Source organism: Ruminococcoides bili (genome assembly GCF_040093295.1).
In the GTDB taxonomy this organism is placed as follows: domain Bacteria; phylum Bacillota; class Clostridia; order Oscillospirales; family Acutalibacteraceae; genus Ruminococcoides; species Ruminococcoides intestinale_A.
Map to the genome: position 1 here is coordinate 1 of NZ_JBBNJY010000019.1, position 44,811 is coordinate 44,811.

Below are 44,811 nucleotides of genomic sequence, written 5' to 3' on the forward strand. Positions count from 1 at the left end.
CCGATCCTTTAAAAAGGCTTGACCTAAATTTTATTAAACCGTTTTTTTATTAGCTTTTGCGGTAAGTTTTTCAATTTCTATCACAAAAACATCTGTGCGTTCAAATGCGCCTTTTATATGGTTTTCACCGTCTTCCGTAAATTCGGGAGAGTATTTTTGCACCAGAAGCCGCAGTGCTTTTTCTTTTTCGGTAACCGTTTTTGACGCATAACCAAAGGCAATGGCACTTTCATAACCTGTTGTGAATTTTTCGGAAATAACATCTGATTTTGTAACGACAGTAAACGAAACTTTGCCCGAAAATCTTAGGTTATCCTGTTTGTGACCGACATTTTTGGCACAGTGAAAGTAGATTTTGCCGTCATCGTAAGCGTAGTTTACGGGTACACCGTACGGATAGCCGTCTGCGCCGATGGTAGAAAGCACACCGAAGCTGCCTGATTTCAGAATTTCTAAGGCGTCATTTTCGTCAACTGCTCTGTCTTTTCTGCGGATTTCATAGTCTTTCATATTAATCAACTCCAAGATTGTTCATTACCATACCTGTAATCATTTTTGGATAGAAATATGTGGATTTCTGCGGCATTTTTTCTCCTGCGGCGGCAACATCACGAATTTCGGTAACTCTTGTAGGGTTGAGTACAAATGAGCATTGGAACTCGCCTTTGTCAACTCCGTCAATTGCCTCTGTAAAGAATTTTGTGTATGTAAGGTTAATCTGTTTTGCCATATTTTCCTTGTCAATTCCAAAGATTTTTTCAAGAATAAGTGTATGGAGAACAGAAACATCAAGCGACTGTGACGCCTTGCTTACATTGGGGAGCATTTGGCTCATAATGTCGATATTTTTGAGTGTCAGCAAGAACCATTCGCCCTTGCCGCAATAGAAACCGAATGCTTTTTTGCCCTCGTCATAGAGTTTTTTCAAATCTTCCTCCATGGTGTCCGTGCCTTCTTTTTCGTCTATGTAGAAGAATTCGGAGCACTTTTCGAGTACCGCCTCTTTGTCAAAGTTCGGTAAATCTCTCACAAGGCGGTGGGTAGGGAATACCACAAGTCCCGGATGCTCCATATCTACGAGGTAAATCATCTGGAAGTCCTGCGGATCGCCCGGCTTTGAAATGCCGTTTTCTCTGCAATAATTTCTGTAATTGAGAGCGGTTTCGTATCTGTGGTGACCGTCGGCAATATATAGTTTTCTGTCTGCAAAATCGGCAACAAGCTTCGCAATGATTTCTTCGTCGGTTTCAATCCAAAGGCGATGTGTAACACCTGTTTCGTCTGTAAATTCAAGGTCGGCTTTTGCCTTTGAATGCTCATCAATGGTAGCAAGAGTTGTATGTTTTTCGTCCATATAGAGAGCGTAAATCTGACTGAAATTGCAGTTTGTTGCTTTCATAAGATTTAAACGGTCTTCTTTAGCCTTTGAAAGGGTAAATTCGTGCGGTAAGATAATGCCCTTTGAAAATTCTTCAAGCTGAACTCTCGCAATAATGCCCTTTATGCTTTTGCGTGTGTTTCCAACGGAAAATTCTTCCTCGTAAATATAGATAGCAGGCTTATCTTCAATTTTCAAAATGCCTTTATCCTGCCACATTTTTAAAATATCGCTTGCGCAAGCGTAAGGATTTTCACCCTCTTTTGGCAATTCAAGACGAATAATGTTGTATTCGTTTTCTTTAATAAAAGCAAGTCTTTCTTGCTCGCTGATTATGTCGTACGGAGGACAGCAAAGAGAGGAAATTTCGCCTGCCTTTGCGGTGTTGTATCTCATACCTTTGAATGCTTTAATAACTGCCATAGCCATTACCTCCAATTGAATTAATAAAATTCCCGAACGAGGAATATAAAATTATAAGAATTATAAGTAAAAATAATACTGTCATATATATTGTACCACGAATATGTAGGAATTTCAATAAATTTGTTGTAAAAAGCAGTGCTTTTATATACTTTTTGAATAATACAGAAACAAAAATTCTTATAAAATTAAATGAAAAGATTGACAATACAGATATAATATGATATAATATCACTTGCGTAAAATAAATATGCGCCAATAGCTCAGTTGGTTAGAGCTACCGGCTCATAACCGGTCGGTCCGGGGTTCGAGTCCCTGTTGGCGCACCAAGCAAAAACCGCATTAGAAAACTGTTTATCAGCTTTTTAATGCGGTTGTTTTTATATCGTGATACACAGAAATACAAGGAAAAACAGTGTACTACAGAAAAAATGCATTGCAAAAAAATATCTTTGATTTTTATATTTTAACGGAATACTTTATAAAAGTTTAGTCGACCTTTGAAAAATTGAGTAAACTTTTTTGCTTTTGGGAGGATAATTTAGCGTTAGCTAAATTTCAATGCCCGACCGACACTCCACCAAACCATAATTCATCCTAACTTTTGATAAAGAGCCCAAAAAGAAATGCAGATAGGGAAGATCCCTGTCTGCATTTCAGATTATAAAGAGGTCGGACAAAAATGACCTTAATATAAAATTAATTTAAAAACTGAAAAATTTACCTAAACAGTTGTTATTCTTCAACTGTTTCAATTTTTTCTTAAGCTTTAGTTTCCTTAGTTTCTTCCTTTTCTTCAACTACAGGCTTTTCATCGACTTTTTCTTCTGCCTTGCTTTCAGCTTTTGCGGCTTTTTCAGCCTTTGCTTTCTTAAGAGCGGCAGCCTTGCGGTTTGTAGTCTTTTCCTTTTTTGGTTTTTCGGGTGCAGGAAGTTCCTTGTCAAGCTCAATGTAGATTACGGAAAGCGGTGCAAGCGTAATGTTGATTGAGTACGGAAGATCGTGATCGGTTGCATCCTGTGCCTTTAATTCGCCCTCGTTTACGATACCGCAGCCGCCGAATTCCTCTGCCTCGGAGTTGAGAACTTCTTTATAGATACCAAACTTCGGAACACCGATTTTGTAGTTCTCACGGAGCATTGGCTGGAAGTTACATACAACAATAACTTCGCTTCCGTCATAAGCAATTCTTCTGAAAGAAATAATGCTATGCTTGTAATCGTCGAGAGCAATCCACTGAAAACCGTTCCAGTCGTAGTCGTTTTCGTGCATTGCAGGTGTATCGCAATAGAATTTGTTTGCTGTAGCAAAGAAGTGATTAAGCTGACGGTGCTTTTCGTAGCCGAGCAAGTTCCACTGGAGCTGTTCGGTAGAATTCCACTCGTCAAACTGTCCGAGCTCACTGCCCATAAACATAAGTTTTTTACCGGGATGAGCAAGCATATAAGCAAGGAATCCTCTTACGCCCGCAAACTTGTTGTCATACAGACCCGGCATTTTGTTGATAAGCGAGCCTTTGCCGTAAACAACTTCATCATGAGAGATAGGGAGCATAAAGCTTTCGCTGAATGCGTAAACCATACTGAATGTAAGAGTATCGTGGTGATAATTTCTGTAAAGCGGGTCAAGGCTGATGTATGAGAGCATATCATTCATCCAACCCATATTCCACTTGTAGTCAAATCCAAGTCCCATATCCTTTGGCGGGAAACCGGTAACATTCGGCCATGCTGTGCTCTCTTCGGCAATCATCATAGCTTCCGGGTGGAACATATGCACAACAGTGTTAAGCTTCTGTAAGAAATCAACAGCAACAAGATTTTCTCTGCCGCCGTAGATATTTGCAAGCCATTCGCCGTCTTTACGGTTGTAGTCGAGGTAGAGCATAGATGCAACGGCGTCAACTCTGATGCCGTCAATATGATATTGGTCAAGCCAGAACATTGCGGATGAAAGCAAGAAACTTGCTACTTCGTAACGGGCATAGTTAAAGATATATGTACCCCATTCCTTGTGTTCGCCGATTCTCCAATCCTCGTATTCATAACAGCCTGTACCGTCAAATCTGCCAAGACCGTGCTCGTCCTTGGGGAAGTGAGCAGGTACCCAGTCAAGAATAACGCCGATACCTTCCTGATGACATTTGTCAACAAAATACATAAGGTCTTTAGGAGTACCGTAACGGGAAGTTGCCGCAAAGTAACCTGTTACCTGATAGCCCCAGCTGCCGTCAAACGGATATTCTGTAAGAGGCATAAACTCAATGTGAGTGTAGCCCATTTCTTTTACATAAGGAATAAGCTCCTCGGCGAGCTTTCTATAGCTGAATACATTGCCGTCCTCGTATTTTCTCCAAGAACCTGCGTGCATTTCATATACATTGATAGGCGCGTTCTTGTGCGGGTGAGCTTTCTTGTGCTCAAACCACTCGCTGTCGTTCCATTCATAACCGTGAATTTCATATACACGAGATGCGTTATCAGGTCTTGTCTGGCAATGGAATGCATATGGGTCGGTTTTCATTACCTTTTGCATTGACGGAGTTTCTACGCAGTATTTATAGCAAGCATATTCCCATACACCCTCAATAAACAATTCCCATACGCCTGAATTGTCGATTTTATACATATAGTTTGCATCGGGGTTCCAATCGTTGAAGTCACCTACAACGGATACGGAAAGTGCGTTTGGTGCCCATACTCTGAACACAACGCCGTCTCTGTCGCCCCAGTTTACAAAATGAGAGCCCATAAATTCATAAGCTGTAACAGATTCGCCCTGCAAAAACTGTTCAAGCGGAGTTCTTTTGTCATTTAAACTAAAAGCCATTTATATATCCTCTTTTCTTTAAGAAATTTGGGAAAAGGGCGCATATTGCTCGTTTTTACAAAAAAATAAATCCGCAGTATGCTTTTACAGTGTTTCCCTTGATTTAATTATATGTTTATAGTATAATATATTCTACACAAATATACAAGAGTTAATTTTAATTTTTATGTAAATTATTTTACAAATTATTAAAATTTGTTTATTTTTTCAAAAAAATTTAAGGTGAAATTTTATGGATAAAAGAGTAAAAAATACCACAAAGGCACTCAAGCAGACACTTTTTGATATGCTTGAGCAAATGCCTTTGAGCAAAATTACAGTAACCTCTCTCTGTAAGCAGGCGGGAGTGAACAGAGTTACCTTTTATCACCATTTCGCCGATGTTTACGATATGATTTCTCAAATAGAAATCAGCTATGTTGAAGAATTAAAGGATTACAATTTTAAATTTACGCAGAACGGCAAGGTGAATTTCCTTTGGATTGTGCGCTTTGTAAAGAAGTATTCGGATTTTTACAGAGTGGTTTTCAATAACAATATCCAGACTAAATTACTTGACGAAATGTATGCGGAGCTAAAAAAAGAGTATTGTGCGGCATTTGGTAAAAAGGATATTCCGCAGACCAAACTTGAGTATATGTTTACATTTCTCGAAAGCGGTGCGTCAAGTATTTTAAAAAAGTGGGTAAGAGGCGGAATGGCAGAGAGCGAAGAATATATCGCCGACCTTATAAGCGAAATATTTATCAGTATGCACAGTCATATATAATAGTTGCTCACAGCCGAAAATTATGTTAAAATATGTAGTCAAATGAAAGAAAAAATTACGGATGGTGTATATATGAAAAAAAGATTTCTTGACAGCGGAAAAATTGTAGGCACTCACGGCATAAAGGGCGAATTAAGAATTGACCCGTGGTGCGACAGTCCCGAATTTTTGTGTTGCTTTAAAAAACTTTATCTTGACGAGCAGGGCAGAGAGAGCATAAAAGTTAAGTCACGCCCTCACAAAAATATTGTGCTTTGCAAGGTTGACGGAATAGATACAATTGAGCAGGCGGATAAAATGAGAGGCAAGACAATTTATATTGACCGAGAGGAGATCGTCCTTGACGAGGGTGTAAACTTTGTTCAGGATTTGCTCGGCCTTGAGGTAAAAGACGCCGACAATGCAACTGTTTACGGCAAAATTACAGATGTTTTGCGCACAGGTGCTAATGATGTTTATGAGATAACAGATGACAACGGCAAAAAATATCTTGCACCCGTTATTGACGAGGTTATTACAGAAACCAATGTTGATGACGGATATGTTCTTATTCGCCCGATGAAAGGAATATTTGACGATGAGGATTGATATAATAACCTTATTCCCCGAGATGTTTACTCCTGTTTTGGGTGACAGTATAATCGGCAGAGCACAAAAAAGCGGTGCGCTTGAAATACATTGTCATCAACTGCGTGACTATGCTTTTGACAAGCACAGACGAGTTGACGATACCCCGTACGGCGGCGGAATGGGAATGTTGATGAAAGCCGAGCCTATAGCGCTTTGCTTTGAGGATATATGCGATAAAATCGGCAAAAGACCGCATTTTGTCTATATGTCGCCGCAGGGAAAAACTCTTACGCAGCAAAGACTTAAGGAAATAGCCGAGATTGAGAATGTCTGCATATTGTGCGGTCATTACGAGGGTGTCGACCAGCGTTTGCTTGATGAATTTATAGACGAGGAAATTTCAATCGGCGACTATGTGCTTACAGGTGGCGAACTTCCTGCAATGGTATTCACGGACGCACTTTCAAGAATGGTGCCGGGTGTACTTTCAAATAATGAATGTTTTACCGAAGAAAGCCATTTTAACGGTTTGCTTGAGTATCCTCAATACACAAAACCGTCGGTATGGAGGGGCAAAGAAGTGCCCGAAGTGCTTTTGAGCGGTCATCATGCAAACATAGCAAAGTGGCAGAAAGAAAAAAGTCTTGAGGTAACCCGTGCAAAGCGCCCGGACTTGCTTGAAAAGATAAAAGAACAGCAATAAGAATTAACAATAATTTAGTGTTGCAAAATAATATTTAGCAATACTTAATATAATTTAATTTTAGTTTTAGTAAAGTTGCACAACAACAGACCGAAATTTTTGGTTGTAAGTGAGTATTAAACCAAAAATTAATTAACTTATTGACCTTTTTTTGAAAAAATACTATAATATTTATTAAAAGATTGCAAAATGCAGTCGGATTACAAAACGGGTTAAATTATATGGCAAGAGAGGGATTTTAAAATGTATGTTAAGGAAGTATTAGTACAGAACAAGGCAGGCTTACATGCTCGCCCAGCTACATTTTTCATTCAGAAGGCTAACGAATACAAGTCAACTGTATGGGTAGAAAAGGAAGAAAGACGAGTTAATGCAAAGAGCCTTCTCGGCGTATTGTCACTTGGTATTATCGGCGGTACAACCATCAAGGTTATTGCTGACGGTTCAGACGAAACAGAGGCTGTTGACGGTCTTGTTGCTCTCGTTGAGTCAGGTTTTGCTGAATAAGTTAAATAATTTATACTCTTTCAGAATTTAAGGGCGGTTTTCCGCCCTTTTTGTTTTGCCTTTTTAAAGGTTGACCAAGCTTTTATAATTGCTTGTCGAAACAATTTGTTAAACCATAGTTTTAAATATTCCAAAAACACAAAAAACAAATCCGATTTACATTATTTTCAAAAAGATTTTTAAAACCTATTGACAAACGGAAACGGTGGTGTTACAATAAACCTACTTTATCGGTAGGAATACTAAGTTTTAGGAAAATTCCCGCTTTTTAAAGTAATATTATTATATATCCGCACACAATGCGGAAATTTAAAATCAGAAGGGTGATAATATGAGCGAAAAGAATGTAAAAGATTTAGGCTTTCAGACAAGAGCCGTGCATACAGGCAACGGTGTTGACGGCGAAACAGGAGCAATTAAGAGGCCTATAACTATGGCAAACAGCTATGAATTGCCCTATGACCCAAGTGACCTTAACTGGAGCAGTGCAGGTAAAAACCTTTATACAAGAAACGGAGGCTCAAACCAGCAGTATCTTCAGGAAAAAGTTGCCTCTCTTGAGGGCGGCGAAGATTGCGTGGTGCTTGCAAGCGGTGTTGCCGCTTTGTCGGGACTGTTCTTTGCTTTACTCAAAAGCGGTGACCATGTAATTTTCTCAAGCGTTACTTATATTGCGGTTTACAGACTTTTAAACGAGCTTTTAAACAATAAATTCGGTGTGGAAACAACAATTGTTGATACCTCCGACCCTGAAAATGTAAGAAAGGCAATCCGCCCGAACACAAAACTTATTCATATAGAAACTCCGGGCAACCCCACACTTACAATTTCGGACATCAAGGCGATTGCAGACATTGCGCACGAAAACAATGCGCTGTTATCTGTTGACAATACATTTGCTTCTCCGTACAACCAAAGACCCGTTGAGCTTGGCGCAGACTTTTCGATTGAAAGCCTTACAAAATATATCAACGGTCACGGCGACGCAATGGGCGGTGCTATTATCGGTAAAAAAGAATACCTCGACATCATCAGAGCACAGTCGCAGATTAACCTCGGTGCAACAATCAGCCCGTTCAATGCCTGGCTTATTATGCGTGGTGCGGTTACTTTACCGCTTAGAATGAAACAGCACAATGAAAATCCACTCAAAGTCGCTAAATATTTAAAGACTGTAAAGGGTGTAAGTTTTGTGGCTTATCCGGGACTTAAAGCCCACCCGAACCACGATATCGCCAAAAAGCAGATGACAAACGGTTTCGGCGGTGTGCTTTCGTTCGGACTCAAGGCTGACCATGATACATATAACAGATTTGTAAGCCATTTGAATGTCATAACTTCTGCAGTTTCTCTCGGTCACGATGAAAGCCTTATCGTTTTCCTCGGAGAAAATGACGAAAGACAGTATCTTTATCCCGAAGAATTCCACAACGGCTTTTTCAGATTCAGCGTCGGCATTGAAGATGCAGAAGATATTATTGCAGACCTTGAGCAGGCATTTAAGAAGGAAAATTTATTATGATAAGAAAAGCCACGGTGCTTGATTTGCCGGCTGTCAAAGAAATTTACAATTATGCGGTTTTAAACACTACCGCAACCTATGACATAAATCCCAAAGATGACAAATACTTTGTTGATATGTTAAATGAGCATACAGGCAAGTATTTGCTCTCTGTGTATGAGGAAAACGGCAATGTAATCGGTTATGTTGCACTTTCCCGCTACAGTAAAAGAGATGCATACGACATTACAGCTGAGCTTTCGGTATATGTAAAAAACGATTGTCAAAACAGGCACATCGGCACTCAACTTATTGAGTATGCACTTCAAGAGGCGCAAAAGAATAATCAGTTCTTGACTGTGGTTTCGCTTATCACAAGCGAGAACGAGCACAGCATTTATTTACATAAACAGTTCGGATTTGAATTTGGCGGAAGAATTAAAAACGCAGGATTCAAATTTGACAGGCTCTTGAGCGTAGATATTTATTACAAGAATTTCCAATGAGTTTTTAACGGATTGGCGCAGATGTATTGACTTTTATCAATTAATATGGTATTATCAGAACATATAAAACCTATTAGGTTTATAGGACTTCAAGAGAGGAGAGCAACCTTATGACAAAGCTTGTTTCATATGTAAAAAGCTCTATGTGTTGCTGTTGCATGTGCACAATGTGTATGTGTTTATTTCCCATGCTCTCCGACGAAAAGTTTTGACCAGATAAAGTTTTACTGACCGGAGTGCATATGTTCTTCGGTCTTTTTTAATGCTTTTTATTATTCTGTGCATAAAATGTTAAGAGATTAGGAAAAAGGTGAAAAAATGAATTGGGAATTTATTTTTAAATATCTTCCTTTGTACCAAGAGGCAGCTTTGCTCACGTTAAAAATCGGACTTATCGGAATCGCCGTTTCTATTATAATCGGTCTTTTCTGTTCATTGGTTCAGTATTACAAAGTGCCCGTGCTAAGGCAGATTGCAACGGTATATATTGAAATATCCCGTAACACTCCGCTGCTTATTCAGTTGTTTTTTATTTACTATGCGCTGCCAAAGGTTGGCGTGCAGGTAAGCTCTGAAATGGCAGGCTATATCGGTCTTGCTTTCCTGGGCGGAAGCTATATGTCGGAAACTTTCAGGAGCGGACTTGAATCTGTAGATAAAATTCAAACCGAAAGTGCTTTAAGTCTTGGTATGAAGCATCCGCAGATTATGAGATATGTAATACTGCCGCAGGCTTTTTCAACAAGTGTACCGCCGTTTGTGGCAAATGTAATATTCTTGCTTAAAGAAACAAGTGTATTCAGCGCAGTAAGCCTTATGGACCTTATGTTTGTTGCAAAGGACTTAATCGGTCTTTACTACAAAACAACAGAGTGTCTGTTTATGCTTGTTGTGTTCTATCTTATTATACTACTGCCTGTTTCAATACTTGGAAGTGTGCTGGAAAGGAAACTGAGATATGCCGGATTTGGGGATTGATGTTCTTTTTAAGGGAACAAACTTTATACGCCTTTTGGGCGGCTTGTGGACTGCACTTGAAATCAGTCTTATTTCAGTCGGTCTTAGCATACCGCTTGGCATTTTGCTTGGCATTGTAATGACTATACCAAACAAAGCAATAAAAGTTATAACAAAAATTTATCTTGAAATTATCAGAATAATGCCGCAGCTTGTGTTGCTTTTTATAGTGTTCTTCGGTGCAACAAGAACTATGGGAATTAACCTTTCGGGCGAGGTTGCCTCGGTAATAGTGTTTACGCTTTGGGGTACGGCAGAGATGGGCGACTTGGTGCGAGGCTCAATTATCAGTATTCCGAAACACCAGTCGGAAAGCAGTCTTGCGCTCGGACTCAGCAAAGCACAAACCTATTTATATATAATAATTCCGCAGACGGTACGCAGACTTTTGCCGCTTTCAATCAACCTTGTTACAAGAATGATAAAGACTACAAGCCTTATCCTTATGATTGGTGTTGTAGAGGTTATAAAGGTTGCACAACAGATTATTGAGGCAAACCGTGCCACAAGTCCGAACGCAGCGTTCGGTGTGTACCTTGTAGTATTCATTATGTACTTTATAGTTTGCTTCTCAATAAGTATGGTTGCAAAACATCTTGAAAAGAAATGGAGTTGAGGAAATGTCGCAGGAACTGTTAAAAATAGAAAATCTTACAAAGCGTTACGATGATAACACCGTACTTCAAAGCATTAATATGACAGTCCGTCAGGGTGAAGTTGTGGTAATTATCGGCCCGAGCGGCTGTGGCAAGAGTACCTTTTTACGATGTATAAACGGTCTTGAACCTATACAGGAGGGCACAATTTCTTTTGAGGGCGAGTTAATCGACCGCAAAAGCAAAAATATAGCGGAAATTCGCCAGAAAATCGGTATGGTGTTTCAGAATTACGAGCTTTTTCCACACCTTACCGTTATGGATAATATCTTACTTGCCCCCACAAAAGTGCAGAAGAGAAATAAAGAGGAAGTAAAAAAAGAGGCGGAAGAGCTGCTCGAAAAAGTCGGATTAAGCGAAAAGAGCAACAGCTATCCACGACAGCTTTCGGGCGGTCAGAAACAGAGAGTTGCAATTGTAAGAGCCTTGTGTATGCACCCGGACATTTTGCTTTTTGACGAGGTTACAGCCGCACTTGACCCCGAAATGGTAAGGGAAGTGCTTGATGTAATGCTCGGACTTGCAAAGCAGGGAAGAACAATGCTTATTGTAACTCACGAAATGCAGTTTGCCCGTGCGGTTGCCGACAGAATAGTATTTTTTGACGGCGGTCACATTGTGGAAGAGGGTAAACCCGAAGAGTTCTTCACAAATCCAAAGACCGAGAGAGCTAAAAAATTCCTTGATATTTTTGAGTTTGACTCAATAAAATAAATTTTCTTTAAGAAAGAGGAGAGATTATTATGAAAAGAATTACAAAAATCATTTCTGCAATCCTTGCAGTGTTAATTGTTACAGCGGTGTTTGCAGGCTGCTCAAGTTCAAACGACAATTCAACCGCTAACGGCTTTAGAACACTTGATGAAATCAAATCATCGGGTACAATCAATATCGGCGTATTTTCCGACAAAAACCCATTCGGTTATGTTGACGAAAACGGCGAGTATCAGGGCTACGATGTTTACTTTGCAAACCGACTTGGCGAGGACCTCGGAGTAAAAGTAAACTTTGTTTCAACTGAGGCTGCAAACAGAATCGAATACCTCCAGACAGGTAAGGTAGACCTCATTCTTGCAAACTTTACAGTTACGGACGAGAGAAAAGAAGAGGTTGACTTTGCACTTCCTTATATGAGCGTTTCACTCGGTGTTGTATCTCCGAAGAGCAAAACAATAACAAGCCTTGACAATTGGAACGAAAGCGACAGTATGATTGTAATTTCAGGTACAACTGCCGAAACTTACCTCACAAAGAACTATCCGAACATCAAACTCCAGAAGTATGACGCATATGCACAGGCAAAGACAGCTCTTGAAAACGGCAGCGGCGCAGCTTGGGCAAACGACAATACAGAGGTTATCGCATACGCAAACCAGAACAGTGACTTTGTTGTAGGTATTCCTGAACTCGGTTCGGCAGATACAATTGCTCCTGCCGTAACGAAGGGCAACGATACACTCCTTAACTGGATTAACGATGAAATTAAAGCGCTCGGTAAAGAAAACTTCTTCCACAAAGATTACGAGGCAACACTCCTTGACACATACGGCAAGGATTACGAGAATCAGCTTGTAATCGAGGGCGGCGAGCTTGCATCATCAACAAATGATACAGCTAAATAATTTAACTTAATATTCAATAAAACAACGGCAATCGGAATTTAATCCGGCTGCCGTTGTTTGCTTATAGCTTGGTGTTTATTTTTTTTATTGTAATTTTTGTTTTGGTATATGATATAAGCCATATAAAGAAATATATTGTAATAAAAACACTGTAATAAATCAAAATCGAAATTACATTGTGCGGCATCCAATACAGAAAGTAGGCGACAGGAAATGTAGCTGTTGAATAAATCAGTAAATGAGTAATTGTTTGCTTTATTAAACTCCACCTGTCTATTGTCCATATGACCGATGTACCGCCTAAAATTGCGCCGTATATCATACTTATAATTGTTTGAGCTATTACTGCATTTAATTCTGTTCCAAACAATTCAATTGCCTGCGGAACAACAGGGTAAAATTCTCCGTTTCCGATTATAACGGATGTGATTATTGTTATAAAATAACATATAAAAAATCCGACTGCCGCTCCGATTAATCCACGAATTAATAACTGTTTTTTAATACTCATTTTATACACCCAATCTTTCTTTAATTTTTGATACATATCTTCTTGAAACATATGTGCTTTTTCCGTTTTTAAACAGAACATAAACAGTACCTGAAATTTTAAGATTAAATCTGCTGACTTTTTCTAAATTTATAATTTCTGATTTTGAAATCCTTACAAATTTATTATAGTCAAGACTGTTTTCAAGTTCGTATAAACGCTGTGTAACCGTAAATTCTCCTCGATCGGTTACCGCAAAAACTTCACCGTTACTTGCATAAATGTTAATAATGTCATTTTGGTTTATAATCGAAACATCATCTCCGCTTTTACCTGTAACAGTATTTTGTGTAGTACAGGAAAGCTTAGTTATGTATGATTTTATCTCTTCGGTTATTTGGTCGGTGTAAATGACGCATAACGGAGTTTTGTAATTGTTATCTATCTTTAATTCAACTTTCAAATTTTTACCTCCTCAATGTATTATGCTATTAGTTTACAATAATAAAAAATAAAATCAACCGTTTTTTTATATGCGGTTGATTTTATTGTTTAAGCGGTAGTATTCAGTTGTTGAAATTCAGTTTTTAATTTTAAATGTATGTCTGAAAATAAATCTTGCTGTCGGCAGGCTTTACAACTTTAAACGCAAACTTTTTCGCAAAACGGCTTGTTAAGAACTTACTACAACGATTATACAGGTACAAATTTACACTGCCTGGCAGAGTGATTAAGCTTTGCAGGGCGGTATTTTAAAATGGTATTGATGAATATTTAATTGTATGATAAGATAAAAAAGGAGTTGATTTTTATGAGTGACACAATAAATGATTTTTTCGACAGCTTAGAAAAAGAAAATCTTTCTGGTAAAGAAATGAGAGAAAAAATAGATGAGTTTATAAAGCAAAATAATATTGACTATGAAGATTTGGCAGATGAAGAAGATTTAGAAGATTTAGAAGATTTATATTATTATTTAGATATGGCTTTTCAAGCCGAAACCGAACAAGAAGCAATAAAGTATGCTAAAAAGGCTTTGAAGATTGAGCCTGATAATATTGACGCACAGGTGATAATTGCAGAAAATTCAATATATGATCATATAAAGCTGCTTAACAAGTTTGAAAAGATAAAAAAGGCTGCCGAACAGAAACTTGTTGAGGAACATTTATTAACAGAGGAAAATATAGGGGATTTTTGGCTGTTAACAGAAACCCGACCCTATATGAGATTGCTCTATAATCGTATGCGGTTGTTATTGGATTGCGGAAAAATCGGTATGGCAAAAAATGCTTGCTTGGAAATTTTGGATTTGAACAATGATGATAATTTAGGTGCAAGATTTATTTTAATGCATATTTACGCATATTTTGAAGATGAAAAATCAGCGGTTAAGTTGTTTGAAAGGTATGACTGCCAAAAATCGACGCAATTTTTATTGCCTTTGTCAACTTTATATTATAAGCTTGGAAAAACTCGCAAAGCCGCAGCTTATATTAAAGAACTTGTCAATATAAATAAAGATACACACGATTTCTTTAATCGTTTGGTGATAGGCGAAGGTTTGTCAGACATTGAGTTTGGTATGTACGGTTATCGTGCAAATTCTATTGAAGAACTTGCAATTGATGTTACAGATAATAAGTTTCTTTTTGTAAATTGCGGTGTTTATTTTAAATGGGTATTAAAAACAATTAAGAGTATTGATTAATAAAAGCCTCGCCAAAATCATTATACTTGGCGAGGTCCTTTTGTACCAAAGCGTGTAAAGCTGTTGCTGTCAAGTTTTTGAATTTAATAACCCTATATAGTTGTCTGTAAGAATTTTAATATATTTTATTGCAGTACATTAAGCAAAGACCAAATTTTCTTTATGAAGTGTAATAATGTTATTATATTTGTTTAAATATGTGTTTTTATGTCTAACAACATTAAAATGATTTATTTTTCAAAAATTCCTTGACAAATTACGCAAAGTTTGATATAATACATCTTGTCTTGAAAATTAAACAGATATAGGGGTATAGCTCAGTTGGTAGAGCAGCGGTCTCCAAAACCGCGTGCCGAGGGTTCAAGTCCTTCTGCCCCTGCCATCAATTTTTGGCTTCGGAAAGCGATTTCCGAAGCCTTTCTTCTTTTAATTCTACCAAAAATTATACCACCTTTATGCGATGTTCAAATTTATAGCGCTGTCGAGAGCGTTTATCGTCGTCTCCTTTGCGGTCTTTCGACGGTTGATATAAATTCTCTCGGTGGTGTTTACGCTTTCGTGTCCGAGCAAAACGGAAATGTCCTGAATCGGTACGCCGTTGTCGTCGAGAATACTCGCCACAGAATGGCGAAAGCCGTGAATCGTACAATGCGGCAAGCCGGCGTTCTCTGTCAGACGGTTTACCACACGGTTGATTGCGCTGAGATTGACATACGGCTTTCCGAGAACGGTGCGCACAATGAAGTCGTGGCTTTTGTCGTAGCCGTTGCCAAGCAGTTTGGAGTATTCTTCTTGCCGTTGCTTTTCGGCTTTCAGCTCTCCAATCACAAAATCGTTTATCGGGATTTTGCGGTTACTGCTCTTCGTCTTGGGCGTGGTGATTTGCATTGTCACGTTCTTGCGGCTGCCTGTTCTGCTCTTGTTGACGTTCAGGAGCTTTTTATCATAATCTATATCCTCCCATGTTAAGGCGAGCAATTCGCCCTTTCTCAGCCCTGTATAGAGGGCAAGAAGCAGGAATATGTAGATATGGCTCTCGTGTTCCTTTGCGTAAAGCAGGAGCTTCCTGACTTGCTGTGCGTTGTACTCGGGTACGTCCTTCTTGATGCTGTGCGGAAATGACGGCATACGGCTCCTTAATACCGGATTCTCATTAACGTAGCGATTCTCAAGAGCGTATTCATACGCTGACGAGAGGACACCTCGGATATTCTTTACCGTCTTGTAGCTTAGACCGCCTTTGCCGTTGGATTTGCCCTGTTGAGCGAGGAACACAAAATACTCGGTGAAGGTTTCTGGCTTCATATCTTTAAATTTGTAATTCTTCTGCTCGAAATACGGCTTAATCTTGCCGCTGACGGTTTTGTCGTAGGTTTCCCACGTAGATGGCTTTATGATTCCCTTGATACCTTTCAGCCATTTGTCGAGAAAGTCGGTAAAGAGAACATCGTCGCATTCAAGGTTGATATCCTTGTAGCTCTCAATGATTTCTTTCATCTTCTCAATTGCACGGCGTTTGTTGTTACCCTTAACGGGTATCTTCGTGGCAATCATTTTCTGTTTGCCGTTCACCCGAAATTTGGCATAGTAGTAATTGCCTTTTATTATTAAGCTTCCTTCCAATGTAAGCCTTCCTTTCTTAAGATTTGCGATTTGTGGTTGATACAAATTCGATGACGCTCTGTTTCGGAATAACATATCTTGCTCCGACCTTGACATTCATTATCTCGTTGTCCTTCAAGAGCTTATATACCGTATTCTTGCCTAAGCGCAGCATTTTCATAACCTCATCAACGGTTACTATGTCGCTGTACTCCGAAAATATCTCTTTTGATTTATCCAACGCTCTCACCTCGCTTTCCGCTTGGATTGACCGTCAGAAAATCAATTATGCTTTTCTTCGGAATGATGTACCGCTTGCCAACCCTCAGCGTAAAAATCCTGCCTGATTTCAATAAATCGTAGACAGTCACCTTGCTGATGTGAAGCATATTAGCGACATCTGCTACAGATACAACATCATCGTATTCGGTAAACATTTCTATATTCATTTTTTCGCACCTTTCGTTTGGAAGAAAAGCCCGCTGTGTATAAAGGATAACACAACGGGCTCTCATTTAACAAATGTGCAAATCAAATAATCTTATGCGGCAAGAAAATCTATCACGCTTTTCTTGGGTATGACATATTTTTTGCCGACTCTCAGTGTGTGGATTTTATCGGTTTTCAGCAAATTGTAAACCGTTACTCTGCCGAGATGGAGCATCTCCATAACCTCCTCGACCGTTACCACGTCGTTATATTCGGTAAACATTTCATAAACCTTTTCAGCCATAGCTTTCACCTCGCTTCCCTGTTTCTGTTTCGGACACGGCGCTGATAGTCGGCTTGCGCCAGCTTCATCATTCGCCGTTGAACTTCCTGCGGACTGCATTTCGGAAAATATTTACTCAGCTCGTCATATTGAAAGCTGATTTTCTCTCGCTGATTGGGTTTGTCCTCCGAGATAATCTTCCCGATTGTTTCGCTGTCAAGTCTGCCCGATTGCGAAAGCTTTTTCATTTGGATAGCCTGTGATAGCGAGGGTGTTTTGTCCTCCAGCTCTATCGCTTCAAGCAAATCCTGCTGCTCATATTCATCGAGATAAGACAGCTCTACACCGACGCTGAAAGCAATACGCTCCTCGTCAACCATTTTCAAAAGCTGCGGTATGAGTTTAGTCAAACGGATGTATCGCTGCACCTGCCTTCCGCTGTCGGTTTCGGAAACAGTATCTCTTGACTTGTGGACGAGTTGTCCACAGGCTTTACCCTGATGACTTATCGCTTCCAGCTTCATCTTATAAGCGAACGCTTTTTCGCTCGGCAGGATATGCTCACGCTGTAGGTTAGCGTCAACCATAGCGATTACCGCTTCATCATCCGTCATTTCTCTGACAATCACGGGGATATTTTCAAGCCCGAGCTTGCGGCAGGCTTCCAAGCGGCGGTGACCTGAAATCAGTTCATAACCGCCGTCCGGCAACGGTCTGGCGAGCAAAGGCGTAATCGTTCCGACCTTGCCGGTACTCTCGACAATCTTTGCCATATCCTCATTGTCAGCCACGGTGAACGGATGATTACGGAACGGCTGTATTTCGTTTATGGGAATGCTTTGAACATTCTCTGTTGTTTGATATTTCAATAAGTGTTCTCCTTTCTCTACTTCCACTTGATCGGACTTTTCTCTGGTCGTAAAAACTCGCTCTCAATATTGCTGATAAAATACACCCAGCGTTTTATTTCACGCTCGACGGTATCCTTGTCAACCACACCGAGTTGGTACGACCTTTCCAAAAGCTTTTGTGCTGTGTGGATCATTTCGTTTAGTGAGTTTATCGCCTGAAAGAATCTGTCATCCGGTCGCTCTCTCGGCTCATAGCCTTTGATTAACATTCGGATGACGCTTGACTGCGGTAAGCCTGTCAATGCAACCTTTCTTCTGAATTCAGTTTCTTCCTCCGGTGTAAACCAAAATTGCTTTTTGATTCTGTTGCTCATTTCTTTCTCCTTCCTGTTTGGGGTATTAGGGTTCTCCCTAACAAGCTGCACTGCTTTTGCTCCGTTGGGAGTAAAAACAGTATGCTTGCTAAGCTTCGGCAACTACCGTTCAACTCCCCTGGGAGTATGAATGGTCTGCTTGCTAAGACTGTGCACAGTTACCGAAGCTTGCGTGTTTGGGAGTACAAACACACTGCTTGCTAAGATTTGTCATTCATTCTTGAACTGTCAACAAATCTGTCACGCTATTCTCGTTTTTCACTGCGCCGATAACGATAGAGCTCGATGATTCTCTTTCGGTTTGTCCGTCTGAAATGTACATCAATACCGTCACTGAAATACAGGTCGATACTAAATTTGTTAAGCAACTTCGTAACAGTATTCGGCGGCGTGACAGTATCGTTCATAGCGTTAAGCAGGTCTGTAGCCGTTCCGAGCCAGTGTGACTTATCAGCCATAAAATATCTCAGCCTTCCGAAAAAAGGATGCTCCTCGGTCAACTTCGGATAGCCTTCACGGTCAGGCTTTTGCATAGCTTCGGCTACAATCAAATCCGCTTTCAACTTAGCTTCATTATTCCTGTCCAATGACTTCCACCTTCTCGAGATAGATTTTGTTCAGACTACTTTCCGAATAAAAAAGTCGGAGCTTTGTACCGATCGGCATATAGTAAAATCCGAGGTAAGTCTGCCACCAGAAAATCGGTGTGATGATTTTCCTTCCGTCGTCGAGCGTGAGAAAAATGCGAATGGATTTCTTGTGTCCCTGCGCTTTCATTTCAAGCGTTCCTGTGAACTCTCCGACCTCCTCCATCATCTGATAGTCCGAAGTGTCGATCATCATTTCTCTCATCTCAATGAGCGAAAAAACCTTTGCGTTGTCGTTCATTTGGTTCTCCTTTCCACTTCCCGAAAAGAAAAATTTTCGCCGCCCATATAGGTAGGTGTGTTAAGGTAAACTTCTTCTTTTTCGGTTAGTTATTTTTTTATTTGTCTATTTAGTTATTTATATATAGGAGCTGCTTCTGCCGCTCACGCTGACGGCGCTTTCGTTCGGCTGCCTTCTGCCGCTTGATTCGTTCGGCGCACTTGTCGCAGTAGCGTTTGTTGCGAGCCTTGGAATAAAAGCGTGAGCCACAGCTTTGACAACGCTTGTAATCGTTGCCGCAGATCAGCACCCGATACAGTTCCTTGTCGAGAGGAAGCACAGCGTCCTTGAAATGGTTGCAGAAGATGTGGTATTTGGTAATCAACTGCACACAGGTATGCGTTTCTCCGTCGTCGAGCAACAGACAGTTGCCGTCCATACAGTTGCAGCACTCCCGCCTGACCAAGCGGCTGACCTTCCGAAACTGTCCTGCCTTAATTTCAATGAGCATTTGACCTCCTTTCCTGTCACGCTTAATAAGTCTGAAAATGCGATGGGTAATATAATTACTCTCCTTCGTGCGTTTCGTCGCTCAGAGGTCGCATTATGAGCGGCTCGTGAGCCTTAAAAAGCGTGACATCAAACTGTATGTTATGTGTCACACTGCCAAAGCGTACTTTCCTGACAGGCAATCCTGCTCGATGCTGTGCCGTCAGCCTTCCGGCTGCGCTCGCTCCGTAGAGGTCGTGGCGGTTTATCCTTCGCTTGGCAGCTATTCAGTTGTAGGTTTATTTCGGTGGGCATCACATCCTTTCTAAATATCCCTTCACCCTATACGCAAAAAAATCAGGGAAATTATAAGCCTTTTCAAAAAGTTTTTTGAAAATCTGCTTCTTTTACAAAAGGGCTCTTCGGTTTTGTTGATTATGCATTGTTGATTTTGCCCTCCATATATAAGGAAATGGGAAAGGTCAAAAGTAAACCCGAAATTCAATTTTTTTGAAACTCCCTTCATTATGTATGGAGTGGGAAGTCGTGTTTTTTAAGGTTGCACTCGGAATTTCGTCGCCCTGCACAAAATCGTGATCTTGGCTTTGTGCAATATTCGGTTTTGAGTTTTATCCCCTTCACTTGTTACCACTGGGAGAAGGCAAAATCGAACCCTAATCAGGAAACTTTTTTATCTTTGTTGTTTTACATAAATCAAGTGATCTGTTTTTGTACAATATTCAGTTTTTAATATCCCTTCACTATTACCCACTGAGAAGCGGATTTTGTTACCCCATTTTGAGAAAAAATTATTTCCTCTCACTTATACCTAATGAGAGAGGTCATTTTTGAAGTCTTTTTTGAAACTTTTTCAAAAGCCCTTCACTTATTTGGAATGGGAAGGGGTATTTTGCAACCCCAAGCTAAAATTTTATCCTCACTTGTTCATAAAAAGATGTATTCGATAAAGAATTATCCCCTCACCCTTAATGCAAAAAAGTCCTGCAAAATATACACCCTATCGAGAAAAATATTTATAAAAATATTTGCCCCTTCACCTATACCCAATGGGAGAGGTCGAATTTTAAGTCAATTTCCAAAATTTTTTGAAAAAAATAACACCTGCCTCGTTTAGCAAGTGTCTATTTGACATAATATTCATATTTTTTTCTGCTCATATTTGAACTGCCTTCATTTACGACTTTTTGTCAACTTAAATGTTGTACTCTGTCGAAAATATGTTATAATGATTATGAATAACTTTAATTATTTAGGGGAAATGAGCAAAATGAACCCGTTACATAATAACGAGCAACCCATAGCTATAGAATCTTTCACACCCAACTTGAATGAACTATTTAAGCAACGCTTCAGTAATTTATTAGTAAAATTAGATCACACGCTTTATTACAAGCGTGCCGCAATTATTCAAGAAGAATTAAGCTATATATATGATAATTATGATAATGATCTTGACGCGTTAAAATACTGTGCAACTCTAAGCGTATTGATTGATCTTTCTCAGCAGGGGTGGCTTTTGGATATCCAGGAAACTGGATTAACGCTAAAGATGGAAAACGATAATCTTGATGACAAAGCAAAAATCAGATATAGACTTAGTGCTGAACGTAACGCTCAGTTTAAGCAGGAAAGCGTAAAAGCCTTTATTAGAACGATGGAAACGGAAAAGACATATAACAATCACGATATATCTGTTAAGGTGTTGATTGGAGATAAGAATTTTCTCATAGATGCAATTAATAACAACAGAAGAATTTGTGATCCGTATATTCAACAGGTATCAAATCAACGTGATATTTTCACAGGTTATAAACTTTCTGATATTTGGAGATATTTTAGATACACCTGGTCTATTCCGTACAAAACAATGCCCGGCAGAAATTTATTCTATTTAGTGCGTGACAGATTACAGCCCTTTCACCCGGTAATTGGTATTTTCGCCTTGGGAAACTCTGTTTTAAATCTTACAGTCCGAGATGACGATATAGGTTGGACTGTAGATGCTATTAAACGGAATATGAATATACAAACCAACACTACAAGTTGTGAGAATACGGTTTCTGGTACTTTAGGAAAAAAAGTATCTGTTAGCATAAAATCCAAGCAAGAAACCGATTCTGCGTTTATGGTTCGTAGAGAACAGTACGCAAATAAGATTTACCCTTTATTATTATCAAACATTGATCGAGCTATTTCAGAAATATATGTTAAGGATTTGGGGTATCGACGTCAAACAAAACACCCGAAGCAGGAACAAATTGACAGTTTATTACAGCTCTCTGAAAAGTACTCAAAGCTCTCTCTAAACAACAGAAATCAAAAAGAAAACCCTAATTGGGAGCAGGAAGCAACCAGTAATCTTTTTACCAGAAAAAGAGCCGCAGAGCTAGCAAAGCTGCTTTCAACAAAAATGGTTTTCAACAGTGCCGTAGGTAACTCTAACGCTGAGAAGCTTCAATATTTATTATCTAACGAAACTGGACGAAAAGCGATTAATTCAGCATTAATTGCAAATCGAAAAACTAAAATAGGCTCAAATATGATGGATATCATAGTTTGTGGATCAATTCCTCCGTATAATGAATTATTAGGAGGAAAGCTTGTTAGCATTCTTGCTTGTAGTCCACGAGTGATAAAGGATTATACAGATAAATATAGTAAGCAAGTAAGTGAAATTGCTTCTAGAATGAAGGGTAGCCGTGTCATTAGAGATAGTAGCTTAGTTTATTTAGGAACTACTAGCTTATATGCTGTTGGCAGTAGCCAATATAATAGGATTAAGGTTCCAATCGAAAATGAATTCACACTTGAATATAGAAAAATGGGAATAACAGAGGGATATGGAACTGTGTACTTTTCCAAGGAAACAACTAATCTTTTTTCGCAAATACTTGAAATACAGGATGGTGGAAAACGAATAGGACACGTGTTTGGTGAAGGGACAAGCCCACGCTTTAGAATGATTAGTCGAGGCTTAAGCTCTCTGGGGATTAGAGCAGAAGCCTTTTTAAAGCATTATTCCCCAAGAATTGTATACTCTATTAATCTTGCAAAAAACACTGATAATTTTTTAATGGGCTTAGAGAATACCGCAGACTATTCCTTTGACATAAATGATAATGTCGACGTAAATAATAAAACTCAAGACCTAATTGATTTTTGGTATAACAGATGGTTATGTATGCGTCTTGAATCTGTAGATATTGTTTCAAGGCTTAACAAGTTTAAAAAATCTGATATTATGCTTGGCAGCATTTAAGGAGCTTAATATGGAGAATGTAAGTTTTATAAAAAAGCTAAATAGAGGCAAGAATTGCTATGCCGATCATATGAGCAGAGACGAGCTACAACTCATACACATAACCTCAAGGCTTGAATCAATCATTCCTGAGATGCTTGATAAAGGAAAGATTATTTTTCTAACCGGTAATCCCGGCGATGGAAAAACCTTTATCATCAAGGCTCTTGATGGAGTAATTAAGCATCACAATGCTTTTGTCGAAACAGATGCAAACAATCAGAGTGCATATGACGACCTAATTAATAACATCATTTCGTGTTACGATGAAGGACGTCCGGCTATAATAGCAATAAATGAATATCCTTTTCTTCAATTGCGTAAGCAAATGAAGGAGACTTCAACAATTATTTTCAACGAGATTATTGTTGCTAAAAAGAATGCAATAACATATGATACATCCTTTGATTTAAAAAACAGGATTGTAGTTATTGACCTCAACGAAAGAAACCTTTTAGACCCAGACAATCATATTATATCCACTCTGTTTGACCGCTTTATTGAGTTGTTGAGCTCACAAAGCAATCCTAGCAAAGCCCTTAGCTATAATCTCAAGGCACTAAGTATTCCCGAAATAAAGGATCAGGTATTATCGTTATTTCAGTTGGTCGCAACTGAGTGTGAGCATTTCGCTGTGCGAGATATTCTTGGAGCCTTTTCATTTTTTCTCACAGCCTGTGAAACTGATGACTATGAAAATGAAAGATATTATTCTACGATTTTCACAGGGGATAATATACTATTAAAAGCAATACAGCAATTTGATCCTATTTATTTGTCACTACCAGAATTAGACGAAAAGCTTTGGAATGGCGAAATCAGCTTAGGATGGATTATTGAAACACCCACACAATGGCCTTGTTCAAATGAGTTTGATGATAGTCCAGAGGAAGCGCTCGCTTGCTTTAAGGAGATAAAGCGTCGCTATTATTTCGAAAACGTTAAGGGCTTGGAGCTTGTACGACTTCAGCCCAGTGAAATAAACGAATGCGCACGCCTATTTACAAGCTATGACACTCAAAAGAAAAAGACAAAGGAGCGCTTTGTACGAGCAATAAACAAACTGTTCCTTCCTTCTCTTGATGACAAACATAAGTTGCATATCTGGACAACACATCGCTATGATATCAGCATATCTGCTCCGGTTGCTGTTTCGAGTAAGGCAGTTTACTCGAGCGAGCTAGAGCTATTAATGCCAAGACCTGCTGACTGGCTTAAGGGCTTAGAATATTTGCCCGATCATTTCATTCTACGTCCTAAAAATGCAACATCCCCCTCTCTTAGATTAGATATTGATTTTATTAGAACCCTGATTGCTGTAGAAAATGGTTATCCTATCAATCTTTTGGCATCTCATTTTGAACAAGCAGCCTCAAGATTTTTGAGGGAGCTTGACAGCAAGGGCTTTTCCGAAGAAAACGACGATGGCGAAATAATTATTGCAGATCGTAGCCAAAGCAGTTGCTTTAAAATGAATATACAGGACGATAAATATGGTTTCTCGGAGGATTAACAATGGCAGATACCTTAAAACGCATAAGTGAAACAATATGTACGGATTATCTTGGTTTTAAGCCAACTTCAAATTCAACAAAGCCCTCTCATATTGCTAATGGTCTTTTTCGAAATTGTACCGGAGAAATCTGCAACGTAAAGGATATACACAATTGGGTAATTAGCGATGATAGAAAGGATGCTATTCCATCTGAAAAAATAATCGAGGATTATCAGGATATCCTTCAAAAGGGCTATCAGGAGAATCCAACTGACATCAAGCAGTTTCGTCACTTTTTAGATGAAATATTTGATCAAGACAATGCGATGTATACTAACTACGAATTCTCTGTAATGGCTATTTCGTCACATTGGATGATAAAAAAGCGTGTCGCTTCTGAAGCAGGGATTGGTGAATTTCTCTTTGAAATATTGTCGAAGAAAATAAACGGAAAACGTTCTCCACTGATAAAACTGCTTCAAGAAACCTTAGCATATGATAAGGATGATATTACAAAGCTTGTAAAGCCAATAATTGCGCTTCCTTCAAAGGAAGCACGGGTTGAACACTGCGAGCCTACATATATAGATGATATAGAAAGTGCTTGGGATTCCTGCAAGGAAACGATCCGAAATGGCTTTGACCAATTAGCGCAAAACCTTATTCATATTGGCGAAAGCAGTAATGCTCTTGTTACTCTACAGAGAATAGTTAATTATTCTATTTTTGCTACTCTTTTTTATCTTACACATTGCGTATCAACAGTTTCTGAGGCTCCAAGAGTTCCCATTATTCTAGATGCCAACGGTAATCTTGAATCTATAAAAAAGGCAAGTGAGCAAGCGTTCTCAGCCTCGAAAAAAGCTGTTGAAGTATATTTTCAACGTATTATTAGAATAATAATCTCTCAGGAAATAAGCACTGATACAAAAGAGGCTTGCTTAGATTGGATAGCTTCAATGAGTCTTTCACAAAAACGAGAAGAAAAGGTTAAGCCAGCAATAACAAGCTACTTTGAAAGCTTTGTAGCTGAGGAGCAATCAAAAATATCAGCCTTAGCAAAGGCTCTACAAATAGCCTTGTTTACCTTTGAATACAAATCTAATTCTCCTTCAGACTTTTGTAGAGTTTTAGGTATTCGGTGCGGTTTAGTCGGCCCAAAGGGAAATAGAGCAAGCAAAAGATATCTTCCGAATAGCTTCACGCTCGAAAACATTACCCTAAGCGTATTAAATCCATCAGAATTAGATGACGGAATAGAAATTAAGGATTTGGAAAAGCGCCTACAGAAATGCTACAATATTATAATAGGCGCAGATGCTGAAAATGCATATAAGCTGTTAGAAAGCTTTAATATTGCTCAATCAACACCGGGTGATTTAAGAGGAGATTTATGCCGAAATGCTAGAGCATTCGGGAATACTTATATTTCCTTAGGCTTAGGGAAGCAGTATGCTGACGGTGTTACACTAATAGGACGGGGGCTTTAATAACTATGAAAACAATGCTATTAACTAAGGTACTTATTGAACAGGTTAATACCAAGGCAGCCTCTGAAGAATACGGAATATCCATAGTTAATATTCCTGACTTTGATTACAAAGCGTTCGTTAACGGCTTATCCTCATCAAGGCATATTTCCATTTTCTTTCTTGGCTTTTCTGGAACACAAAGCAAATCCTTAATTGCTGAATTGCCTGAGAAAACAGAAGCCATTTCATATGCCTTTACCGCAGAGGAGGCTGAGCTTTCACGAAACAGCGGAGATGAAAGTGTCTTTAGAATACTAATCATAAAAAGAACTGAAATGGAAAAAATATCCTCCCTGAGGTGGTTTCCAGAATTAACCCTTGAAGCTATATACAAGGCTAGCTGTAAATATGCCAAAAAAAAGCTTGCAAACACAAATGCGGTTATTGATTCATTGATTAGAGCGCTTTCCAGCAAGCAGGTTAGAAGCATATTGAGCTTTGAACGTGTTATTGAATACCTCGAGCTACTAATTATCTTCCCAGAAAATGAATTACCTAAGCTAATTAAGGACAATTATTATAAATTAGGGCTTTGTTCTGATAATTCGCTAACCAACAACAATCCCTCAAGAGATGTATTGATTAAAAAAATACAACGAAACTATAGAGTTGTCGAAAAAATGAATAGCCTTGATCAATCGGAAAGACAAGGAATAACGAACTATTACACAAGACAAAATATTGATAAGCAATTACCTAGACTTATTCTAAGGTTTTATAACACCAAGGACATCGAGCTGTTAAAGCATATGGAGCTTGAAAAGGTCGAGGAATGCTTAAAGGCTGTCAATAGAAGCAAAATTGAGCCAGATAACAAAAAGAAGCCAAAGCAGAGCAAACTCAATACAACAGCCTTAGCGGCACAACTTGTATTTGATGATAATCAAGCACAAATAGACGACGCCTTAAAGGCTATTAAGGAAGAAACCGACAAGGAGGAAAAGCATACAAAAAGAGAGAAAAAGACCTATAGTGTTGACGGAAAAGCCTCTCAGTTTATTATTGAACCTACAACAGAATACATTGCTAAAAGCCTTACAGAAGAAACCCAATATGGCGGAATCATATACGCAGAGGTAGATACACCTGAGGACGGACTAAAGAACATTTCTAAGTACAAGTTTGAAGGACTTACAGAGGCATATCTTTCCGTTGTAAGGGAAAAGCTGGACAGAATAAATGATTTACTAGAGGACGGTCAAGCTATATCAGAAAAACTAAAGCTATACTTACAGGCTCGTAGTCGAATAGCACCATTTAGGCAAAGACTTCAGGATGCGCCAATGCTACAGGTCTTAGCTCAATATAACCTTTTTTCTGATTATATTAAAGCATATGAGTATTTACTTCAAGCAATTGATGACGATTTTCCAAAGATTTGGCAACTGGCACCCTCAAGAGCAAAGGAAATAATTAATATCTTAATTTCACTAGATTACGTTTATATCGTTGGCTCAAAAAACCTCCACGCTATACCAACACCCTTGCATCCGCTCTATTTATGGAAATATATTGAGCTTGCAAAAGAAATTCTTATGAGCAAGGGTATTAACAGCTTGGGAGAGGGTGGACTTTCAGAGGATGAAAAAGCCTTTATTATCCGCAAGGCTGATGATATACCGGATCCCTTATCAGTAATCCTGATACCCGAAACTATAATAAAGGGTTATTCTACCTTCCTACCGTTATCTGGCAGATTAGGTATGCTACCGATATATTCTAGCAAGCCGCAAATTAATCAAAGCGAAAGCGGGTTAGATTCGCTTAAGCAGCAAATCACCAGATATCTTTGCTTATATCCGCACGCTGGTCTTATGCTGAAGCTTGCAATTATTGATCCTCCTTCAGTTGAAAGCGTTGTAGGTATGTTAAAGGCTCTTGATAAGGATAAGGAGTTTAATGTTCTCGGTATTGAGCTATCTATTTTTCGAACGAAAAGCGTATCTGAGGATTGGATTGAAATTGAAGATAAATCCATTAATGATGGAATGTTGGCAAAGGTTAAGGGCGAAAGGAGCCTAAGCTTCAGATTAAATATTGACAACAAGGCGAAGCCTTACGATAGAATTATTAATGAGCTTTCTCAGGAGCAGCACCTTCTTGTTATTTTTGATCCAAATGAGGTTAAGGTCGAAACCAGACAGAATAATAAGCTATTGCACATTCATCCATTATGCGTTCCAAAGGTATACACTTATGACGCTATTGACGAGAAGGTCGAGATAAGTCCTGCAAACGAGGGAGGCTTGTTCTCAACCTATTCAAAAATAATTGAACGTCTTAACGAACACCCTTCTTCCTTTAGTCATACAGGAACCTATTTTCATACACCTTTAAAAAAATCGACTTATGACAGCTTATTAAATAAGGCGGATTGGTTAGTAATCCTTGACCAAAGCCTAAAAAGCTGGGATGCTTCGTTACGAGCTGCTAGCGAAAAGCTATATTATAAAGAGAATAGCTATAGATCGATTGGTATTTATTCAAACAACAGCTTAAAATTCATTCGTGGTTATGATACTCTTGTAAAGGATTTAGGAAATTATCTTCCAAAAGAAAAGGGAATTCAAGAAATTATCGAAGCTACACGTGAGGTCAATGACGAAGGCTTGCTGAGTATCATCTCTCATTCTACCAACAAAATCTTTGACCAAAATCACGGTAAAGGAAGCCTTGGAAGCGCAATAGCTGCTATTATCTATAAGGGAAAGAATCCAAACAGCATATTGGTAGGCCTAGATACTCAGCTTGCTAAGGAATGGCTGTCAGAAAGAGATGACGGACACCTACCTGATCTCATCGGAATAAATCTCTCGGATGAATCACAGTCTGACGTTACTGTTGATATTATTGAGGTTAAAACCTATAAAGCCTTTGAGATCGATGAAGGTCACAAAACAATTAAAGGTGATGCGGTTAATCAAGTTTCTGTTATTGAAGCATTAATACTTGAAATGTTCAGTAAGACAGAAAAAATCACTACCGTATCCAGACGTGAAATTCTTCGAGAGCAGGTTTATGACGCTCTATTCCAAGCAAGTTTTTCACCAAAAATCAAACGAGAGTATGTTGTGCAATTAAATGATTTATTTGCAGGGAAGCTTTCTGTTTGTATAAATATGAATATTTACTATGTGAATTTTAACGAGGAGCTGAGCGCCTACAAGCAATTATATAAAGGTGCTGGTTGCTACAAGGGTAAGAATTATTATTTAACTACCTTAGGTAGTCAGATAATTCAAGCAATTGTATCAAACTCATCCTTTAGCTTGTCGATGCTTGAAGAAAAAGAAGCACAAACAACAATTCAGCTAAATCAAGCAAATTACGAAAATAACTCCACAATAGCTGATGAAGCCGATGAAATTGAGAAAAAAGCAAAGAAAACTCAATCCCCATCTGAATCCGATATAAAAGAGAGCAATCAAGCTGAGCTGGATAAAAAAGCCAATCATCGGATTCTTGAAGAAAAATGCGCTCGAATGAATAAGGTTTTAAGGGATTTTAATATTCACGCTTTTCCTGTAACTGTTGATAAGGTACAAGAAGCAACACGTTTTACACGGTTTAAAATTGAATTAAAATCTGGAGAAACTATCCGTTCGTTACTGAAGGCTAAGGAGGATATCGGAATTCAGCTTGAAGCTAATGGAGAAATACTAATTGAGCACATTAAGGGAACAAAATATATCTCAGTAGATGTTCCTTTTGTAACAAATAATAGTATTATTAGCCTAAATGAGCACTTAGAGCTACTGAAAAGCACTAGTGGTTATCTCAATGTAATTGCTGGACAAGCGCCTGATGGCAGCTTTGAGATAATTGATATAGCTGATGCGCCTCATATGCTGATCGCAGGCACCACAGGCTCTGGCAAAACCGTATTTCTTCAAAGTATTTTAGTAAGCTTACTAAAACAATTCAGTAAGGATGAGCTAGAGGTTCTCATTATTGATCCAAAACAGACGGATTTTGTTTTCTTTGAGGATATTCCACATTTGTATGGCGGAAATATAGTGGTTGATGCCGAGGAAGCATTAGAGAAAATAACGCAGATTAATGAAAAAGACAAGGAAGTGCGAACCAAAGCTCTGCGCTCCTGTAAAAGTAAAAACATCGAATCTTATAATTCAAAGAATCCCGATAACAAGCTAAAGCGTCTTGTAGTTATAATTGATGAATATTCGGACTTGATACAAGCCGCTGAAATGCTTGGAACACGTAAGGAATTTGAAAAAACCTTGTTAATGCTTCTCCAGAGAGTAAGGAGCCTCGGCATTCACTTTATTATTGCCACTCAGCGTCCTTCTGCACAGATTGTTACTGGTGCCTTGAAAGCGGTTATTCCCTTCAGAGTATCCTTTAGGCTTCCTTCCCATACAGATTCGCAAACCATACTTGATATGTCCGGCGCTGAAAATCTTCTCGGAAAAGGTGATATGTTGATGGTGACTGAAACAGACACAAAACGTTTACAGGGCTTATATATTACCGAAAATGAACTTGAGGAGTTTTTAAGCACTCTGTAAGGAGATGATGAAAATGCCCACATTGGGCAAAGATAGATTCGTTTCTGGAATCTTTAAGCGTGAGCTAAAAAATAGATTTCTATGCGAGGTTGCAATTAATAATCAGGATAATATCTGCTATGTTCCTTCATCCTGTCACTTAAGTAATTTTTTATCCTTAGAAAACAAAAAGGTAATACTAATTCCAACAAGCTCAAAAAACACACGGACTCAGTATTCCTTACTAGCTTTACCATACAAAAGAAGCTTTATCCTATTGAATTCCTCGCTTGCAAATAAAGCCATTGAGAATTCTATAAATAAAAGACGCTTTTCCTTCCTTGGAAAAAGGAAGACGATTCAAAAAGAAAAACACTTAGAAAATTATAAGGCTGATTTTATAATTAAAGATTCTCAGACGATCCTTGAAATTAAGAGCTTAATCACGACTGATAAAGAAGCTATTTTTCCTACGGTATATTCCGAAAGAGCGTTAAACCAGTATAAACAGCTTTTCTCTTTGATGGACAAGGGTTATTCTGTTTATTACTTTATCGTCTCATTAAACCCATATGTAAAGGTCATACGGATAAATAAGAAATCTGAGTTTTACAGCTATTATTGTGTTGGAAAAACCAAAGGAATCAATTTTAAGGCTTTCTCTTGTAGATTAGTGGATAAAACTCCCTTTATAGATAAAGAAATTCCCATCATTGAGCAGTAATTTACTTTATTAAGGGCTTCAAGTATATAATTACACATATGGGAGAATATTTATTCAAACCACGTTTTATTTTCAATTTCGTTCATTTAGTAAGGTGAGTGGTAGATTAATTTATTCATTGAAAACTTCAATAACAAATAAGTGAAATTCTCAATGAAAATATTGACTTTTTTATTCTCATCACGTATAATTTAATTGAGAAGTTGAATAATATGTAAGTGAAGCTCTCAATAGGAGTTGTTGTTAATGGAAATAAAACGTGATTCATATTTATCTCAGCTAAAATCGTTCGCTTGGGATGGTCAGGTCAAAGTCATAACTGGTATTCGCCGTTGCGGTAAGTCCTATCTCCTTCGTACTATTTATAGGAATTATCTGTACGAGCAAGGTGTAAAGCCAGAACAGATCATTACTGTCGAACTCGACCTTGCAAGAGATATTCGTTATCGTAACCCGCTGGAGCTTGCTTCATATGTAAGGAGCATTGCCGAGGGCAAAAGCGAACAATACTATCTCTTTGTGGACGAGATTCAGATGTCCGACGAAGTTCCAAATCCGTACAATCCCGATGGAGCAAAGATACGTTTTTACGATGCTCTTAACGACCTTAAGGAACTTTCAAACTTAGATGTGTATGTTACAGGCAGTAATTCAAAGATGCTGTCAAGCGATATTCTCTCAGAATTTAGAGGTCGAAGCGATGAAATAAGAGTACACCCGTTATCATTTGCAGAATATTATTCGGCAGCAGGCGGTGACAAAACCGACGCTTTCTTTGATTATGCTCTCTACGGAGGAATGCCTCTTATACTCTCGCGTCCTGACGACGAAGCAAAAATGAGCTATCTGCAATCGCTTTTTTCAGAGGTATATATCAAAGATATTGTTGATAGAAAAAAGATCAAAAGAGAAGATGTATTATCAGGCATTTTAGATTTGCTCTGCTCGTCTGTCGGCTCTCTTACTAATCCCTCCAAGATTGCTAACTCAATGAATTCTGTTCAGAAGCGAAGCGGAGAAAGTGTCGTTTCCACCAATACAGTCAGTTCATATATCAATCACTTAGAGGATGCTTTCTTATTCAACGAGTGCAAGCGATATGATGTAAAAGGAAGGTCATATTTTGACTACCCAAACAAGTATTACTGTGAGGATGTAGGCTTGCGAAACGCCCGTATCGGCTTCCGACAAAACGAAATGACGCACATAATGGAAAACATCGTCTATAACGAATTGACTATTCGCCGTTGTTACATTGATATCGGTATCGTGTATTCTACGGAGAAAAACAAATCCGGTAATCGTCAAAATGTAGCAAGAGAAATAGATTTTATAGCTACAAAGGGCGGCAAGAAAATATATATTCAATCCGCCTACGCTATGGAAACCGAGGATAAAATCATCACTGAATCTAAACCCCTTTCCCTAACTGGAGATTCATTCCCTAAGATAATAGTCCGACAGGATATCCGCAAAAGATGGTATGATGATAACGGGTTCCTCAATATTGGTATCATTGATTTTCTTCTTGATAAGTCGTTGTTTTAATATTGTGGAAGTTCTAAGGTTTACCATTCATTCCTGTTTACACTCTTTTTATCTCTTAGCTTTTGTTATCATATATGATAACAAATTTTCGAGGTGGTTTATATCAAAACAAGCGATGATATTGTTAAAAAGCGTCAGGCGATAATATCTAAAATGGTTCAGGTAAGGCTCGAAAAAGGACTTTCTCAAATGGAACTAGCTAAACTCACCGGTATGCATCGATCAAATATCTGTCGTATAGAAAGTGGTCGTCATAATATCTCGATTGATACTTTAATCAGAGTATTTGATGCGCTTGGAAAAGATGTTTCGATTAAACTCAAAGACAAAGGATAAGGTTTCAATCAAAGCTATCTAAAAAAGATTCTTGCAACAATTATACACTTATTTCTTCCAAAATCAAAAAGCTGATGTAATCCAATACGGACTGCATCAGCCTTTTTGTTTCAAGGATATGTTTCTTAGATTAGGTTAAACAACCGCATTGTCGTATCCGGTCCCTTGCCACCTTCTTGTTTCTTTATGTTGCTGCCGACAAAAGAATTTTTAGAAACTCTTACGGTATATAGCTGATCCTGGAAAAACGGTACAGCTTTTTCATTAATCACACAAGAGGCTATAAGCGTGTCGGGTTCAAGGATAGGCTTAATTGTGGAGCCTGTGTTGATGACAGAATCCGCAACAATGACATACTTTGTTTGAGGTCGGATATATTGCTCCTTTTTAGGATCAAAAAGTTGAAACTTACAGCCAAGGCCAAAGTAAATTCCCTGTGCAAAGAATATACTGCCACGCATCATAGCTACTACCGTAGTATCCATAGGTTCAACGGGAAGATAAGCGGACAGCAATCTTCCAAGCTCTATATGTGCTTTTGCAAGTTCAGGACCTGAAATGCCTGAGTTCGACTTTGTAATCTCGATTAACCGCTTTATTTGTTCTGTATGCTCAAGTTCAAACAAATGTCAATCCCTCCAAATCCTTTCCTTTTAATGAACGGCTAACCTCGCCGTTCGACTTTGTTTTCAAAAAACCTTTATCTGCCTGCTTGAGCATATAGTAATCATTCATTCCATCACCATATGCAATCACAGTATATCCTGCTTTCTGCAGATGCTTAGTGATATACAATTTGGTTTCAGCAGACATTTCTGCCCCGTCAAAGCAAGGAATAGCCAATATATGCGAGATGTATTTCCAGATGGTTTCATTGCCGGAAGTCAGGATATATGCAGGAGTGTGTATCTGATTTAATATCTGACGATTGAACTCAATTGCCGTACACTTTAAGTCAGGGCATATATAATCATCAAATTTCTTGCGTTGCTTCCACGCCTGATAACCTGTGTAAAAATTCCCGTCATATAAATGTGTTGAATAGCCAAGAATCTTGCTACTTGTATCTTCAACGGTAATAGTTTTATCGCCGTCCAAAAGATAGACAGTACCAACAGGTGTGTGTCCGATTATTTTATCTGCACATTCCTTTGCGTATTCTGCGCAACTGTACCCATCTTTAATGGCTTTAATAAATTCAATAACCTGTGACACATCTTCAAAAGTATTAGTGGGCGGATTGTCCACAACATAAAAATCTTTATTGTGCTTATGACAATACTCACGCAAGCCATAAATCTCACGGCTTTGCCATTTCTCAACATCATAGTGGACGTACTTTTGATTTTTGGGAGAGTTTTTGATTCGATTTCTTAATACCGCCGGCTCTATATATAAGTACAAGTAGACATCATACATATTGCCTTCTTCTTCGGTGAAAGCTATGGTGTCTCCAAAAGCATAGTGCCCGTCCATTATAAAGTCTTTTTTAGAAAGCATAATATTGGCTACTGCTTTTCGGTCTTGCTCACGAATATGCTCCGGCTGTTTGTCGAAATCCGGATCGTATTCACGGAGAAGCTTACTGCCTACAAGAACCTCGATAAAGTCAATCCGATCCAAAATATGTGTTTTGCCTGATGTGGGCATTCCGTATAAACCAATCCTCATAGCGTCTCCTTATAGCAATAATTTCGGTCAAACTGTAAGTTAATCTTTTCCAACTCCCAAAAGGTCATACTGCTTGAGCCTAAGGGAGGTAAATCAATACAGTTGCCGCAATAATATACTTTACCGTTAGCAAAGAAATAGTTATTTGTGCCTGCGCCGCATTGACCGCCGTACATTGTGCAATCCTTTCCGCCGCGTCTGACAGGAATATATTTCTCTGCATATGCAAGAAAATCTCGATACTGCTTCAATGTGATTCCGTATTTACCTATCATACGTGAAAAAGTTACTCTTGTACCGTACTTTGAAAAGAATGCGATAATTTTATCGGCATTTTCAAGGCTTTCTTTGCCGACAGTGGCGTTAAATGTGGGATAATGACCTGTGATGCTTTTATAATACTCCACATTGGAAACTGCGCTGTCAAAAGAGTTGCAACGGTAATAATCGTGTAGTTCCTTGTTTCCGTCTATCGAAAATCCGACATTAATATGATGATCTTCTAAAAATCGAATATCATCATCCGGAAGGCGAATCGTGCCATTTGTGATAGTGTATGCGCTGATGAAAGGATTGTCTTCGATGTATTTGATGTAGCTTTTCAAAAGCTCCCAATCTAAAAAACCTTCTCCGTTGCCGACAAAACCGATTTTAAATTTCTTCGTAGCATACGCCTTAACATTATCAAGAATTTCAAAGACATTCATATCGGAGGATTCGATTTTGCCCTTCTCTCTAAAGTGGCAATAACGACAGGCAAGATTACAGCGGTTATTGATTGATATACATATTCTGTTTATCACTTCTCAACCTCCTAAATTGGATTGCCGCAATCCGCAACCAAGTCTACGTCTGATTACGGATTGCGTTCCATTAGTTATTAGTTATGCGTTTTCAAGATTAAAGATAGTTGTGCAACCAGTCAGGCATATCGGGATCGTCCTTCTTCCAAGAATCCACTGCCTTTTCATCGGTTTCCCAACTGTTTTCGTGACCGTCAAAGAACTTCTGACGATGGCACTTGTATTTTACTACTTCGTCACCCTCGTCACGGTATTCGTTGTGGTAGTAATTTTGTTTGCCGTAACCTTTCCATTCATTTGTGGCATAAATGTTTTTCATAAAGACCATCCTTTCGTGTATTGAAGTTATGTATGATAAGAATCAGGCACTTTCCGATTCTCAACGTGTGCTTTTTAACAAGGCGTTGATTCCAAATGCAGCTATATTTAATACTGCGATACCAACCGAAGCAGCAGCTACTCCTCTTCTAAATTTTGACGGACGAAAGATATGAACGGTCTCGTTCTCGTCATTTTTTGCTTGAAGCGATTCCTTTGCCTGAACTTCATCAATTTCGGCATCGGCAGTTTTCTCTTCTTTGGAACATTCAAGCGTCGCCATCAAGGTAGCGAAATTCAACTTGAAGTCGTCCATATTTACGGGCATTTGAAACGGCTCCTTACACTTGGCATCTTCAACAGCCGTAACCATTGTTCCGATATTTTCATCCGAGTACCAATTGTCACTTTGGAATTTATCGATATATGTCGGGAGGTAGTTGCTTCCACAAACCTTCAAACGATAATACTTGTTTTCAACGTCGATTCGGGGATTAGTAAATGTAACTATATTAAAAATCTTAACAAATCCTAACCCTGCTGTATCAAGCGCTTTTTTAAGCATTGTATATCGGTCATACATTTTATCAGCAATATTGCAATCATAATGCATTGATTGACCTGTTCGGTAAAAACCACCTTCTTCATCAATAAAAATATTCTTTTTACTGTTTTTTATCTCAATAATGAATACTGCACGATGAGTAAATACAATCGCATCAATCTCTGTGCGCTTGCCGTCATATTCAAGTTCGACGTTGCGAAGAATTGCGTTATAACAGCTTAGGCTCTCTAAAGCATTAAATACTATTTGTTCGCCCTTGAAACCAGAGATCTCTGCTGTGATTTCGCCACTGATTTTTTTACTTGAGTTCAAAAACTTGTGTAGCTCGTGATCGGCAACTCCACCGCACTCTGTGTTTATCATCTTGAGATGATCACTTGCATCCCATAAGCGAAGCTTTGCTTCGTCAGCGTGTTCGTCATTAAAAGTAAGGCGTACAATCTCACTTTGGAGCTTCAACAACTCAGGAAGATACTCTTCTTTAGTGTAGCTCTCTTTAGAGAATGCTGTCATCTGGTCAAGGATTTCATTTACTCTGTTCTGAATTGTCATAAATATTACCTCCTAAAAATGTATAATAAAAATTCTGATTAATCACTGTTTTCCGACTTTTTTTGAATATATTTGGTAATATAATCGAAATAATAACCAGCACTATGTCCATCAACATCAATAATACGATAATCAATACCGTGATCAATTAATATTTCACAGCATTGCTTATACTTCATATAACCCTTTACTCTGCCATATTCATCTTGTAACTCTTTTAGTCTAAACGCAACTTTTATCAAAGCTGTAAATCCATTACTATCTTGTTGGTTCAAAATAATGTCTTTATGAGCACAAAGAGTCTCAACATAACTCACTAATCCGCTACGAGCCGCTACCATTAGCGGCATATTGCCTTCGTTTTGCTGACGAACCATCTTTAACGAAAATGGATTACGACTACCAGCGTTTGGATCCGCACCACATTCCTGTAAAATGAAATCAAAAAGCTTTTTTCGTTTTTGTTGTATTGCTATGGTTAAAGGTGGGAAAAAGTTTCCTGAGCTCTCACGCTGATTAATATCAGCGCCGTTCTCACAAAGCCATTTTATTTTGGCTATCGCCTCTTCATCTGAGAGTTTTTTGTTAGCAAGAGTGGAAGTGATTAATGTTTTTCCGTTTGGTAAATATGCTCTCATATTTACCCCTTTTTGTTTTTCGTAATTACTGGTTGCTCTGTCAATTTGATATAAGCCCATCATATTCTGAACGCTATACCGTCCCTGCATAAATTCAGACAACCTAATAATAGAAATATCGGAATTAATTTTTTGTTTTGCCTTAAAGCCTTTATCGTTTGTGATGATGTGAATCTTGCAGTTGTAGTCTTTTACTATAGTTTTTGCAACATCAATAATACGATCATCGTGATTCCCGAATATTCGCCTATCTGTCTCGATTGTGATAATTTGAGGGTTCTCACTGATTAAGTTTACTACTTTGGCAATTTCCTTTTCCTGAAGCATAGTGCGGTATTTTTTTCTATACTCCAGTTCAGTGATTACGATATCGGGAACAAATACTTTATGGTATTTAGGTTTATCCCCGCCTAATAGTTCTTCAATTATCCTCGGATTATTCTCAATGGCGTTAGTATCCGGAATAGCATAAGTGGAAATGTTAATATAATTATCAAAGAACTGTTCAAGCTCTTCTTTATACTTCTTGGCAAGAGCTTTGTTATAATTCTTGCTATTTGAATTAAGTTCTGGCTTTTCCTCAAAGTCCAAGTATTTCAAACAAAGTGCATACAGTTCAGCATATCTCTCGATATCAACTACGTCGCCTTTTTCTAATTTTGAGATAACTGATGGAGTACAATTAAGTTTTTCTGCCATTTCCTTCTGAGTTATGTTGGATTCTTCATGGATAACTTTAAGTTTTCTCCCGTAAAATTCACGCTCCTCTTTGCCACCGTATATATTACTCTTAGCCATTTTTATCACTCCTTTGTAAAGTGTCTATATCATAACACGGACTTTCCAAAAATTCAACGAAATAGAAGATATCGGAAATTGATTTGCTATAATTGGAAACAAATCACAAAAATGGAAATCAAACGTATGCTTTTGGAATTTTTTTAAAATTTTGGAAACTTTTTTCTCAAAATGGAAATCTTTCGTTTGCAAAATGTATATTCAATTGCTACAACTATATAATTGATAGCATAAAAGGCTGGTGTAACCCATTTGGGATCACATCAGCCTTCGTGTTAGTTATAGATTATTTCTGCATTGACGACTTCTCTCGCTCTTTGAGTGACATTGTTCATCTTGCATACCCATAGCATTTGATCGGTAGCTTTTAACTGCTCAGTGCAGCCTTCCTCTTTTGCGAAAGCCTGTACAAGCTTGTCGTACATCTTCTGCGCCCGTTCATCAATATCGGCAAGATATTCGTTCAGCTTGCATTTAGTGAGCAGGTTGGTGTAAAGAATCGGGCGACTTCGTTTTATATAGCGAAGGTGTTGTTGTCCCCACAAGCCGATCGGACGGCTATCCTGTTCGGGCAGTGTTAAGTTCGGCAGCAAATAGTCGCCCTGCATTGTATATGTAATCTCCATTGTCAAACCCCCTTAATCTTAATCTTTTTAGCTTTGGCTTTTGAAATTCTAATAAGCAGTTCATCAACTAAATCGGTGTACATTCCTTGTGAAATAAGGTTGTTTCTCAAATCAATCAGACTATTGATAACAACTCTGCGTTCCTCGGCGGTGAGGTAAATATGATATTTAGCTCTCATAATTCAAACTCCGGTTTCAGAATAATTCAGCGGGCAATTCTTCTACCATTTTTCTACCAAAATTATACCAAAATGATTTTACATTATCATTTAAACTGTTATGCAGGGGTATCTGATTTCCAATCGAAAAACAGAATATAAAACTATATAACAGTGTGGGTGATTAAATAACATTTGATTAAATCCCCATTCCGCTTCAAGTCCTTCTGCCCCTGCCAAAGGAAACGGTCTAAGTAAAGACCGTTTTTTATTTAAAAGAATTTTCAAAAATCCCTTGCAATCTCATATTAATGGTGTTATAATTAAATACAATAAGTATTGTAAAGTAAGGAGTGGGAAGTAAGCCCACTCCTTTCTGTTTGCAACTGCGGTGTTATTGAGTGGTGTATGTTTATTGTATTGTATCGGCTTATACACTTGTAATCGGTCGGTTATAACTTGCAACATTAAACTAACCTGTGCTTGATTGCTTTACGGTTGCTTACGGTGAAAATAATTTGCAACTGCGTTATGCTTTGTTGCAAACGCTCATAAGGAGGTATTTATGGCAAAGAAAAAAGGCGGTCTTACCGTGACTAAGGTTTGGGAGCTTTGCGAGCCTATTGTTAAGGATTTCGGACTTTCGCTTTGGGATGTGCGCTATGTTAAAGAGGGCGCCGACTGGTTTTTAAGAGTTTATATCGACAAGCCTGACGGCATTGATATTACCGATTGCGAGAATGTATCCCGTGCTATTGACAAGCCGCTTGACGAGCTTGACCCTATTGAGAGTGCATATTGCCTTGAGGTATGCTCTCCGGGGCTTGAGCGTGAGCTTGTGCGTGACGAGCATTTTATGCAGTTTATCGGCGCTGACATCAAAGTTAAAATGCTCCGTCCTATCGAGGGCATAGGCAGAGAATTCGGCGGTGTGCTTGACGCTTACGATAACGGCGAGGTAACAATCTCCGACCACGACGGAGAGAACCATATAACTATCAATAAAAAAGATGCGTCTTGGATTAAACTTGACGACTTTGATATGTAACTTCAGTTTATTAAAATAATTTTAAGATAAGAGAAAAGGATGATCAGAAAAATGAATACTAAGGAACTTTTTGCTGCTCTTGAAATGCTTGAAAAAGAAAAAGGCATTCCAATGGACTATATGATTGAAAACATCGAAAAAGGTATTGAAGTTGCCTGCAAAAATTACTACGGCGGTAATGACGAAGTGGTTTTCAAAATTCTTCCGGACAAAAATGTCTTTGATGTAAGACTTAAGAAAACTGTTGTTGAAGAAGTTTTTGATCCTGATTACGAGATTTCGCTTGAGGACGCACAGAAGATCCTTAAGAGAAAAGCAATCAATATTGACGATAAGGTTGCTATTCCGCTCGACCCTAAGGACTTAGGCAGAATTGCAATCGGCGCTGCGAGAAATACTATTCGTCAGGGTATCCGTACAGGCGAAAAGGGTCAGACGCTTTCAGAGTTCAAGAGCAAGCTCGGCGAACTCGTTACAGCTACTGTTGAAAGAATTGACCCTAAGAGCGGTGCGGCAGTTATCAGAATAGGCAAGAGCGAGGCTATGCTCCCTAAGAGCGAGCAAATCGGTCACGATAACCTCAAGGAGGGTGACCACATCAAGGTTTATATCGCTGATGTAAAGACAAGCGAAAAAGGTCCTCGTGCTATAATTTCAAGATCACATCAAGACCTTGTTAAAAGACTTTTTGAGCAGGAAGTACCTGAAATTTTCGACGGTGTTGTTGAAATCAAATCGGTTTCCCGTGAGGCAGGTTCAAGAACCAAAATGGCTGTTGTCAGCAAAAATCCCGACATTGACGCCGTAGGTGCTTGTATCGGTACAAAGGGCGCTCGTGTAAACAGCATTGTTGACGAGCTTGGCGGTGAGAAGATTGATATTATCGAATACAGCGATGACCCGCAGAAGTACATTTCAGCCGCACTTTCTCCTGCAAAGGTATTGAGCGTTGAAATTACAGACCTTGAGAGCAAAAACTGCAGAGTAACTGTTCCGGACGGTCAGCTTTCTCTTGCTATCGGCAACAAGGGTCAGAATGCCCGCCTTGCCGCAAGACTTACAGGCTGGAAGATTGACATTCGTCCCGAAAGCGGTTTCTTCGGAGAAGATGAAGAGGACGAAAAACTCGAAGTTGCCGAAGATACAACAGCAGAAGATACACTTGAGCTTGACGATACAGCAGAAGAGAATACAGAGGCACTCGACCTTGACGGCGAGAAAACTGCCGAGGCTGATGTTGAGGCTGATGAGAATACAAACGAAGAATAATTTTATATAAAATATAAATATATAAATGCAGGGAGGGATTTTATGACACAGAAAAAACAGCCGCTTAGAAAATGCACAGGTTGTGGCGAAATGAAAGAAAAGCGTGAGCTTATCAGAGTAGTAAAAGCTCCCGATACCAAGGACGAGAACGGCAATTTAACCGCAAAGGGCGAGATAAGTCTTGACCTTACGGGTAAAAAGTCGGGAAGAGGAGCGTATATTTGCCACGACATAAAATGTTTTGAAAAAGCGAGAAAGGCAAGACGGTTTGAAAGAGCGTTTTCCTGCAAAATCCCCGACGAAGTTTATGAACAGCTTGAAAACAGCTTGAAAGCGGACAGCTAAGGGAGGCAGTCGGATATGAATGACAGAATATTGTCGTTGCTCGGATTGTGCCGCCGTGCAGGAAAGCTTGTAATCGGAGCTGACCCCTGCATTGACTCAATGGCAAAGAGCAAGGCAAAACTGATTTTGTATGCAAATGATTTTTCACAAAACAGCTTAAAGCCTGTTTTATTGCAGGCGCATAAGCAAAATGTTCGTGTACTTGAAGTAAACAGAACCAAAGATGAAATAAGTTTTTCACTCGGCAAACTTTGCGGAGTTTTATCGGTGGAGGACAAAGGTTTTGCAGATAAGCTTGCTATGCTTATTGAAGGTGAACAGAGAGGAGAATAATATGATAAAATACAAAGTAAGAGATGTTGCCAAGGATTTAGGTGTTAGTGTAAAAGAAATTTCAGATATTCTTGAGAAAAATTGCGGTGTTACAAAAAAGGCTATGGCTACTCTCGAGGAGAGCGAACTTAATATCGTTTTTGACGCCGTAACACAGAAAAACAATGTAGCAAATTTTGATAAATTTTTTGCGTCAAGAAATAAAACCGCAGAACCTGCAAAGGCAGAGGCTAAAGCCGAGAAAAAGGCTAATAATAAAGACAGCAAAGACAACAAGCCGAACGGCAGAAAGAATGACCGCAAGTCTGACAATAAGGACAACAAGGCAGAGGGCAAAAAGCAGAATAAAGTTCAGGATAAGCCTGCAAAGCAGACAAAGGCTGAACCAAAGGCAGAGTCAAAGCCTGTTGAAATTACAAGCGAGGAAGAAACTTCAACCCGTAAGCGCAGAGTAATTGATACCCGTGCCGTAAATGTTGATGTTGAGCGTTACAACCAGAAGTACGATGACCTTGCAAACGCATCTTCAAAGATGAGAAGTACAGACAACACTGTTAAAAAGCAGAAGTTTACCAACCGTTCTCAAAAGCAGAAGGGCAGAAGACAGGGCAAGAGAGAAACAGAGCAGGAGCGTTTGAAGCGTATTGCGCTTGAGCGTAAGCAAAAGCAGATGACAATTCAAATTCCTGATGAAATCGTTGTTCAGGAGCTCGCTTTAAGACTTAAGGCTACAGTTGCCGAGGTTGTTAAAAAGGCATTCCTTATGGGCACAATGGTAACAGCAACCGACACAATCGACTTTGATACAGCCTCACTTATCGCTATGGAGTTCCACGCTAAGGTTGAGAAAGAGGTTGTTGTTACAATCGAAGAAAGAATTATTGACGACAGTGAAGATGACGATACAAATCTCGTAGAGAGAGCGCCGGTTGTAGTTGTAATGGGTCATGTTGACCACGGTAAAACTTCAATCCTTGACGCTATCCGTCATGCAAATGTTACAGCAGGCGAGGCAGGCGGTATTACTCAGCATATCGGTGCTTACAGAGTAGAAATTAACGGCAAGCCTATCACTTTCCTTGATACACCCGGTCATGAGGCTTTCACAACTATGAGAGCAAGAGGCGCACAGGTTACTGATATTGCTATCCTCGTTGTAGCTGCCGATGACGGTATTATGCCGCAGACAGTAGAGGCTATCAACCACGCAAAGGCTGCGGGTGTATCTGTAATTGTTGCTATCAATAAAATGGATAAGGTCGGCGCAAATCCTGAGAATGTTAAGCAGCAGCTTACAGAGTATGAGCTTGTTCCGGAGGAATGGGGCGGTGACACACCTTGTATTCCTGTATCTGCAAAAACCAAAGAGGGTCTTGACGACCTCCTCGAAATGGTAACACTTATTGCAGAAATGAAAGAGCTTAAGGCTAACCCTGACAGAGCCGCAAAAGGTACTGTTATTGAGGCTCGTCTTGATAAGGGCAGAGGTCCTATTGCCACTGTACTTGTACAGAACGGTACACTTCATCAGGGTGACATCGTAATTGCAGGTACTTGCGTAGGCAGAGTAAGAGTAATGGTAAACGATAAGGGCGAGAGAGTAAAAGAGGCAGGCCCTTCGGTTCCTGTTGAAATTACAGGTCTTGCAGAAGTTCCGCAGGGCGGTGATATATTCAACGCTGTTTCTGATGAAAAACTTGCAAGAGAGCTTGTTGAGCAGAGAAAGGCATCTCAGAAAGAGGAGCAGTTCAAGGCACAGACAAAGGTTACACTCGACAACCTCTTTGACCAGATGAAGTTAGGCGAGGTTAAGGAATTACAGATTATCGTAAAAGCCGATGTACAGGGTTCTGTTGAGGCTGTAAAGCAGTCGCTCGAAAAACTCTCTAATGACGAGGTAAGAGTAAATGTAATTCACGGCGGTGTAGGTGCAATCAACGAGTCCGATGTAATGCTTGCCGAGGCTTCAAATGCAATTATAGTAGGCTTTAATGTTCGTCCTGACAGCGTTGCTGCCGCAAATGCGGAAAGCGCAGGCGTTGATATGCGTCTTTACAGAATTATCTACGATTGCATTGAGGAGATTGAGGCTGCTATGAAGGGTATGCTCGCTCCTAAGACAAGAGAGGTAGTTCTCGGCACTGCAGAGTGCAGAAATGTAATTAAGATTAAGTCCGTAGGTACAATTTCCGGTTCTTATGTAAAGAGTGGTAAGATTGTAAGGAACGCAGGCGTAAGAGTTATTCGTGACGGTATCGTAATTGCCGAGGATACAATCGCATCATTACAGCGTTTTAAAGATGCGGTTAAGGAAGTAAACGAGGGCTACGAGTGCGGTATCGGTCTTGAGCGTTTTAACGATATTAAAGAGGGCGACCTTTTCGAGGCTTACACAATCGAGGAGTATCGTGATTAATCAGTGATTAGCGGTTAGCGGACAAAGTGATGAAAATTGCTTTGCCGCTAATCGTATTATTACGACATAGCTGATTAAGAATATTAAATTATTGTTTAGCGGAGTGTCGGTCGGGCGTTGAAATTTAGCTAACGCTAAATTATCCTCCCAAAAAGCAAAAAAGTTTACTCAATTTTTTCAAAAATTGCGGGTTTGGGCAGCGCCCATAAAATCTTCCGATACAACAATTTAT

At 39.0% G+C, this 44,811-nt stretch carries 45 protein-coding genes and 2 tRNA genes; 25 read left to right on the plus strand and 22 right to left on the minus strand.

All coding sequences use genetic code 11. From position 1 onward, the window contains the following. Window positions 1–33: 33 nt before the first annotated feature. Window positions 34–510 carry a pyridoxamine 5'-phosphate oxidase family protein gene (locus tag AAAY30_RS07275; protein WP_295054980.1) on the minus strand — a complete coding sequence of 159 codons (477 nt, stop codon included), beginning with the start codon at window positions 508–510 and terminating at the stop codon, window positions 34–36. A gap of 1 nt (window position 511) precedes the next feature. Then, complete coding sequence (locus AAAY30_RS07280; protein ID WP_337380651.1) at window positions 512–1,801, minus strand: DUF1015 domain-containing protein; 1,290 nt, start codon at window positions 1,799–1,801, stop codon at window positions 512–514. A gap of 252 nt (window positions 1,802–2,053) precedes the next feature. Between AAAY30_RS07280 and AAAY30_RS07285 the strand changes: the two genes are divergently transcribed. Continuing rightward, a tRNA-Ile gene (locus tag AAAY30_RS07285) sits at window positions 2,054–2,130 on the plus strand. A 433-nt stretch (window positions 2,131–2,563) separates the two neighbouring features. On the opposite strand, the gene glgB is transcribed toward AAAY30_RS07285, so the two are convergent. Continuing rightward, the gene (glgB, locus tag AAAY30_RS07290) at window positions 2,564–4,630 is read right to left on the minus strand and encodes a 1,4-alpha-glucan branching protein GlgB (protein WP_337380652.1); all 2,067 of its coding nucleotides are present in this window, start codon (window positions 4,628–4,630) and stop codon (window positions 2,564–2,566) included. 232 nt (window positions 4,631–4,862) lie between these two features. On the opposite strand from glgB, the gene AAAY30_RS07295 reads away from it, so the two are divergent. The 10 genes from AAAY30_RS07295 to AAAY30_RS07340 all read left to right on the plus strand — a co-directional run bounded on the left by AAAY30_RS07295 (window position 4,863) and on the right by AAAY30_RS07340 (window position 12,481). After that, window positions 4,863–5,399: a TetR/AcrR family transcriptional regulator gene (locus AAAY30_RS07295; protein ID WP_294664322.1), complete on the plus strand. Its 537-nt coding sequence runs from the start codon at window positions 4,863–4,865 to the stop codon at window positions 5,397–5,399. A gap of 72 nt (window positions 5,400–5,471) precedes the next feature. After that, window positions 5,472–5,987: a ribosome maturation factor RimM gene (gene rimM / locus AAAY30_RS07300; RefSeq protein ID WP_022234865.1), complete on the plus strand. Its 516-nt coding sequence runs from the start codon at window positions 5,472–5,474 to the stop codon at window positions 5,985–5,987. After that, a complete protein-coding gene (trmD, locus tag AAAY30_RS07305; RefSeq protein ID WP_022234866.1) occupies window positions 5,977–6,672 on the plus strand; it encodes a tRNA (guanosine(37)-N1)-methyltransferase TrmD in 696 nt (231 codons plus the stop codon). Before rimM ends, trmD begins: the two co-directional genes overlap by 11 nt. 243 nt (window positions 6,673–6,915) lie before the next feature. Further along, window positions 6,916–7,179 (plus strand): HPr family phosphocarrier protein, encoded by a 264-nt coding sequence (locus tag AAAY30_RS07310; RefSeq protein ID WP_022234867.1) that lies wholly within the window; start codon window positions 6,916–6,918, stop codon window positions 7,177–7,179. A gap of 331 nt (window positions 7,180–7,510) precedes the next feature. Next, window positions 7,511–8,701 carry a trans-sulfuration enzyme family protein gene (locus AAAY30_RS07315; protein ID WP_499215802.1) on the plus strand — a complete coding sequence of 397 codons (1,191 nt, stop codon included), beginning with the start codon at window positions 7,511–7,513 and terminating at the stop codon, window positions 8,699–8,701. After that, on the plus strand, window positions 8,698–9,186 hold the full coding sequence (locus tag AAAY30_RS07320; RefSeq protein ID WP_484330010.1) for a GNAT family N-acetyltransferase: 489 nt from the start codon (window positions 8,698–8,700) through the stop codon (window positions 9,184–9,186). The genes AAAY30_RS07315 and AAAY30_RS07320 overlap by 4 nt, the downstream gene beginning before the upstream one ends. Before the next feature lie 318 nt (window positions 9,187–9,504). Then, entirely contained in the window at window positions 9,505–10,164 is a 660-nt protein-coding gene (locus tag AAAY30_RS07325; protein ID WP_186935404.1) for an amino acid ABC transporter permease, read from the plus strand. Continuing rightward, window positions 10,145–10,819 carry an amino acid ABC transporter permease gene (locus tag AAAY30_RS07330; protein WP_022234871.1) on the plus strand — a complete coding sequence of 225 codons (675 nt, stop codon included), beginning with the start codon at window positions 10,145–10,147 and terminating at the stop codon, window positions 10,817–10,819. Before AAAY30_RS07325 ends, AAAY30_RS07330 begins: the two co-directional genes overlap by 20 nt. Window positions 10,820–10,823: 4 nt before the next feature. After that, a complete protein-coding gene (locus AAAY30_RS07335) occupies window positions 10,824–11,573 on the plus strand; it encodes an amino acid ABC transporter ATP-binding protein (protein ID WP_022234872.1) in 750 nt (249 codons plus the stop codon). A 29-nt stretch (window positions 11,574–11,602) separates the two neighbouring features. Continuing rightward, window positions 11,603–12,481, plus strand: coding sequence for a transporter substrate-binding domain-containing protein (locus tag AAAY30_RS07340; RefSeq protein WP_295025213.1), 879 nt, complete (start codon window positions 11,603–11,605; stop codon window positions 12,479–12,481). Window positions 12,482–12,542: 61 nt separating this feature from the next. Here AAAY30_RS07340 and AAAY30_RS07345 read toward each other — a convergent pair whose 3' ends face one another. Beyond that, complete coding sequence (locus AAAY30_RS07345) at window positions 12,543–12,992, minus strand: DUF3021 domain-containing protein (RefSeq protein WP_294664337.1); 450 nt, start codon at window positions 12,990–12,992, stop codon at window positions 12,543–12,545. Between the two features lies 1 nt (window position 12,993). Next, window positions 12,994–13,434 carry a LytTR family DNA-binding domain-containing protein gene (locus tag AAAY30_RS07350; RefSeq protein ID WP_295025216.1) on the minus strand — a complete coding sequence of 147 codons (441 nt, stop codon included), beginning with the start codon at window positions 13,432–13,434 and terminating at the stop codon, window positions 12,994–12,996. Between the two features lie 348 nt (window positions 13,435–13,782). On the opposite strand from AAAY30_RS07350, the gene AAAY30_RS07355 reads away from it, so the two are divergent. Beyond that, the gene (locus AAAY30_RS07355) at window positions 13,783–14,682 is read left to right on the plus strand and encodes a tetratricopeptide repeat protein (protein ID WP_337781548.1); all 900 of its coding nucleotides are present in this window, start codon (window positions 13,783–13,785) and stop codon (window positions 14,680–14,682) included. Window positions 14,683–14,988: 306 nt separating this feature from the next. Continuing rightward, window positions 14,989–15,064, plus strand: a tRNA-Trp gene (locus tag AAAY30_RS07360). A gap of 71 nt (window positions 15,065–15,135) precedes the next feature. Here the strand turns inward: AAAY30_RS07360 and AAAY30_RS07365 are convergent. The 9 genes from AAAY30_RS07365 to AAAY30_RS07405 all read right to left on the minus strand — a co-directional run bounded on the left by AAAY30_RS07365 (window position 15,136) and on the right by AAAY30_RS07405 (window position 19,599). Beyond that, window positions 15,136–16,305, minus strand: a complete 1,170-nt coding sequence (locus tag AAAY30_RS07365) for a tyrosine-type recombinase/integrase (protein WP_302493708.1) — start codon at window positions 16,303–16,305, stop codon at window positions 15,136–15,138. A 16-nt stretch (window positions 16,306–16,321) separates the two neighbouring features. Beyond that, window positions 16,322–16,525, minus strand: a complete 204-nt coding sequence (locus tag AAAY30_RS07370; RefSeq protein ID WP_499215801.1) for a helix-turn-helix domain-containing protein — start codon at window positions 16,523–16,525, stop codon at window positions 16,322–16,324. Further along, window positions 16,518–16,733 (minus strand): helix-turn-helix domain-containing protein, encoded by a 216-nt coding sequence (locus AAAY30_RS07375; protein WP_294439867.1) that lies wholly within the window; start codon window positions 16,731–16,733, stop codon window positions 16,518–16,520. The genes AAAY30_RS07370 and AAAY30_RS07375 overlap by 8 nt, the downstream gene beginning before the upstream one ends. 92 nt (window positions 16,734–16,825) lie before the next feature. Then, window positions 16,826–17,017, minus strand: coding sequence for a helix-turn-helix domain-containing protein (locus tag AAAY30_RS07380; RefSeq protein WP_176753541.1), 192 nt, complete (start codon window positions 17,015–17,017; stop codon window positions 16,826–16,828). Between the two features lie 5 nt (window positions 17,018–17,022). Next, the gene (locus AAAY30_RS07385) at window positions 17,023–17,865 is read right to left on the minus strand and encodes a ParB/RepB/Spo0J family partition protein (protein ID WP_303248270.1); all 843 of its coding nucleotides are present in this window, start codon (window positions 17,863–17,865) and stop codon (window positions 17,023–17,025) included. Between the two features lie 17 nt (window positions 17,866–17,882). Next, on the minus strand, window positions 17,883–18,221 hold the full coding sequence (locus tag AAAY30_RS07390) for a plasmid mobilization relaxosome protein MobC (RefSeq protein WP_117951189.1): 339 nt from the start codon (window positions 18,219–18,221) through the stop codon (window positions 17,883–17,885). A gap of 245 nt (window positions 18,222–18,466) precedes the next feature. Continuing rightward, on the minus strand, window positions 18,467–18,808 hold the full coding sequence (locus AAAY30_RS07395) for a hypothetical protein (protein ID WP_302493705.1): 342 nt from the start codon (window positions 18,806–18,808) through the stop codon (window positions 18,467–18,469). Continuing rightward, complete coding sequence (locus tag AAAY30_RS07400) at window positions 18,795–19,109, minus strand: hypothetical protein (RefSeq protein WP_294439860.1); 315 nt, start codon at window positions 19,107–19,109, stop codon at window positions 18,795–18,797. Before AAAY30_RS07400 ends, AAAY30_RS07395 begins: the two co-directional genes overlap by 14 nt. 109 nt (window positions 19,110–19,218) lie before the next feature. Continuing rightward, on the minus strand, window positions 19,219–19,599 hold the full coding sequence (locus AAAY30_RS07405; protein ID WP_302493704.1) for a cysteine-rich VLP domain-containing protein: 381 nt from the start codon (window positions 19,597–19,599) through the stop codon (window positions 19,219–19,221). Between the two features lie 1,257 nt (window positions 19,600–20,856). Between AAAY30_RS07405 and AAAY30_RS07410 the strand changes: the two genes are divergently transcribed. The 7 genes from AAAY30_RS07410 to AAAY30_RS07440 all read left to right on the plus strand — a co-directional run bounded on the left by AAAY30_RS07410 (window position 20,857) and on the right by AAAY30_RS07440 (window position 33,039). After that, window positions 20,857–22,857 (plus strand): Druantia anti-phage system protein DruA, encoded by a 2,001-nt coding sequence (locus AAAY30_RS07410; protein WP_302493703.1) that lies wholly within the window; start codon window positions 20,857–20,859, stop codon window positions 22,855–22,857. A gap of 10 nt (window positions 22,858–22,867) precedes the next feature. Further along, window positions 22,868–24,409, plus strand: coding sequence for a hypothetical protein (locus AAAY30_RS07415; RefSeq protein WP_499215800.1), 1,542 nt, complete (start codon window positions 22,868–22,870; stop codon window positions 24,407–24,409). A 2-nt stretch (window positions 24,410–24,411) separates the two neighbouring features. Then, window positions 24,412–25,881, plus strand: a complete 1,470-nt coding sequence (locus AAAY30_RS07420; RefSeq protein WP_302493702.1) for a hypothetical protein — start codon at window positions 24,412–24,414, stop codon at window positions 25,879–25,881. A gap of 5 nt (window positions 25,882–25,886) precedes the next feature. Beyond that, window positions 25,887–30,452, plus strand: coding sequence for a DNA translocase FtsK (locus AAAY30_RS07425; RefSeq protein ID WP_499215797.1), 4,566 nt, complete (start codon window positions 25,887–25,889; stop codon window positions 30,450–30,452). 13 nt (window positions 30,453–30,465) lie between these two features. Continuing rightward, a complete protein-coding gene (locus AAAY30_RS07430; protein ID WP_302193601.1) occupies window positions 30,466–31,155 on the plus strand; it encodes a DNA/RNA nuclease SfsA in 690 nt (229 codons plus the stop codon). Window positions 31,156–31,401: 246 nt separating this feature from the next. Continuing rightward, window positions 31,402–32,703, plus strand: a complete 1,302-nt coding sequence (locus tag AAAY30_RS07435) for an ATP-binding protein (RefSeq protein ID WP_302193602.1) — start codon at window positions 31,402–31,404, stop codon at window positions 32,701–32,703. Between the two features lie 93 nt (window positions 32,704–32,796). Beyond that, complete coding sequence (locus AAAY30_RS07440; RefSeq protein ID WP_302193603.1) at window positions 32,797–33,039, plus strand: helix-turn-helix domain-containing protein; 243 nt, start codon at window positions 32,797–32,799, stop codon at window positions 33,037–33,039. 125 nt (window positions 33,040–33,164) lie between these two features. Here AAAY30_RS07440 and AAAY30_RS07445 read toward each other — a convergent pair whose 3' ends face one another. The 8 genes from AAAY30_RS07445 to AAAY30_RS07480 form a co-directional block, all read right to left on the minus strand. Further along, window positions 33,165–33,665, minus strand: coding sequence for a type I phosphoribosyltransferase (locus tag AAAY30_RS07445; RefSeq protein ID WP_302493700.1), 501 nt, complete (start codon window positions 33,663–33,665; stop codon window positions 33,165–33,167). Continuing rightward, on the minus strand, window positions 33,658–34,710 hold the full coding sequence (locus AAAY30_RS07450; protein ID WP_302493699.1) for a hypothetical protein: 1,053 nt from the start codon (window positions 34,708–34,710) through the stop codon (window positions 33,658–33,660). The genes AAAY30_RS07445 and AAAY30_RS07450 overlap by 8 nt, the downstream gene beginning before the upstream one ends. Beyond that, the gene (locus tag AAAY30_RS07455) at window positions 34,707–35,513 is read right to left on the minus strand and encodes a radical SAM protein (RefSeq protein ID WP_302193606.1); all 807 of its coding nucleotides are present in this window, start codon (window positions 35,511–35,513) and stop codon (window positions 34,707–34,709) included. Before AAAY30_RS07455 ends, AAAY30_RS07450 begins: the two co-directional genes overlap by 4 nt. Window positions 35,514–35,610: 97 nt before the next feature. Continuing rightward, window positions 35,611–35,832 (minus strand): hypothetical protein, encoded by a 222-nt coding sequence (locus AAAY30_RS07460; protein ID WP_302193607.1) that lies wholly within the window; start codon window positions 35,830–35,832, stop codon window positions 35,611–35,613. 60 nt (window positions 35,833–35,892) lie between these two features. Then, window positions 35,893–36,948: a nuclease-related domain-containing protein gene (locus AAAY30_RS07465; RefSeq protein ID WP_302493698.1), complete on the minus strand. Its 1,056-nt coding sequence runs from the start codon at window positions 36,946–36,948 to the stop codon at window positions 35,893–35,895. 38 nt (window positions 36,949–36,986) lie between these two features. Further along, entirely contained in the window at window positions 36,987–38,384 is a 1,398-nt protein-coding gene (locus tag AAAY30_RS07470) for a PIN domain-containing protein (protein WP_499215796.1), read from the minus strand. Between the two features lie 275 nt (window positions 38,385–38,659). After that, window positions 38,660–39,010 (minus strand): TnpV protein, encoded by a 351-nt coding sequence (locus AAAY30_RS07475; RefSeq protein WP_302493696.1) that lies wholly within the window; start codon window positions 39,008–39,010, stop codon window positions 38,660–38,662. A gap of 2 nt (window positions 39,011–39,012) precedes the next feature. Next, window positions 39,013–39,189, minus strand: coding sequence for a hypothetical protein (locus AAAY30_RS07480; RefSeq protein WP_302493695.1), 177 nt, complete (start codon window positions 39,187–39,189; stop codon window positions 39,013–39,015). A 544-nt stretch (window positions 39,190–39,733) separates the two neighbouring features. Between AAAY30_RS07480 and rimP the strand changes: the two genes are divergently transcribed. The 5 genes from rimP to infB are packed head-to-tail and all read left to right on the plus strand — an operon-like array spanning window position 39,734 to window position 44,579. Further along, window positions 39,734–40,216 (plus strand): ribosome maturation factor RimP, encoded by a 483-nt coding sequence (gene rimP, locus AAAY30_RS07485; protein ID WP_021970654.1) that lies wholly within the window; start codon window positions 39,734–39,736, stop codon window positions 40,214–40,216. A gap of 51 nt (window positions 40,217–40,267) precedes the next feature. Continuing rightward, window positions 40,268–41,485, plus strand: coding sequence for a transcription termination factor NusA (gene nusA, locus AAAY30_RS07490; RefSeq protein WP_337781484.1), 1,218 nt, complete (start codon window positions 40,268–40,270; stop codon window positions 41,483–41,485). A 42-nt stretch (window positions 41,486–41,527) separates the two neighbouring features. Continuing rightward, window positions 41,528–41,830 carry an RNase P modulator RnpM gene (gene rnpM / locus AAAY30_RS07495; RefSeq protein WP_021970656.1) on the plus strand — a complete coding sequence of 101 codons (303 nt, stop codon included), beginning with the start codon at window positions 41,528–41,530 and terminating at the stop codon, window positions 41,828–41,830. 15 nt (window positions 41,831–41,845) lie between these two features. Further along, complete coding sequence (locus AAAY30_RS07500) at window positions 41,846–42,163, plus strand: L7Ae/L30e/S12e/Gadd45 family ribosomal protein (protein WP_021970657.1); 318 nt, start codon at window positions 41,846–41,848, stop codon at window positions 42,161–42,163. A gap of 1 nt (window position 42,164) precedes the next feature. Next, on the plus strand, window positions 42,165–44,579 hold the full coding sequence (infB, locus tag AAAY30_RS07505; RefSeq protein ID WP_337781485.1) for a translation initiation factor IF-2: 2,415 nt from the start codon (window positions 42,165–42,167) through the stop codon (window positions 44,577–44,579). Window positions 44,580–44,811 lie beyond the last annotated feature (232 nt).

What these genes read in the sequence shown, in the direction of transcription:
- AAAY30_RS07450 (WP_302493699.1), bottom strand. Translation starts at nt 34,710, where the DNA reads ATGAGGATTGGTTTATACGGAATGCCCACATCAGGCAAAACACATATT.
- trmD (WP_022234866.1), top strand. Translation starts at nt 5,977, where the DNA reads ATGAGGATTGATATAATAACCTTATTCCCCGAGATGTTTACTCCTGTT.
- AAAY30_RS07320 (WP_484330010.1), top strand. Translation starts at nt 8,698, where the DNA reads ATGATAAGAAAAGCCACGGTGCTTGATTTGCCGGCTGTCAAAGAAATT.
- AAAY30_RS07405 (WP_302493704.1), bottom strand. Translation starts at nt 19,599, where the DNA reads ATGCTCATTGAAATTAAGGCAGGACAGTTTCGGAAGGTCAGCCGCTTG.
- AAAY30_RS07415 (WP_499215800.1), top strand. Translation starts at nt 22,868, where the DNA reads ATGGAGAATGTAAGTTTTATAAAAAAGCTAAATAGAGGCAAGAATTGC.
- AAAY30_RS07465 (WP_302493698.1), bottom strand. Translation starts at nt 36,948, where the DNA reads ATGACAATTCAGAACAGAGTAAATGAAATCCTTGACCAGATGACAGCA.
- glgB (WP_337380652.1), bottom strand. Translation starts at nt 4,630, where the DNA reads ATGGCTTTTAGTTTAAATGACAAAAGAACTCCGCTTGAACAGTTTTTG.
- infB (WP_337781485.1), top strand. Translation starts at nt 42,165, where the DNA reads ATGATAAAATACAAAGTAAGAGATGTTGCCAAGGATTTAGGTGTTAGT.
- AAAY30_RS07420 (WP_302493702.1), top strand. Translation starts at nt 24,412, where the DNA reads ATGGCAGATACCTTAAAACGCATAAGTGAAACAATATGTACGGATTAT.
- AAAY30_RS07335 (WP_022234872.1), top strand. Translation starts at nt 10,824, where the DNA reads ATGTCGCAGGAACTGTTAAAAATAGAAAATCTTACAAAGCGTTACGAT.
- AAAY30_RS07410 (WP_302493703.1), top strand. Translation starts at nt 20,857, where the DNA reads ATGAGCAAAATGAACCCGTTACATAATAACGAGCAACCCATAGCTATA.
- AAAY30_RS07310 (WP_022234867.1), top strand. Translation starts at nt 6,916, where the DNA reads ATGTATGTTAAGGAAGTATTAGTACAGAACAAGGCAGGCTTACATGCT.
- AAAY30_RS07425 (WP_499215797.1), top strand. Translation starts at nt 25,887, where the DNA reads ATGAAAACAATGCTATTAACTAAGGTACTTATTGAACAGGTTAATACC.
- AAAY30_RS07500 (WP_021970657.1), top strand. Translation starts at nt 41,846, where the DNA reads ATGAATGACAGAATATTGTCGTTGCTCGGATTGTGCCGCCGTGCAGGA.
- rimP (WP_021970654.1), top strand. Translation starts at nt 39,734, where the DNA reads ATGGCAAAGAAAAAAGGCGGTCTTACCGTGACTAAGGTTTGGGAGCTT.
- nusA (WP_337781484.1), top strand. Translation starts at nt 40,268, where the DNA reads ATGAATACTAAGGAACTTTTTGCTGCTCTTGAAATGCTTGAAAAAGAA.
- AAAY30_RS07295 (WP_294664322.1), top strand. Translation starts at nt 4,863, where the DNA reads ATGGATAAAAGAGTAAAAAATACCACAAAGGCACTCAAGCAGACACTT.
- rimM (WP_022234865.1), top strand. Translation starts at nt 5,472, where the DNA reads ATGAAAAAAAGATTTCTTGACAGCGGAAAAATTGTAGGCACTCACGGC.
- AAAY30_RS07380 (WP_176753541.1), bottom strand. Translation starts at nt 17,017, where the DNA reads ATGGCTGAAAAGGTTTATGAAATGTTTACCGAATATAACGACGTGGTA.
- AAAY30_RS07400 (WP_294439860.1), bottom strand. Translation starts at nt 19,109, where the DNA reads ATGAACGACAACGCAAAGGTTTTTTCGCTCATTGAGATGAGAGAAATG.
- AAAY30_RS07280 (WP_337380651.1), bottom strand. Translation starts at nt 1,801, where the DNA reads ATGGCAGTTATTAAAGCATTCAAAGGTATGAGATACAACACCGCAAAG.
- AAAY30_RS07315 (WP_499215802.1), top strand. Translation starts at nt 7,511, where the DNA reads ATGAGCGAAAAGAATGTAAAAGATTTAGGCTTTCAGACAAGAGCCGTG.
- AAAY30_RS07330 (WP_022234871.1), top strand. Translation starts at nt 10,145, where the DNA reads ATGCCGGATTTGGGGATTGATGTTCTTTTTAAGGGAACAAACTTTATA.
- AAAY30_RS07390 (WP_117951189.1), bottom strand. Translation starts at nt 18,221, where the DNA reads ATGAGCAACAGAATCAAAAAGCAATTTTGGTTTACACCGGAGGAAGAA.
- AAAY30_RS07355 (WP_337781548.1), top strand. Translation starts at nt 13,783, where the DNA reads ATGAGTGACACAATAAATGATTTTTTCGACAGCTTAGAAAAAGAAAAT.
- AAAY30_RS07325 (WP_186935404.1), top strand. Translation starts at nt 9,505, where the DNA reads ATGAATTGGGAATTTATTTTTAAATATCTTCCTTTGTACCAAGAGGCA.
- AAAY30_RS07345 (WP_294664337.1), bottom strand. Translation starts at nt 12,992, where the DNA reads ATGAGTATTAAAAAACAGTTATTAATTCGTGGATTAATCGGAGCGGCA.
- AAAY30_RS07480 (WP_302493695.1), bottom strand. Translation starts at nt 39,189, where the DNA reads ATGAGAGCTAAATATCATATTTACCTCACCGCCGAGGAACGCAGAGTT.
- AAAY30_RS07275 (WP_295054980.1), bottom strand. Translation starts at nt 510, where the DNA reads ATGAAAGACTATGAAATCCGCAGAAAAGACAGAGCAGTTGACGAAAAT.
- AAAY30_RS07475 (WP_302493696.1), bottom strand. Translation starts at nt 39,010, where the DNA reads ATGGAGATTACATATACAATGCAGGGCGACTATTTGCTGCCGAACTTA.
- AAAY30_RS07430 (WP_302193601.1), top strand. Translation starts at nt 30,466, where the DNA reads ATGCCCACATTGGGCAAAGATAGATTCGTTTCTGGAATCTTTAAGCGT.
- rnpM (WP_021970656.1), top strand. Translation starts at nt 41,528, where the DNA reads ATGACACAGAAAAAACAGCCGCTTAGAAAATGCACAGGTTGTGGCGAA.
- AAAY30_RS07435 (WP_302193602.1), top strand. Translation starts at nt 31,402, where the DNA reads ATGGAAATAAAACGTGATTCATATTTATCTCAGCTAAAATCGTTCGCT.
- AAAY30_RS07375 (WP_294439867.1), bottom strand. Translation starts at nt 16,733, where the DNA reads ATGAATATAGAAATGTTTACCGAATACGATGATGTTGTATCTGTAGCA.
- AAAY30_RS07460 (WP_302193607.1), bottom strand. Translation starts at nt 35,832, where the DNA reads ATGAAAAACATTTATGCCACAAATGAATGGAAAGGTTACGGCAAACAA.
- AAAY30_RS07470 (WP_499215796.1), bottom strand. Translation starts at nt 38,384, where the DNA reads ATGGCTAAGAGTAATATATACGGTGGCAAAGAGGAGCGTGAATTTTAC.
- AAAY30_RS07340 (WP_295025213.1), top strand. Translation starts at nt 11,603, where the DNA reads ATGAAAAGAATTACAAAAATCATTTCTGCAATCCTTGCAGTGTTAATT.